Annotated in this window: 55 protein-coding genes, 2 pseudogenes and 1 riboswitch (1 of these 58 cut by a window edge); of the genes and pseudogenes, 40 read left to right on the plus strand and 17 right to left on the minus strand. The window is 61.9% G+C overall.

The genetic code is table 11. From position 1 onward, the window contains the following. Positions 1-609 precede the first annotated feature (609 nt). Positions 610-1,485, plus strand: a complete 876-nt coding sequence (locus NKI25_RS20240) for a MurR/RpiR family transcriptional regulator (RefSeq protein WP_245274693.1) — start codon at positions 610-612, stop codon at positions 1,483-1,485. Positions 1,486-1,546: 61 nt separating this feature from the next. Here the strand turns inward: NKI25_RS20240 and NKI25_RS20245 are convergent, their stop codons facing one another. The 3 genes from NKI25_RS20245 to iolD form a co-directional block, all read right to left on the minus strand. Continuing rightward, complete coding sequence (locus tag NKI25_RS20245) at positions 1,547-2,380, minus strand: SDR family oxidoreductase (RefSeq protein WP_023676598.1); 834 nt, start codon at positions 2,378-2,380, stop codon at positions 1,547-1,549. Between the two features lie 3 nt (positions 2,381-2,383). Then, on the minus strand, positions 2,384-3,283 hold the full coding sequence (gene iolE / locus NKI25_RS20250; protein WP_352587548.1) for a myo-inosose-2 dehydratase: 900 nt from the start codon (positions 3,281-3,283) through the stop codon (positions 2,384-2,386). A gap of 126 nt (positions 3,284-3,409) precedes the next feature. After that, a complete protein-coding gene (gene iolD / locus NKI25_RS20255) occupies positions 3,410-5,257 on the minus strand; it encodes a 3D-(3,5/4)-trihydroxycyclohexane-1,2-dione acylhydrolase (decyclizing) (RefSeq protein ID WP_352999184.1) in 1,848 nt (615 codons plus the stop codon). A gap of 107 nt (positions 5,258-5,364) precedes the next feature. Here iolD and iolG point away from each other — a divergent pair, with 107 nt between their 5' ends. The 11 genes and pseudogenes from iolG (at position 5,365) to NKI25_RS20320 (ending at position 16,804) form a co-directional block, all read left to right on the plus strand. Then, positions 5,365-6,372 carry an inositol 2-dehydrogenase gene (iolG, locus tag NKI25_RS20260; RefSeq protein ID WP_352999186.1) on the plus strand — a complete coding sequence of 336 codons (1,008 nt, stop codon included), beginning with the start codon at positions 5,365-5,367 and terminating at the stop codon, positions 6,370-6,372. 3 nt (positions 6,373-6,375) lie between these two features. Next, positions 6,376-7,812: an NAD-dependent succinate-semialdehyde dehydrogenase gene (locus tag NKI25_RS20265; protein WP_352587557.1), complete on the plus strand. Its 1,437-nt coding sequence runs from the start codon at positions 6,376-6,378 to the stop codon at positions 7,810-7,812. A 10-nt stretch (positions 7,813-7,822) separates the two neighbouring features. After that, positions 7,823-8,638, plus strand: a complete 816-nt coding sequence (locus NKI25_RS20270) for an HpcH/HpaI aldolase family protein (protein WP_023676593.1) — start codon at positions 7,823-7,825, stop codon at positions 8,636-8,638. Then, positions 8,638-9,603, plus strand: coding sequence for a hydroxyacid dehydrogenase (locus tag NKI25_RS20275; RefSeq protein WP_352624799.1), 966 nt, complete (start codon positions 8,638-8,640; stop codon positions 9,601-9,603). The genes NKI25_RS20270 and NKI25_RS20275 overlap by 1 nt, the downstream gene beginning before the upstream one ends. Further along, positions 9,593-10,717, plus strand: coding sequence for a Gfo/Idh/MocA family protein (locus NKI25_RS20280; protein ID WP_352458349.1), 1,125 nt, complete (start codon positions 9,593-9,595; stop codon positions 10,715-10,717). Before NKI25_RS20275 ends, NKI25_RS20280 begins: the two co-directional genes overlap by 11 nt. A gap of 137 nt (positions 10,718-10,854) precedes the next feature. Then, on the plus strand, positions 10,855-11,595 hold the full coding sequence (locus tag NKI25_RS20285) for an ATP-binding cassette domain-containing protein (protein WP_023676590.1): 741 nt from the start codon (positions 10,855-10,857) through the stop codon (positions 11,593-11,595). Then, the gene (locus tag NKI25_RS20290) at positions 11,588-12,688 is read left to right on the plus strand and encodes an ABC transporter permease (protein ID WP_352587994.1); all 1,101 of its coding nucleotides are present in this window, start codon (positions 11,588-11,590) and stop codon (positions 12,686-12,688) included. The genes NKI25_RS20285 and NKI25_RS20290 overlap by 8 nt, the downstream gene beginning before the upstream one ends. A gap of 58 nt (positions 12,689-12,746) precedes the next feature. Beyond that, a complete protein-coding gene (locus NKI25_RS20295) occupies positions 12,747-13,751 on the plus strand; it encodes a substrate-binding domain-containing protein (RefSeq protein ID WP_023676588.1) in 1,005 nt (334 codons plus the stop codon). A gap of 210 nt (positions 13,752-13,961) precedes the next feature. Then, positions 13,962-15,014, plus strand: a complete 1,053-nt coding sequence (locus NKI25_RS20300) for a Gfo/Idh/MocA family protein (RefSeq protein ID WP_352587563.1) — start codon at positions 13,962-13,964, stop codon at positions 15,012-15,014. Positions 15,015-15,320: 306 nt separating this feature from the next. Continuing rightward, positions 15,321-15,813, plus strand: a pseudogene (locus tag NKI25_RS36480) (IS66 family transposase); the annotation flags it as partial. Positions 15,814-16,660: 847 nt separating this feature from the next. Beyond that, positions 16,661-16,804: a transposase domain-containing protein gene (locus NKI25_RS20320; RefSeq protein WP_301942484.1), complete on the plus strand. Its 144-nt coding sequence runs from the start codon at positions 16,661-16,663 to the stop codon at positions 16,802-16,804. Between the two features lie 682 nt (positions 16,805-17,486). Here NKI25_RS20320 and NKI25_RS20325 read toward each other — a convergent pair. The 6 genes from NKI25_RS20325 to NKI25_RS20350 all read right to left on the minus strand — a co-directional run bounded on the left by NKI25_RS20325 (position 17,487) and on the right by NKI25_RS20350 (position 23,866). Next, complete coding sequence (locus NKI25_RS20325; protein WP_352579555.1) at positions 17,487-17,747, minus strand: pyocin activator PrtN family protein; 261 nt, start codon at positions 17,745-17,747, stop codon at positions 17,487-17,489. A 1,027-nt stretch (positions 17,748-18,774) separates the two neighbouring features. Then, on the minus strand, positions 18,775-19,830 hold the full coding sequence (locus NKI25_RS20330; protein WP_352999189.1) for a lipocalin-like domain-containing protein: 1,056 nt from the start codon (positions 19,828-19,830) through the stop codon (positions 18,775-18,777). Beyond that, the gene (locus NKI25_RS20335; protein WP_352999237.1) at positions 19,820-22,228 is read right to left on the minus strand and encodes an ABC transporter permease; all 2,409 of its coding nucleotides are present in this window, start codon (positions 22,226-22,228) and stop codon (positions 19,820-19,822) included. The genes NKI25_RS20330 and NKI25_RS20335 overlap by 11 nt, the downstream gene beginning before the upstream one ends. After that, positions 22,228-22,884, minus strand: coding sequence for an ABC transporter ATP-binding protein (locus NKI25_RS20340; RefSeq protein WP_031211739.1), 657 nt, complete (start codon positions 22,882-22,884; stop codon positions 22,228-22,230). Before NKI25_RS20340 ends, NKI25_RS20335 begins: the two co-directional genes overlap by 1 nt. Positions 22,885-23,255: 371 nt before the next feature. Beyond that, positions 23,256-23,441: a DUF3606 domain-containing protein gene (locus NKI25_RS20345; protein ID WP_023676578.1), complete on the minus strand. Its 186-nt coding sequence runs from the start codon at positions 23,439-23,441 to the stop codon at positions 23,256-23,258. A gap of 50 nt (positions 23,442-23,491) precedes the next feature. Then, a complete protein-coding gene (locus NKI25_RS20350; RefSeq protein WP_023676577.1) occupies positions 23,492-23,866 on the minus strand; it encodes a DUF1488 family protein in 375 nt (124 codons plus the stop codon). 411 nt (positions 23,867-24,277) lie between these two features. Here NKI25_RS20350 and NKI25_RS20355 point away from each other — a divergent pair, with 411 nt between their 5' ends. The 10 genes and pseudogenes from NKI25_RS20355 to NKI25_RS20400 all read left to right on the plus strand — a co-directional run bounded on the left by NKI25_RS20355 (position 24,278) and on the right by NKI25_RS20400 (position 31,672). Continuing rightward, the gene (locus NKI25_RS20355) at positions 24,278-24,715 is read left to right on the plus strand and encodes a hypothetical protein (protein ID WP_352587573.1); all 438 of its coding nucleotides are present in this window, start codon (positions 24,278-24,280) and stop codon (positions 24,713-24,715) included. 640 nt (positions 24,716-25,355) lie between these two features. Beyond that, complete coding sequence (locus NKI25_RS20360) at positions 25,356-25,670, plus strand: co-chaperone GroES (protein WP_023676575.1); 315 nt, start codon at positions 25,356-25,358, stop codon at positions 25,668-25,670. A gap of 50 nt (positions 25,671-25,720) precedes the next feature. Next, positions 25,721-27,364 carry a chaperonin GroEL gene (gene groL / locus NKI25_RS20365; RefSeq protein ID WP_352999190.1) on the plus strand — a complete coding sequence of 548 codons (1,644 nt, stop codon included), beginning with the start codon at positions 25,721-25,723 and terminating at the stop codon, positions 27,362-27,364. A 42-nt stretch (positions 27,365-27,406) separates the two neighbouring features. Further along, positions 27,407-27,481, plus strand: a pseudogene (locus NKI25_RS20370) (NADH-quinone oxidoreductase subunit D-related protein); the annotation flags it as partial. Between the two features lie 49 nt (positions 27,482-27,530). Further along, positions 27,531-27,896, plus strand: a complete 366-nt coding sequence (locus NKI25_RS20375) for a 4a-hydroxytetrahydrobiopterin dehydratase (RefSeq protein WP_023676573.1) — start codon at positions 27,531-27,533, stop codon at positions 27,894-27,896. A gap of 734 nt (positions 27,897-28,630) precedes the next feature. Further along, on the plus strand, positions 28,631-29,044 hold the full coding sequence (locus NKI25_RS20380; RefSeq protein ID WP_352999192.1) for an Imm8 family immunity protein: 414 nt from the start codon (positions 28,631-28,633) through the stop codon (positions 29,042-29,044). 872 nt (positions 29,045-29,916) lie between these two features. Next, entirely contained in the window at positions 29,917-30,048 is a 132-nt protein-coding gene (locus NKI25_RS20385) for a hypothetical protein (protein ID WP_352999194.1), read from the plus strand. 143 nt (positions 30,049-30,191) lie between these two features. Then, a complete protein-coding gene (locus NKI25_RS20390; RefSeq protein ID WP_352999196.1) occupies positions 30,192-30,629 on the plus strand; it encodes a PilN domain-containing protein in 438 nt (145 codons plus the stop codon). 2 nt (positions 30,630-30,631) lie between these two features. After that, entirely contained in the window at positions 30,632-31,042 is a 411-nt protein-coding gene (locus tag NKI25_RS20395; protein ID WP_352999198.1) for a hypothetical protein, read from the plus strand. 21 nt (positions 31,043-31,063) lie between these two features. Next, positions 31,064-31,672 (plus strand): hypothetical protein, encoded by a 609-nt coding sequence (locus NKI25_RS20400; protein ID WP_352999200.1) that lies wholly within the window; start codon positions 31,064-31,066, stop codon positions 31,670-31,672. Here NKI25_RS20400 and NKI25_RS20405 read toward each other — a convergent pair. Next, positions 31,569-32,756, minus strand: a complete 1,188-nt coding sequence (locus tag NKI25_RS20405; protein WP_352999202.1) for a hypothetical protein — start codon at positions 32,754-32,756, stop codon at positions 31,569-31,571. The genes NKI25_RS20400 and NKI25_RS20405 overlap by 104 nt on opposite strands. Before the next feature lie 983 nt (positions 32,757-33,739). Between NKI25_RS20405 and NKI25_RS20415 the strand changes: the two genes are divergently transcribed. Beyond that, entirely contained in the window at positions 33,740-34,807 is a 1,068-nt protein-coding gene (locus tag NKI25_RS20415) for a cyclic nucleotide-gated potassium channel (protein WP_352999203.1), read from the plus strand. Positions 34,808-35,156: 349 nt separating this feature from the next. On the opposite strand, the gene NKI25_RS20420 is transcribed toward NKI25_RS20415, so the two are convergent. Further along, on the minus strand, positions 35,157-36,068 hold the full coding sequence (locus NKI25_RS20420) for a phosphatase PAP2 family protein (protein WP_352999239.1): 912 nt from the start codon (positions 36,066-36,068) through the stop codon (positions 35,157-35,159). A gap of 340 nt (positions 36,069-36,408) precedes the next feature. Here NKI25_RS20420 and NKI25_RS20425 point away from each other — a divergent pair, with 340 nt between their 5' ends. The 4 genes from NKI25_RS20425 to NKI25_RS20440 all read left to right on the plus strand — a co-directional run bounded on the left by NKI25_RS20425 (position 36,409) and on the right by NKI25_RS20440 (position 39,475). Beyond that, positions 36,409-36,726, plus strand: a complete 318-nt coding sequence (locus NKI25_RS20425) for an ArsR/SmtB family transcription factor (RefSeq protein ID WP_352568979.1) — start codon at positions 36,409-36,411, stop codon at positions 36,724-36,726. Beyond that, positions 36,723-37,205, plus strand: coding sequence for an SRPBCC family protein (locus NKI25_RS20430; protein WP_254818127.1), 483 nt, complete (start codon positions 36,723-36,725; stop codon positions 37,203-37,205). Before NKI25_RS20425 ends, NKI25_RS20430 begins: the two co-directional genes overlap by 4 nt. Before the next feature lie 347 nt (positions 37,206-37,552). Next, positions 37,553-38,950: a magnesium transporter gene (gene mgtE, locus NKI25_RS20435; protein ID WP_502894205.1), complete on the plus strand. Its 1,398-nt coding sequence runs from the start codon at positions 37,553-37,555 to the stop codon at positions 38,948-38,950. Between the two features lie 138 nt (positions 38,951-39,088). Beyond that, on the plus strand, positions 39,089-39,475 hold the full coding sequence (locus NKI25_RS20440) for a MerR family transcriptional regulator (RefSeq protein ID WP_023676566.1): 387 nt from the start codon (positions 39,089-39,091) through the stop codon (positions 39,473-39,475). 19 nt (positions 39,476-39,494) lie between these two features. Here the strand turns inward: NKI25_RS20440 and NKI25_RS20445 are convergent, their stop codons facing one another. From NKI25_RS20445 to NKI25_RS20455, 3 genes are all read right to left on the minus strand, one after another. After that, the gene (locus NKI25_RS20445; protein WP_352587579.1) at positions 39,495-40,001 is read right to left on the minus strand and encodes a methyltransferase family protein; all 507 of its coding nucleotides are present in this window, start codon (positions 39,999-40,001) and stop codon (positions 39,495-39,497) included. 16 nt (positions 40,002-40,017) lie between these two features. After that, the gene (locus tag NKI25_RS20450; RefSeq protein WP_352724947.1) at positions 40,018-41,016 is read right to left on the minus strand and encodes a heparan-alpha-glucosaminide N-acetyltransferase; all 999 of its coding nucleotides are present in this window, start codon (positions 41,014-41,016) and stop codon (positions 40,018-40,020) included. 218 nt (positions 41,017-41,234) lie between these two features. Continuing rightward, positions 41,235-42,428, minus strand: coding sequence for an aromatic ring-hydroxylating oxygenase subunit alpha (locus NKI25_RS20455; protein WP_352587584.1), 1,194 nt, complete (start codon positions 42,426-42,428; stop codon positions 41,235-41,237). 141 nt (positions 42,429-42,569) lie between these two features. Beyond that, positions 42,570-42,765: riboswitch (cobalamin riboswitch) on the plus strand. A gap of 36 nt (positions 42,766-42,801) precedes the next feature. Between NKI25_RS20455 and NKI25_RS20460 the strand changes: the two genes are divergently transcribed. Genes NKI25_RS20460 through cobO form a run of 4 tightly spaced genes read left to right on the plus strand, consistent with a single transcriptional unit; the run spans position 42,802 to position 44,912 of the window. Continuing rightward, positions 42,802-42,981, plus strand: coding sequence for a CbtB domain-containing protein (locus tag NKI25_RS20460; protein WP_352999206.1), 180 nt, complete (start codon positions 42,802-42,804; stop codon positions 42,979-42,981). A 15-nt stretch (positions 42,982-42,996) separates the two neighbouring features. Beyond that, positions 42,997-43,779 carry a CbtA family protein gene (locus NKI25_RS20465; protein WP_352999208.1) on the plus strand — a complete coding sequence of 261 codons (783 nt, stop codon included), beginning with the start codon at positions 42,997-42,999 and terminating at the stop codon, positions 43,777-43,779. After that, the gene (cobU, locus tag NKI25_RS20470) at positions 43,772-44,293 is read left to right on the plus strand and encodes a bifunctional adenosylcobinamide kinase/adenosylcobinamide-phosphate guanylyltransferase (RefSeq protein ID WP_352539634.1); all 522 of its coding nucleotides are present in this window, start codon (positions 43,772-43,774) and stop codon (positions 44,291-44,293) included. The genes NKI25_RS20465 and cobU overlap by 8 nt, the downstream gene beginning before the upstream one ends. A 1-nt stretch (position 44,294) precedes the next feature. Further along, positions 44,295-44,912 carry a cob(I)yrinic acid a,c-diamide adenosyltransferase gene (cobO, locus tag NKI25_RS20475; RefSeq protein ID WP_352568974.1) on the plus strand — a complete coding sequence of 206 codons (618 nt, stop codon included), beginning with the start codon at positions 44,295-44,297 and terminating at the stop codon, positions 44,910-44,912. Between the two features lie 441 nt (positions 44,913-45,353). Here cobO and cbiB read toward each other — a convergent pair whose 3' ends face one another. After that, positions 45,354-46,325, minus strand: a complete 972-nt coding sequence (gene cbiB / locus NKI25_RS20480; RefSeq protein ID WP_352999210.1) for an adenosylcobinamide-phosphate synthase CbiB — start codon at positions 46,323-46,325, stop codon at positions 45,354-45,356. Here cbiB and cobD point away from each other — a divergent pair. The 3 genes from cobD to NKI25_RS20495 all read left to right on the plus strand — a co-directional run bounded on the left by cobD (position 46,324) and on the right by NKI25_RS20495 (position 49,156). Continuing rightward, positions 46,324-47,382, plus strand: a complete 1,059-nt coding sequence (gene cobD / locus NKI25_RS20485; RefSeq protein ID WP_352786988.1) for a threonine-phosphate decarboxylase CobD — start codon at positions 46,324-46,326, stop codon at positions 47,380-47,382. The two genes, cbiB and cobD, sit on opposite strands and share 2 nt — an antisense overlap. Beyond that, positions 47,379-47,882: a tyrosine phosphatase family protein gene (locus tag NKI25_RS20490; protein ID WP_352617536.1), complete on the plus strand. Its 504-nt coding sequence runs from the start codon at positions 47,379-47,381 to the stop codon at positions 47,880-47,882. The genes cobD and NKI25_RS20490 overlap by 4 nt, the downstream gene beginning before the upstream one ends. A 131-nt stretch (positions 47,883-48,013) precedes the next feature. Further along, positions 48,014-49,156: a serine hydrolase domain-containing protein gene (locus NKI25_RS20495; protein WP_352999240.1), complete on the plus strand. Its 1,143-nt coding sequence runs from the start codon at positions 48,014-48,016 to the stop codon at positions 49,154-49,156. 64 nt (positions 49,157-49,220) lie between these two features. Here the strand turns inward: NKI25_RS20495 and NKI25_RS20500 are convergent, their stop codons facing one another. Next, positions 49,221-50,024 (minus strand): creatininase family protein, encoded by an 804-nt coding sequence (locus NKI25_RS20500; RefSeq protein WP_352617540.1) that lies wholly within the window; start codon positions 50,022-50,024, stop codon positions 49,221-49,223. 57 nt (positions 50,025-50,081) lie between these two features. After that, positions 50,082-50,465: a RidA family protein gene (locus NKI25_RS20505; RefSeq protein ID WP_352617542.1), complete on the minus strand. Its 384-nt coding sequence runs from the start codon at positions 50,463-50,465 to the stop codon at positions 50,082-50,084. A gap of 276 nt (positions 50,466-50,741) precedes the next feature. Between NKI25_RS20505 and NKI25_RS20510 the strand changes: the two genes are divergently transcribed. From NKI25_RS20510 to NKI25_RS20535, 6 genes are all read left to right on the plus strand, one after another. Beyond that, positions 50,742-51,746 carry an ABC transporter substrate-binding protein gene (locus tag NKI25_RS20510; RefSeq protein ID WP_352617544.1) on the plus strand — a complete coding sequence of 335 codons (1,005 nt, stop codon included), beginning with the start codon at positions 50,742-50,744 and terminating at the stop codon, positions 51,744-51,746. A gap of 3 nt (positions 51,747-51,749) precedes the next feature. After that, complete coding sequence (locus tag NKI25_RS20515) at positions 51,750-52,592, plus strand: ABC transporter ATP-binding protein (RefSeq protein ID WP_352617546.1); 843 nt, start codon at positions 51,750-51,752, stop codon at positions 52,590-52,592. Continuing rightward, positions 52,579-53,430 carry an ABC transporter permease gene (locus NKI25_RS20520; protein WP_352644799.1) on the plus strand — a complete coding sequence of 284 codons (852 nt, stop codon included), beginning with the start codon at positions 52,579-52,581 and terminating at the stop codon, positions 53,428-53,430. The genes NKI25_RS20515 and NKI25_RS20520 overlap by 14 nt, the downstream gene beginning before the upstream one ends. A 17-nt stretch (positions 53,431-53,447) precedes the next feature. Beyond that, positions 53,448-54,746: a cytosine deaminase gene (locus NKI25_RS20525; RefSeq protein WP_023676546.1), complete on the plus strand. Its 1,299-nt coding sequence runs from the start codon at positions 53,448-53,450 to the stop codon at positions 54,744-54,746. After that, positions 54,746-56,143 carry an FAD-binding oxidoreductase gene (locus NKI25_RS20530; RefSeq protein ID WP_352999242.1) on the plus strand — a complete coding sequence of 466 codons (1,398 nt, stop codon included), beginning with the start codon at positions 54,746-54,748 and terminating at the stop codon, positions 56,141-56,143. The genes NKI25_RS20525 and NKI25_RS20530 overlap by 1 nt, the downstream gene beginning before the upstream one ends. 207 nt (positions 56,144-56,350) lie before the next feature. Beyond that, a protein-coding gene (locus tag NKI25_RS20535; RefSeq protein WP_023676544.1) for an NAD(P)H-dependent oxidoreductase crosses the window boundary here: on the plus strand, positions 56,351-56,917 show its 5' portion. 15 nt of this gene lie beyond the right edge of the window; 567 of the gene's 582 nt are visible here — the first part of the coding sequence; its start codon is at positions 56,351-56,353; the stop codon falls past the right edge of the window.

Raw genomic sequence — 56,917 nt, forward strand, 5'->3', positions numbered from 1 at the left:
GTCATCGGATGCTCCTCTCAAGCTGAAGGTTGACACTTCATGCTCGGAGGCCGATGGCCGTCCGTCACCCCTGATCGATTAAAGCCTCACCGACGCTGCCAACAAAGCTCACGCCTCAAACCCCGCGCCCCTCCCGCGAGCGGGTTCGTTCCCTGACCCAAAGTCGAAGTTCCGAAGCCCTCACATTGGGTCCGCATTGCGGGCGAAGCGGACAACATGGCTTGCCGGGCGTCAATGCTTCGATACGTGCCACGGCAGGCAGAGCCTAGCAGGGTCCCAAGAATCGCAGGATTTCGGCCGCGAGCGCATCCGGTGCTTCCTCAGCCATGTGGTGACCACAGTCCAGGCACTTCCCCTGCAGTCTCGCCGCCGTCCACGGTCGCCAAACTTCGAGAACATCGCCGTAAAGCCGCTCAAGGGTCCGAAACCGCTGCTCCTCTGACGCTTCTCCTTCGCACGGAGCTGTCGCAGCCCTCTTGGTGCGCGGACGCGCGGTGCGCACACAACTTGTGGCCCGATAACAGACCCGATAACAGAGTTGACAACTCTCTGCTGGTCAAAAACCTTCAAAGACGCCATCATGCAACAAAAATTGCAAGGATGTGCATCGTGGACGAGAAGGTCGAGGCTCCCAAGGACTATGAGGATCTCATCCGCGTGATACACGACCGGTATGATGGGATGAGCAAGTCGTACCAGAAGATTGCGTTGTACCTCACCCAAAATCCGAATGACGTCGCGGTGCGATCGGTGAACTCGATCGGGGAAGGCAGCGGCGTTCACGCGTCCAGCTTCGTCCGATTTGCCCAAGCATTGGGGTATGAAGGGTTCAAGGACCTGCAGAGCCTCTTCCAGAAACGATTGTCCACCGCGGCTCCCGGCTTCGAAGCCCGCGTCAAGGCGTTGGAGAAGGAACTGGGGGAGCGGACAGATCGCAGCGAGATGGGATTGATGCACGACCTGGTCGTCCGTGACATCGCGTCCCTGAAAGAGATGCTCACCGATCTTCAACCCGAGGATCTGGCAGAAGCCGTTAGCCTGCTCGAGAAGGCCGACGTCATCTATCTGATGGGACAACTTCGCTCGGCACCGGTCGTCGAACTCCTTCGCTATATACTGACCATGCTAGGTAAGCGCTGCGTGCTCCTGGATCCGGGCGGCGGACTGGCCACGCATATGGCCCGCGCGATGCGGAAGACGGACCTGCTGTTTGCGGTGTCGTTCCGCTTCTATGCGAACGAGGTCGTCAATGTTGTGGAAGAAGCCGTGGGGAGAGGTGTACCCATCGTGGCGATCTCGGACAGCACGCTGTCTCCATTGGCCAAGAGCGCGCGCGTTCTGTTCGCCGTACCGGAGCACGAATACACTTTCTCGCGCTCGCTGGCGGCTCCTATGTGTCTTGCGCAGGCTTTGACCGTGGCCTTGGCGGCCAGGCTTCAGAACAACGCAGTCGATCCCCGCATTCCAACGGTTACCGAGCGGTAGGGACTGCGAACCGCGAAACCTGGCCTCATTGCAGCATTTTCGGACCGCCGGCCGTCGATTCTCAATCAGTGTCGGAAGGCGAGAGCGCCATCGCCTTTTCAGGCACGGCCATGGGGCCGGATGCGGCACCGAGGACTGTCTGGTCGTAATCCACCACCGCACCTGTCATGAGCCCGGCATCGTCCGAAACGAGGAAGTTGACGGTGCGGGCGGCCTCGGCCGGATCGACCAGCCGGCCGAAAGGCAGGTTCGCAACGGCTTTCGCTTCCCAATTGGGATCGCCCGTCTCACTCGCCTGCAATTCTCGCTCGTTATCAGACGCCATCCAGCCGACATCCAGCTGGTTGACGCGGATGCGGTTCTTCATGACGGAAAACGCCGTGTTGCGGGTCAGCGTCGCCAGCGCCGCCTTAGTGGCACAGTAAACGTTGATGAAAGGCTGGCCGGCATGTTCCGAGATCGAGCCGATGTTGCAGATGGCGCCTTCAATGCCGTCGCGGATCATGCGGCGGATGGCCTCCTGCATCAGGAAGTAGGGTCCGCGCACGTTGACGGCGAACAGGGCGTCGAAAAGTTCGGGCGAGGTATCGAGGATGGTGCCACGGTCCGTGCGGGCACCGGCGTTCACCAGCACATGTATCTTGCCATAAACGCGCTCGGCCTCCGCCATCACGCTTCGGCAATCCTCGACTTTGCCGAGATCGGCCTTGACAAAGTGGACAGGCACGCCGGTGTCGTGCGTGATCGCCTCGGCCGCGGCACGGCCCTTCGCCTCGTTGCGGCCGAGAGTGACAAGACCGGCAGCGCCGGCTTCCGCCAGCCGGCGCGCAATGGCCGCTCCCAACCCCTGCGTTGAACCCGTGACAACGCAGACCTTTCCATCCATGCGATTCATACTTCAGCTCTCCACAGTGTAGCCAGCCGCGGCCATGACGCGCCGCAATTCCTTATGCCCGATCTTCGCCATTTCGAGTGGCGGACTTTTGACGGGATCCTGCTCGGCTTCAACGACGAACCAGCCTTCGTAACCGTAGGAGGCCAGCCGCTTCACGATCGCCTCGAAGTCGAGCGAGCCGTCACCGGGTACGGTGAAGGCCCCCTTTACCACTGCGTCGAGAAAACTTTCCCGGCTGCGGTCGAGCCCGTCCACGACCGCTTGGCGGATGTCCTTGGTGTGTACATGCGAAATGCGGGCGTGGTGCTTGTCCACCACCCGCAGCACGTCGCCGCCGGCAAAGGCCATATGGCCGGCATCGTAGAGCAGGGGCAGACCCTCGCCGGAATGCTTCATCAGCAGATCGACGTCCTGTTCGATTTCGATCGGCGCGGCCATGTGGTGGTGGTAGCAAATCGGCATGCCCTGACCCGCGCACCATTCGCCGAAAGTGGTGAGCTTACGGCCGTAGGCCTTGATCTGATCGTCGTCGAGACGCGGGCGCATAGCCAGCGGCGTTCCGCGGTCGCCCTGAATGGTGCGACCCGTCTCGCCATAGACGATGCAGGGCGCGTTAGTCGCCTTGAACAACTCCATCTGCGCGGCGATGCGGTCCTTCTCTTCATCGATGTCGCCGACCAGCAAGCGACCGGAGAACCAGCCGCCGCAGACACTCATGCCGTGCTGCCTCAGGGTGGGCTCAAGCACCGTCGCGTCCATCGGGAAGCGGCGGCCAGTCTCCATGCCGGTGAAGCCGGCCTCGCGAGCCTGCCGCAGGCACTCTTCCAGCGAGACGTCGTCGCTCAATTCGGGGAGGTCATCGTTCCACCAGGCGATCGGCGCGATGCCAAGCTTGGCTCTCATTTTCATCTCCGATCATGATTTTCCGGCCGGTGCCGGCTGCTTGCGCCACGAAAAAACTGCCGGAACAATGCTCAGGGAGTGTCGCATCGTTCCGGCAGAGGACGCCCCGAGGGGCGTCCGACAAACTCAGACACCTATGCGCTGGCGTTTACGGCCTTCGGCTTGCACGGAATGGGCCTGGCGAACCTGTTCGCGATCGCTGACTTGCGGTACGCCGACGTCCCACCACGCATCCCCGGGCGTCCAGATGAAGGCGTCGGAGACGATGGTAATGACGGTGGTTCGGTCGGTGGTCTTCGCCCATTCGATCGCCTGGCCGAGATCGGCAAGGCTTTCGACACGCCGCGCCAGCGCGCCCATGGCTTCCGCGTGCTTGGCGAAGTCGACCGAGAACGGCTCCTTGACCCGGCAGTCCTTGATAAGGTTGTTGAAGGAGGCGCCGCCCTTGGCATTCTGCAGCCGGTTGATCACCGCATAGCCGCCATTGTCGCATACCACGAGAATCATCTTATGGCCGGCGAGCACCGACGAATAGATGTCGGAGTTCATCATCATGTAGGTGCCGTCGCCGATCATGACGATCGGCGTGCGGGTAGGGTCGGCCATGGCCGCGCCCCAGCCGGCAGAGATTTCATAACCCATGCAGGAGAAGCCGAACTCGCAGTCGAAAGTGTTGGGCTCCTTCACCCGCCAGTTCTTCATCACCTCGCCGGGCAGTCCACCGGCCGCGGTGATCAGCAGGTCACGCTCGCCCGCCTTGGCGTTCACCACGCCTACGACCTGCGCATAGGTCGGGACCGGCTCGTTGGTCGGCTTCTGGAAGCCGTCAAGCATCGTGTTCCACTTGGCGAACTCGATGCGACCCTTGTCTGTCCAGGCCCTCTCCGCTTTCCAGTCGCCGAGGGCACCTTCGAGTTCGCTCATCGTCTCCAGCGCGTCGCCGACGACGGCGAGCGCCCGGTGCTTGGTGGCATCCCAGCGTGCGGCATTGATCGAGACGAACTTTGCGTCGGCCGAGAAGGCGCTCCAGGATCCGGTGGTGAAGTCCATGAGCCGTGTGCCGACGGCGATGATCACGTCGGCTTCCGCCGCCAGCGCGTTGGCCGAGGTTGAGCCGACGATGCCGATCGGTCCGACATGCGCGGGGTGGTCGTGCGTAACCGTGCCCTTGCCGGCAATCGTCTCCGCGAGCGGGATCCCATGCCTTTCGGCGAAATCGCCAAGAACCTTCTCTGCACCCGAATAACGCACGCCACCACCCGAGATGATCAGCGGCCGCTTTGCGCTTTTGAGGAGGCGCGTCGCTTCGGCGAGCCGGCTGCGATCGGGCCGGGGGCGCGGCACCTCATTCACCGTCTGTTCGAAGAAGGCTTCGGGATAATCCCAGGCGATCTCCTGCACATCCTGCGGCAAAGCGATGAAGGCAGGCCCGCAATCGGCCGGATCAAGCAGCACCGCAACCGCCTGCGGCAACGACGAGATGATCTGCTCGGGATGGACGATGCGGTCCCAGTAGCGCGTGACTGCCTTAAAGGCGTCATTGACGTTGATGGTCGGGTCGCCGAAGTGCTCGACCTGCTGCATGACCGGATCGGGCCGGCGACTGACGAAGGTGTCGCCTGAGAGCATCAGCACCGGCAGCCGGTTCGAATGGGCGACACCCGCCGCCGTCACCATGTTCAGCGCACCCGGACCGATCGAGGTCGCCGCAACCATGATCTGGCGCCGGCGCTTCGCCTTCGAAAAGCCGATCGCTGCAAGCGCCATCGACTGCTCATTCTGGCCGCGCCAGGTCGGCAGCACGTCCTTCACCGCCTCGAGTGCTTCAGAAAGGCACGTCACGTTGCCGTGCCCGAAGATGGCGAAGACTCCCGGAAAAAGCGGAACTTTCTCGCCGTCGACGACCGTGAACTGGTTGCACAGATAGCGCACGAGCGCCTGTGCCATGGTCAGACGGACGGTGGCCCTGGTCATCTTTGTTTCCTCCCTAACGACGGTCTTTCCAAATCTATAGGGAATGCCCATTGACAAATCAATATGTTTGCAACGATCATTGCAAAAATTCAAACCGGGAGGATTTCTTGCTCAGGATTGCTGTGCTCGGCTGCGGTCGGATAGGTAGGATGCATGCGGCAAACATCGCCGCGCATCCCCGTGCAGAACTGGCCACCGTCTATGACATCGACGAATTGTCCGCGGAGGCTGTCGCGGCGCGGCACGGCGTTCGCGCTTCGGGATCCGCCGACGAGGTATTTGCCTCGGCAGATGTAGATGCGGTCCTTGTCGCGACGGTGACTGACACGCATGCCGATTACATCGAAAAGGCGGTGGCCGCTGGCAAACCCGTGCTCTGCGAGAAGCCGATCGATCTCAGCCTGGAAAGGGTGAACCGTTGCGCCGAAGCAATTTTGTCCAAGGGCGTGCCGGTCCAGATCGGCTTCAACCGACGTTTCGACCCCGGTCATCGTGCGGCGTGGAACGCCGTACGATCCGGCGAGATCGGCGACCTGCACCAGGTCATCATCACCTCGCGTGATCCTGGCATGCCGCCCCGTTCCTACTACGAGGTCGCGGGCGGGCTTTTTCGCGACATGACGATCCACGATTTCGACCTCGCCCGCTTCATGCTGGGAGAGGAGCCGGAGGAGGTGTTCGCCATCGGAGGCCGGCTGATCGACCCGGCGATGATGGAGGAACTGAACGACTATGACAGCGTCATGGTCGTGATGTGGACCAAAAGCGGCAAGCAGTGCCACATCAACAATTCCCGCACCTCAACCTATGGGTACGACCAGCGCGTCGAACTGCTGGGCAGCACCGGCATGGTGATCAGCGGCAACCGGAAGCCTCATGAGTTGCTCCGTTACTCGGCCGCGCGGGCCGAAGCCACCACGCCCTACCTCGACTTTTTCATCGAGCGATATCGCGAAGCGTTCGATGCCGAGATCGACGCCTTTGTTACCTGCGTCGAGAAGGCCGAGCGGCCGCTGGTCGGTTTCGAGGACGGGCGCCGCGCTCTGGTCCTGGCCGAAGCGGCGATGAAATCGGCGGTCGAAGGCCGCTTCGTGAAGGTCAGCGAGATCGGATAAGCCATGTACGCGAACTACGGACTGTTCATCGACGGGAAGTGGCGCAAGGCATCCGACGGCGGGACGGCGCCGGTGACGAGCCCGGTGACGGAAAAGCCGCTGGGCGAGGCTCCGGTCGCCACCCGCGCGGACACGGAAGAGGCGCTGGTTAGCGCCGCCCGTGGGTTTTCCGCATGGAAATCCAAGGGTGGTTTTGAGCGCGCGTCCGCCCTGCATGCTATCGCGGACGAGATGATCCGCCGCAAGGACGAAGCCGCGCGGATGATCTCCAGCGAGACCGGCAAACCTATTGCCCAGTCCGAGCGCGAATGGGGGCTGGCGGTCGATCAGTTCCGCTGGTACGCCGAGGAGGCCCGCCGGATCTATGGGCGCGTCATCGAATCGCGCGTGCCCGGCGGTCGTTTCGAAGTTCTGCACGAGCCTGTCGGGATCGCAGCCGCCTTCACCGCCTGGAACTTTCCGGCGGCACTGGTCGCCCGCAAGGTGGCGCCGGCGCTTGGCGCTGGCTGCTCGACCGTCGTCCGGCCGTCAAGTCAGACGCCCGGGACGGCGATGCTGATGGTCGACTGCATCCGCGCCTGCAATCTTCCTGCCGGCACCGTCAGCCTGGTCGTTGGGCCCACGAGCACGACCTATGCGCCGATCATGGCTTCGCCGGCGGTGCGCAAGGTGTCCCTCACCGGCTCGACCCGCGTCGGCCAGCAGATGATCCGCGATGCTGCCGACACGGTGAAGAAGGTGTCTATGGAGCTTGGCGGCAACGCGCCCCTGATCGTCTTCGACGACGCCGATCTGGATGCCGCGCTCAACGTCTCCGTGCCGACCAAATACGCCAATTCCGGCCAGGTCTGCGTCACACCGGATCGTTTCTTCGTCCACGAAAGCCTGCACGACGCCTTCGTCGAGGGCTTTGTGCAACGCGCCAAAGCGTTGAAACTGGGCGACGGGCTCGACCCATCCGTGCAGATGGGCCCGCTCATCAATGCCGGCCGGCTTTCCGAGATCGAAGACATCGTGTCCGACGCTATGAAAGCCGGTGCGAAGCTCGTCGCGGGTGGCCATCGGGTTGCGGCGTTCAATGCCGGCCATTTTCATGAGCCCACGGTCCTGACCGATGTTGCCGACGACATGAGGGTCTTTGCCGAGGAGAATTTCGGGCCGATCGCGGCGATCACCCGGTTTTCCTCGGATGAGGAGGCGCTGGAGCGGGCGAATGCTTCGCCAATGGGATTGTCGGCCTATGCCTTCACGTCGAGCCCGAAGCGTGCGCGCCGCACGGTAGCCGAGCTGAAGGCAGGCATGGTGGGCATCAACAGCTTCGCTCTCGCCGCATCGGAAGCGCCGTTCGGCGGCACGAAATATTCCGGAATGGGTCGCGAAGGCGGCAGCGAAGGTATCGGTGACTACCTCGACACCAAGCTTGCGCAGATTGTGTTCTGAGGAGGCCGCCTTGATCAAGAACGAGCTCAAGCAGATCTGGGCCGAAGGGCGGCCCACGATCAATGGCTGGCTTTCGATCGGCAGTCCATTCACCGCCGAGATCATGGCCGCGCAGGGCTATGACAGCGTGAGCATCGATGTCCAGCACGGCGCGCTCGACTATTCGATGCTGCTTCCGATGTTCCAGGCGATGCGTGCATCCAGGGTGGTGCCCATGGCGCGCGTGCCGTGGCTGGAGCCGGGCATCATCATGAAGGTGCTGGATGCCGGCGCCTATGGCGTGATCTGTCCCATGATCAACACGCCGGAACAGGCGGCTCAGCTCGTCAGCTACCTGCGCTATCCGCCGGCCGGCCAGCGCAGTTTTGGGCCGACGCGTGCCAACTTCTCGGCGGGTGCCAACTACGCGGCCGAAGCCAATGACGAGATCCTGGCTTTCGCCATGGTCGAGACCGCCGAGGCGATGCGCAATCTCGATGCGATCGCCGCAACGCCAGGGCTCGACGGCATCTATGTCGGTCCCGCAGACCTGACCTTCAGCCTGCACCAGGGGCGTCTCGCGCCGTCCTTCGATCGCGAGGAGCCTGACATGATCGCCGCTCTGCGGACGATCGTTGCAGCCTGCAAGAGGAACGGCAAACGCGCCGCGCTCCATTGCGGCACGGCCGACTACGCCGCACGTGCCATCGAATGGGGTTTCGACATGACCACCGTGTCAGGCGACTCCCGCCTGCTCGCAGCAGCGGCCCAGGCGTGTGTTGCCCGCTTTCGCGAATTGACCGGCGCGAAGCCCGCCTCTCTTGAAGCCGGCAAGGGAGGCTATTGATGCCGCACGTTCTGGTCGCCGGAAAACTTCATCCGAGCGGCATCGAACTTCTCGATGCGTCGCCCGGCGTCACCTACGACTATGTCGAAGATGTCTCCGAACCAAGCTACGCACCTCTGATCGGCAAGGCCGATGGCCTCGTCATTCGCACCCAGCCCTTGTCGGCTCCGACCGTAGCACGCGCCGAGAGGTTGAAGATCGTCTCGCGCCATGGCGTCGGCTACGACGCTGTGGATCTATCCTCCCTCAATCGGCGCGGGATCGCTCTCGCGATCGTCGGCGATGTGAACTCGGTGTCGGTGGCCGAGCACGCCATGATGCTGTTGCTGGCGGCAACCAAGCGGCTGATCCGAGCGGATCGTTCGGTGCGCGGTAACGAATGGGGTTGGCGCAACCGGCTGGAGCCAAGCGAACTCTCGGGCAAGCGGCTTCTGATCCTCGGGTTCGGCCGGATCGGCCGCCACCTGGCGCGCATGGCGGCGGCATTCGGCATGGACGTGCGTGCCTATGATCCATTCCTTGAGAGGCAAGGCTGGCCGGAGGGGCCGGTCGCGCCGGTGAGCGATTTGCAAACGGGACTCGCCTGGGCCGATGCGATCTCCGTCAACGTACCCAAGGCCGAGCGCCCGGTGATCGGCCCCGTGGAACTCTCGGCGATGAAACCGACTGCTGTTCTCATCAACACAGCGCGGGGCGGCATCGTCGACGAGGCGGCGCTGATCGCGGCGCTGCGAGCGGGGCGCATCGCAGCGGCCGGTATCGACGTCTTCGACGATGAACCACCCGCCGCGGACCATCCGCTCTTCGGCTTCGACCAGGTGATTCTGACGCCGCACATTGCCGGGCTCACCGCCGAGTGCGGCGAGCTCATGGCAATCTCGTCCGTGCAGAACGTGCTCGATTTTTTCGCCGGGCGGATCGACTCAGCGCTGGTGGTAAACGGAGCCGAGTTGAATGGCCGGTGAAAAACCTCAACTCAGAATCGGCCTGATCGGCACCGGCTTCATGGGCAAGACCCATGTGTTCGGCTTTGCTGCCGCACAACGTGTCTTCGATCTTCCCTACGAACTGGTGCTCCACACGGTTGCGGACAGAACCGAGGACCTCGCCGCGCAGGCGGCGCAGGCCTTGGGGTTCGCGCGGGCGAGCGGGGACTGGAGGCGTCTGGTCGAGGACCCGGAGATCGATATGATCGATATCACGGCGCCGAACGGCTTCCACAAGGAGATGGCGCTCGCCGCCATTGCCGCCGGCAAGCACGTCTATTGCGAGAAGCCGCTGGCGCCCCTTGCGGCGGATGCCCGACGGATGGCCGAGGCGGCGGAAGCGGCCGGCGTCAGGACGCAGGTCGGGTTCAATTATCTCTGCAACCCGCTGCTCGCGCTGGCGCGGCAGATGATCCGCGCGGGCGAGTTGGGCGAGATCCGCAGCTATCGCGGCATTCACGCCGAGGACTACATGGCGGATGCGGAAAGCCCATTTACCTTCCGGCACGATCCTGTCGGCGGTGGCGCATTGGCGGATCTGGGCAGCCATGCTCTGGCCACGGCGGAGTTTCTGCTTGGCTCGGTGGAACGGGTCCTCGGCGATTCCGTCACCGTCATAGCGAGCCGTCCGGATGGCCGAGGCGGGCGCCGGACCATCGAGGTCGACGACATCGGTCGCGCATTTCTGCGTTTTGCCAATGGTGCATCCGGCAGCATCGAAGCGAGCTGGGTCGCCACCGGCCGCAAGATGCAGCACGATTTCGAGGTTTATGGCACCAAGGGGGCGCTCGTCTTCAGCCAGGAGCGCTTCAACGAGCTGCATTTCTACAGCACGGCCGATCCCGGCGGCCGGCGTGGCTTTCGGCGCATCGAGGCCGGTCCGGATCACGATCCCTATGGACTCTTCTGCGTCGCACCAGGCCATCAGCTCGGCTTCAACGATCTGAAGGCTATCGAGATTGCGCGGTTCGTCGATGCGATCGCCGGGAAGCGAGACGAGTCTTTCGGCTTCCGGGCCGGCCAACGCATCCAGGAACTCGTGGAGGCAATTCAGGGCTCGGCCCGGGAGAGCAAGTGGCTGCGAACAGACTGATGCGAGGGAGAGTTGGTCGCCGCCCCGCATGCGTCTGAAATAAACGTTGCATGTTTGTACATTTTGCAATATAGATTGCAGCCGGAGAGAGGTACGTCGGCTGAGTGCTCAAGTCGACGTCGCACAGGGAGGAGAATGTGTCTGTGCTGGACGTACGAAGCGTCTCGAAAAGCTTTGGTGCTATCCGTGCCTTGTCAGATGTTAGCTTCGCGGTTGCTGCCGGCGAGGTGGTTGGCCTGATGGGCGACAACGGTGCCGGGAAATCGACCATGGTGAAGCTGATTGCGGGGAACTTCCCACCCTCCGACGGCGAAATCGCGGTGGACGGCAAGGTCTGCCATTTCCACAAGCCGATCGAGGCACGGGGCGAAGGGATCGAGGTCGTCTATCAAGATCTGGCCTTGGCCGACAATCTGACGGCCGCCCAAAATGTCTTTCTCGGCCGCGAGATGAAGAAGGGGTTTTGGCCGCTCCGAGTGCTCGACAAGCAGGCGATGATCAACCGCTCGGCAAAACTGTTCGCGGAGCTGAAGTCGGAGACGCGGCCGCGCGATCTGGTCAAAAAAATGTCAGGCGGCCAGCGGCAGGCGGTCGCCATTGCCCGCACCCGGCTATCCAACTCCAAGCTCGTGCTGATGGATGAGCCGACCGCGGCGATTTCGGTCCGCCAGGTAGCCGAGGTGCTGGAGCTGATCCGGCGGCTCAAATCGCAAAATGTGTCGGTAATGCTGATCAGCCACCGCATGCCCGATGTGTTCGCGGTCTGCGACCGCATCATCGTGCTGAGACGCGGCTCGAAAGTGGCCGACAAGGCGACGGAGAAGACATCGCCGGAGGAGATCACCGGCCTAATTACGGGAGCGATCCGTGATGCATAGCCAGAGCGACATGCTGAAGGAAGGCCATGCGTCCATCGGTGATGTGGTCGGCATAATAGAGCAGAGCGTTTTCCAGAAGATGATCGCCAGCCAGGCCTTCTGGGTCGCGATCGCGCTTTTCGTGTTGGTGGTCTTCATGACGTGGCTGGAGCCCAGCTTCGGCACGGTCGACAACGTTACCAACACCACCCGCAATTTTGCACCTATCGCCATCATGGGGCTGGGCATGACGGTGGTGCTGATCACCGGCGGCATCGATCTGTCGGTCGGCTCGGTGATGGGGCTGGTCGCGATCGTCGCCGGCCTGCTGCTCACTTGGCACCAGCCTTGGTATGTGGCGTTTGGCGCGGGTCTGCTCGCAGGCATCGCCTGCGGAGCCTTTAACGGTTTCTTCGTGGCCTATATCGGCATGCCGTCCTTCGTGGTGACGCTAGGCATGCTGTCGATCGCGCGCTCGCTGGCGGTCGTGCTGTCCGGCAACCAGATGCTTTACCAGTTCGGACCCGATGCGCCGATCGTCAAGGCCATCGGCCAGGCCAAATGGCCGAGGCACACGCCTGACGGCTGGGTGCCTCATTGGATCCCGGAACTGTCCTCGCAGTTCTGGGTGATGGTGATCCTCGCGCTCATCGTCGGCTCCGTCTTCATTTTCACCGCCTGGGCGCGCCACCTCTTCGCGATCGGCGGCAACGAGAACGCCTCGCGGATGACCGGCGTCCCCGTCGACTGGATCAAATTCCAGGCCTATGTCTTCTGCGCATTTACCGCATCGATCGCGTCCCTGCTGCTGCTCGGCTACAGCGGCTCGGCCATCAACGCGATGGGAACCGGCTACGAGTTGAGGGTGATCGCCGGCACCGTCATCGGGGGGGCCAGCCTGATGGGCGGCTACGGAACCGCGTTTGGCGCTGTGATCGGTTCGGCCTTCCTCGAGGTCATCCGCAACGCGCTGCTGATGGCCGGGATCGATTCGAACTGGCAGGGCGCCTTTGTCGGGGCCTTCATCATTCTTGCCGTGCTTCTCGGCATGCAGACCTCGGGCAAGTCGCTGCGGGCGACGCTGGAGGATATGTTTACCTGGAAGCGCAAATAGAATCCGGCGGCCGCAAGCCGTCGGGGATAGTGGACGTCAAAACAAAGTGGAGGAACAGGTGAAAAAATACATTCTGACGGCGGCCGTGGCGTTTTCCGCGCTGATGGCAGGGCAGGCCTATGCCCAGCAGAAATACGTCTTCGCCCTTGTGCCGAAGAACATGAACAATCCTTTCTTCGACCAGGCTCGTGACGGCTGCAAGAAGGCCGAAGCCGAATCCAGCGGCGCGATCGAATGCATGTATATCGGCCCCGGCGAGCATGGCGGCGGCGAGGAGCAGGTGCAGATCGTGCAGGACCTGGTGGCCAAGAAGGTCGACGGCATCGCCGTCGCCCCGTCGAACGCCGCGGCAATGGCCGTCGCGCTTCAGGCCGCCAAGGAAGCGGGCATTCCCGTGCTTACCTGGGACTCGGATGTGCTACCGGAGAACAAGGACCTGCGTGTCGCCTATATCGGCACGCACAATTACGAAATTGGCGTCAACCTCGCCAAGATCGTGCAGACCATCAAGCCGAAAGGCGGCACCATCTGTATCCAGTCGGGCGGAGCTGCCGCGGCCAACCACAATGAGCGCATGAAGGGTATACGCGATACGCTGGCCGGCAAGGAGTCGGCCGCCTCGCCAGGTGATGCCCTGACCGGCCAGAACGGCTGGACGGAAGCACCGGGCTGCCCTCTCTATACCAACGACGACTTCCCTCTGTCGGTTCAGCAGTTCCAGGACTTCATGGCGAAGACGCCAAACCTCGACGCCTTCGTGCCGACAGGCGGCTTTCCGCAATTCATACCGGATGCGAATCGCGCTGCGGTCGAGCCGTACAAGGATAAGATCGCCAAGAAGGAGCTGGCTCTGGTCGTCGCCGACACGCTGCCGGTGCAGATGGACCAGATGAAGGAAGGCCTGTCGCTCGGCCAGGTCGGACAGCGGCCGTTCGAAATGGGCTACAAGACCATGCTGGCGCTGAAGGACATCAAGGACGGCAAGCCCGCGCCGGCCGACCCGACCTACACCGGTCTCGACGTCTGCACCCCCGAAACCGCCGACACCTGCATCGGAAAGTAGGCGGGGGGCGCAACTCTGCGGCGGGCGAGGGATGACTCTTGCCCGCCTTTGCCCCTGAGAGGCGACAACAGACCCATCGAGCGACTGGCTCAAATCGACCGCTGCCGTCAGGCCTCAGAGACGCTCCGCTGGCCACGGCGTGACCATTTTTAGACGAGTGCCGGGAGTGATCCCATTCGGGAGGAGCAATTGAGAAAGATACGATATGCCGTGGTGGGCGCGGGCTGGATCACACAGGAAGCCTTTATGCCCGGTGTGTCCCAGACCGGAAACTCGACAATCACGGCGATCGTCAGCGGCTCGGCCAAAAAAAACGCCGCCAAGCTCGCCGAATTCTACGGCGTGGAACACGTCTTCAGCTATGAGCAGTACGACCAGATGCTCGCATCGGACGTCGCCGATGCAGTTTACGTGGCATTGCCGAACTCCATGCATGCCGACTATGCGATCCGAGCCCTGAGAGCCGGCAAGCACGCGCTCGTTGAAAAGCCGCTGGCCACGACCGAGGCGGAATGCGAGGCGATGATCGCCGCCGCCAATGAGAGCGGAGCGTACCTGATGACGGCGTATCGGCTGCACAACGAGCCCGGCACTGTCGAGGTGCTGGAGCGCATCCGCAGCGGTGAGATCGGCGATCCCCGCATCTTTGCCGCGGTCTTCTCCTTCGTAGCGTCGTCCGACAATCACCGCCTCAAGGCCGCCTATTGGGGCGGTCCCTTGCAGGACATCGGCGTCTACTGCCTGAATGCCGCGCGCCATATCTTTGCCACTGAGCCGATCGAGGCAGTCGCGGTAAGGAGTTTCGGCAGCGCCTCAGTCGGGGAGGTAGAGGAAAGCATTGCCGTGACGTTGCGCTTCCCCGAGGGCCGGCTTGCACAGTTCATTGCCAGCTTCGGCGCGGACAATTCGGATTTTTACCACGTGGCCGGAACGAAGGGGAGCGTAACGGCCGACCCTGGCTTCCGTTTCGAGACTGCCGTGCAAATGAAGCTTCGGCATGGCGACATCAGAACGGAAAAGACGTTCCCGCAGACAGACCATTTCGCCGGACAGACCGCGTATTTCTCCGACTGCATCCTGAATGCACAACCGCCTGAAGCCGACGGTGGAGAAGGATTTGCCGACGTGCGCGCCCTGCTTGCCATTGAGCGCGCCGCCAGCACCGGTCAGCCTCAGAAGATAGACACGCCGGCACGGCAGGTTCATCCTACTGCGGATATGATCCGCATCTTGCCTACAACGGACCAGCGGCTGCTTCTCTGACGCGCTTTCGCCCGCGGAGCCGGCCAGGATTCATTGCGAGAAGCGTCTCACGAAACGGCATCGCGTACCGCGTTGTACCGTGCAACCGTTCATGCGGAGGCAGTCACGATCTTGTTTCCGAACGTGCTCGACGGGCTGCGCTGGGTGAAATTCATCCAGGCGGCCGCCGACTCGCACGAGGCCGGAAAAGCCCGGACAACCGGCTGGCTTGACTGAACGCATTGGAATAATACGGAGGTCAACTTGAGTATACGCGTTGGAATTATCGGCGTAGGGGTAATGGGTGCGGATCACGCGCGGATGCTCGCATCACCTCAAGCCCGGCTTGCCGCCCGACGGGAGCATTCCGCGCCCTTCATCGCTGCCCTGAAACCATGGTTCGAAAAGCAGCTATCGATGATCTCCTCCGGCTCTGGCCTGGCCGAAGACATCCGGCATGGGCTCGGCCACTGGCAAGGCCTGACCCGCTTCCTGGACGATGGCCGCCTGGAACTCGACACCAACCCGGTTGAAAACGCGATCAGGCCAGTATGCCTGACCAGAAAAAAATGCCCTGTTTGCAGGTCACGAAGTCGGGGCCGAAAATTGGGCGCTGCTCGCCTCCATCGCCACCTGCAGGCTCAACGACGTCAACCCGGTCGCCTACCTCGCCGAAACCCTCGACGCCATCATCAACGGCCATCCGCAGACCCAGATCGAGGAACTCATGCCCTGGCGATTCCGAAAAACGTCAAGCCCAAATCCACAGGCGATCCGCGAGGCGCTCACCCTAAGTTTTATCATTGACGGTCTGACTTGACGTCTGGCCCGAGGGCGGCGTTCGCTACTATTCCGAAACTTAAGGTTTCGCCCTACCGCGTAATTGGGGTCGGCTGTCTTAAGAGGGCCGCTGCCCACGGTGCCTACTTCTTAACGCATTGGCGGACTGGTGCGGCCGAGCAAACTTCGCCCACGCCGCAGTCCAGGTCGCGTGAACAAGGTTTCGGCATTTGCGGTGGCTCCAGCGTGACGAAGGGCGTTCTCGGCTCTTCCCCCGGTCTCGCCGTTCTCGGGAGGAAGGCGCCGGGATCACCGAGCGACTTCACATATCGATAGAATGACCGAATGTCGCTCTCCGGCATGACGCGAACGTTGTACCAAGGCATCGGCGGCAATGTGCGAAGTGTCTTGATGTAGGTTACATACCCGTCTTCGCTAAGGTCTTGCGCGCTCCATCTCAGATTGCTTGCATACGTTGTGCCCCACGGCCCCCGCCAACCTATTACTTTCCCTCTCAATGCCTTGGTGGGGTCGAGTGCGCCTTCGGCTTCCCTGTAGCCGTCAGTATGGCAGTCGTGACAGCTGCCGATGATGGAAACCAGCCGTCCTCTCTCGACAGACACCTCCTCTGCCGCAAACGCTGCCCCCGATGCTGTCAATATTGCTGAGCCAACCAGGAGCTTAATGAAGTGCATGGTAGCCTCCAGCGCCCTCACACCGCTCGCTCAAAGCCAATAACAACGTCGAGACTTTACCACAATTTTGAAAGTTGGGGTGGGGAAAGCAACGGATCGTTGGAGGCAATAGTCCCTAAGAGGCTCCTGGGACACTGTCGACAATCGCAGCACAGCACTACGTTCGACAACTGGGCGCTGCTCGCCTCCATCGTGGCCACCTGCAGGCTCAACGACGTCAACCCGGTCGCCTACCTCGCCGAAACCCTCGACGCCATCATCAACGGCCATCCGCAAACCCAGATCGAGGAACTCATGCCCTGGCGATTCCGGAAAACGTCAAGCCCAAATCCATAGGCGATCCGCGAGGCGCTTACGCTTCCACCGCAACGGTCTCGCTGCTTTCGCCCCTGCGCACCGAGATCAATTCGGGTCTGTCGCGAGGAACGGCCTATCCCGCGGACTGGCGTCCTCGCTTCACCGATGCCTATCGCCTGCAGGCCCAGGCCTGGATCCATTCAATACTCAGCGGAATTCCGGCCGGAGCAAGCTGCTGGACGGATACCGGGCTGCAATCGCTGCCGAGGCGGGTCTGCAATCACTATCAGAAGGGCGAAAGGCAGTTATTGGCGCAATGAGTAAGCCAGAACTGTACAAATAGCTGACGGCATTTGAATTCATAATGACCTCGGCAGCCGACTAATAATCTTCTTTTTCAGGCCCCTCCCGTCAGCGTGTTCCACGCAGCCGGTGCGCTGCTTCGGCTCGTCGCAGGGACACGTGCGTGTTCTGTAGGATCATTTCGAGAAACGCCTCGTTTGATACTGCAAAGTTGTACCATCGTGTCCAACATCAGATGGGACGCAGTCCCAACAAACATGCAGTTCAGACAGTCGATTACGCGTCTTTGTTGAAGTGGTGCTGTACCAAATGCAGTACCGGCCTTGAAACGGTTGATCCAGTTCGTCGCTCATCAGGCCATAAGCCGCGGGCGGCTGTGTACGGCAGGGCTGAACGAAACCTCATTCACGCTCCCTCGCTACTCCGTGAGACCCCTCATTTCCTTTCTCGCAGCCTCAGTCCGGAACTCAAGGTATTTGGCCAAATCGGCGAGATGGACGCCCTTGGCACACTTCTGACTGTCCTCGATCCGCACGAGCGGAAGGGCAATTTCCCCCATGGAAATCTTTCGGACCAACTTCGGCGGCGTCAGGTGGGAGAAATAGTCTCGGCAGACCTCATCGATCGGGATGATGGCCTTGCCACCATACTGAGCCATCAAAAGCAGTGCTGTGTTCATTCCAGGTTGCTATCCCTGTTAGGAGCTTGGCAGACTAGCAAGCCGCCCAACGGGTTCAACGGCCGGGCAGGGGGGCGCGTGCAAAAGGGTGGGCGCGACCTAAGCAACGGCCGGGGCGTTCAAGTCGCTAGAGGGATACCGCCAATACAGTGCTGTGACCGAGTTCGTTTGCTGACGGGCTTCTTAATCGGCGCAAATCGGTCCGACTCCAACCTCCGCAACCAGTTCCAGCATAAATCACTAATAGTCGCGATCTGATCAAAGCCCCGCCGGAAAAAACGGCAAGGCTTTTCCCACGGCAGGTTTGGCGAAGCGCGGAAGGGCACTCTGCCGCCCAGAGTAAGCGGCCTGCACGGTGAAGACGAGAGGGACGCTTTTCCAAGCGCGGAGTTCGAATCCCTCCGAGCCCACCAAGTCGCCTCCCTGCAATGCTGGCCTGGACCTGTCAAATCGTCACGTTAATGATGTCGGTATCGGTGGTTGCGTGTCCCCGCAACCACTTCTGTCATAGTACGATAACCGTCTCGGTCTAACCGAGGCGGTTTTTTCGTGTGGCGAGTTTGAAAATGTCTGGATTGCGTGAGGCCGTGAGGCCGGGCATTAAGGCGCATATTTTGCGGGAAGGCCTTCATGAACCTCAATCATCGGCAGAATGCGCCGTGCAGCGTAACCATCCGGTGTGGACCGCGGCAGACGCCGTTTCGCGTGTTAGACTGCTTGGCATGGAGATCGACACCGACAAGATTGACGCGTGCAGCGGTGGTGCTTCGACGTAGAAATCGGAAAACACGCTCGCGGCAACTCTGCACTACGCAGATGCGCGCCCATCTCCGGCCACGCAACATCGATCCGCAATTCGGAGCCATGTAGTGGTAGGTGGCGGCGCAGGACCGCTACATCGCCAGAGCCATTACCTGAGATAGTGGGTTTGAGGTGGTGGTAGAGGGAAGGGCGCTGGAAACTAACCTTCTCCATTTTCGGCAATTCGCCAACCGTCGCGATCTCGCGATTGAGCAGTGTCCTCCAGTCACTCATAGCCTGTCATCTCGAGATAGCCGCGCCCGGCATGGGTGCCCTCAAATCGGATCGGGCCTTCCCAATAGGGAGAGCGTGTGTCCATCCAGGCTTCTGGGTTTAGCGTCCGGATGGTCACATCCACTCCGTTTTCCGGCAATTGCACCCTCCAGCGGATCGGCACGCTACGTCCCGCGACTGCCGCCGTTTCGAGCGGCGTCACCCTTAGGGCGCCGGGGGCCTGCGGCTGCGGCCTGCCGTCGGCCTTGATCCATGTGGCCGATGTAAAGCCCGCGCCTCCGTCGCGCAGGCGAAAGCCCATCATCTTTTCGCCGCTGTCGAAATGCAAGGAGAACCAGTCCCACCCGGTCTGATCCTCAGCCAGCGGCTGCGAGGACCATTCGTGGTCCAACCACGCCTGACCGGACACCGCGATCACGCCCGCCGGAAGGGTCAGTGTACCGGTCACGTGGTAGAATGGTTGCGAGTAGTAATAGCTCGCCTGCCCCTTCTCGGATTTCACCGAGTAGCCCTGCACTCCCTGCGGCACCAGAGGGCCTTTGGCGTCCAGTGCCAGTTCGTAGGAAAACGCCTGTCCCGCCGCGTGCAGATCGAGCGCCGACAGCGCATCCGCCTCTGGCAGGGCCCGACCTGCCATCTGCCAGTTGTCAATCCAGGCCGCCAAGGGTGCAGCCGAAACCCCCGCCTGGCCGATGCCGCCCCGTGCCAGCCGTTCGGCCACGAATTGGCGCGTTCGCGTCGTCAGCCCGGCGTGGCCCATCCAAAGCTGCGGACTGGACCAGCCGGACCGCTCCACCGGGGCCAGGGCGGATCGGAAAAGAGTCCATTGCACGCCATAGTCCGCTCCATCCGCAGCTTGCAGGTTGGCCGTCAAATACCACCATTCGATCCGGTAACCGGGGTGCGGGCCGTGGTCTGCCGGAAAGTTGAATGCAGTCCCCGGCTGCGGCACTGAAAACCCGTCAGCCTCTGTGCCAAGCCCAGCAAAACCCTGGCCAAAGGCAGGTGCGGCCAAGCTCATGTAGATCAGCAATGCTCTAACGCTCATGTGCAAATACCTTCAGCAAATCCGATGGCGAAAGACGCGCCAGCCGCCAGGCAGGCACGGCGGCTGCAAGTCCGGCCGCCAGCAACGCGAGCGCCGCCAGCCGCGCCCAGTCACCGGGAAAAAGGTGCATCGGCAGACGCCAGCCAAAAGCCTCCACATTCACCACCGCCAGTAGAACAAAGGCGAGCCCGATACCTACAGGCAGAGCGGCCAGCATGGTCAAGGCTGCCAACAACAAGCCGCGCCAAAGCTCCAGCCATACGAGGTGGCGGCGGGGCAGACCCATGGCCCAGACCGGCGCCAGTTGCGGTAGGCGCATCCCCGACACGGTCATGAGGCTCGCAAACATCGCCAGCCCCGCGACTCCCAGCGTCAGCACATTCAGCGCGGCTGTCACTCTGAATGTGCGCTCAAACACTTTGAGCGAAAAGACCTTGATCCCGGCCTGGTCAATCACGTTCTGCGCGGGCAGCCCGAATTCCGCCCGCAAACCCGCAGCCAGTGCTTCGGCCTTGCCAGGGGCAATCCGAATGGCATAGCGCAGGCGGGAGACGTCAGGATAGTGCTGGAGCAGTGTGTCGATCCCGATGATCACTTGGCCGATCGGGTTGCCATAGTCGGCATAGACGCCGACGATGCTGGCCCGCCAGCCACCGGGCAGCGTGATCTGGTCCCCTAAGCCCAACTCCTGGCGCCGCGCCAGTTGTTCGTTGATCAGGGCGCCGTCGCCTGTGGCGATCCGGTCCCACACCCCCGGCACTGCAGAGAGGATCGGCCAGTTCTCGCGATAGGTGCCATGATCGGCCACGCCGTATATTGCCGCGGGCTGGCCTGCGACCCGGCCCTCAATGCTCCAGATCGGCAGGACCGCGTCGCTGCGCTGGGCCAGCCAGTCGCGTATCGCCGTGGCCTCTGCTTCGGTGCGGGCGGTCACGTAAAGCTCTGAGGCGAGACGCTGATCGAGCCAGCCGGTGAAGGTCAGCCGAAAGCTCGACACCATCGTGCTGACGCCCACATTGACGGCCAGCGCAAGCAGCAGTGCCATTAGCGCCAATGACAGGCCGGGAAGCTGTTGACGCGTGTCGGCCCAAAACCATTCAGCCAATGGTCCACGCGCCAAGCGGCCGCCAAGGTGCAATATCCCCGTCAGCACGAGCGGCAGCGCCAGTGCCGCCCCCAACAGCAGTGCCGCCAGAAGCGCAAAGCCCGCCTCGAGGCCGGATCCGAAGTGTGCAATTCCCGCCGCCGTCAACAGGAGCACCATCGCAGCCACGCCTTGCGCGCGCAGGGCCCGCTCCGAAGCCCGCGCCCAGGCCCGAGGCTGGGCCGGCGCAAGCAGCGGCAGGTGCCATAGCCGCCAGAGGCTTTGTGCGGCCGCTACCAGCGTGCCGATTACCGCGATCGCCAGCCCCGCTGCCCACACTGCGGGGCGGATCGACAGCGTTCCCGGCACATCGGCCCCGTAAAGTCCGCGCAGGGTGGCGGCGACGTCGGGCAAAAGGGCCGAGGCGACTACATAGCCAAGTGCCACGCCCACCAATCCCGCGAGGAGGGCGAAGATCAGCAGCTCGGCGATCAGCAAAAGGACCAGCACGCGGGCCGGCAAGCCCAGTGCGCGCAGCGTGCGAAACACCGGGCGGCGCTGTTCAAAAGCCAGACCGATGGCGGAATGCACGATGAAGAGCCCCACCGCAAAGGCAAGAAAACCGAAAGCCGTCAGGTTCAGGTGAAAACTGTCGGTCAGCCTGGCAAGATCCCCCGTTTCACTCGGCTCGCGCAGGGTCAGGCCGGGGGCTGTCACCTCTAGAGGGGCACGGCCAATCGGTTGGTCCGGCCAGAGCAAAAGACGAGAGATCTTGTCCTTTGCCCCAAGCAAGACCTGCGCCTGCCCGATGTCGGTGAGGACTGTGCCAGGCGGCAAACCCTCGGCCACGCGCACGGGAGGTGTTGCTTGCTCGGTTAGTCGTGCCGCGGTTTCCGGAGTTGCATAGAGCACCCCGGGCGCCGTGATGAACGGCAATAGCTCATCACCCACTGCAACATCCACCTGCTGCGCCTGCGGCGGCAAAGTCAGTGGGTCAATGCCGAGGACGCGCAACCGCACATCCCCAAACCGCATTTCACCTTCAATCACCGGCGAAGCCAGCCAGCCTGCTCGCCGCAGTCTCACAAACACCTGTTGATCCATCCGGGTCCCGTCCTCACGCACCAGTTGCGCGAGCCGGTCCTGCCCAAGGATCGCCGCTGCACGGTCATAGCTCGCCCGCGCCTCACCGTTGATCGCCTGAATCGCTGACCACAACGCCGTTGCCAGCGATAGCCCCAAAAGCAGCATCGCCAGTTGGACAGGCCGCCTGCGCCAATGCGACAAGAGCGCTGACAACCCGGTCCACACCATCAAGCCAGCCGTCCCGCGTGCAGGTGAACGTGGGCGTTCAGCCGGTTTGCCAGACGGTTGGAATGGGTAACCATTAACAGGGCGGCACCCGTTTCAGCCACCAGCGACAGCATAAGATCGAGTACAGCGTCCCCTGTTGCCTCATCGAGATTGCCCGTGGGCTCATCGGCCAAAACCAGCCGGGGCCGAACGGCTAGGGTCCGCCCAATCGCCACCCGCTGTTGTTGCCCACTCGACAGCTGTTCAGGGTAGCGCGTTAGGACCTTGGCCAGGCCCAGCCGTTCAGCAAGGACCTTCAGCCACGCCGGATCAGGACGGCCGGCAAGTCGAGCCTGAAAGGCAAGGTTGGCTGCCACATCAAGCGAAGGGATCAGGTTGAACTGCTGGAACACAAGTCCGACTGTTCCCCGCCGCAGGGCGGCAAGGGCCGTATCGTTCAGCCCCACAATATTGGTACCGCCAAGGTGGATTTCTCCCGCATCAGGGCTGTCGAGCCCTGCAACGAGGTGCAAAAGCGTGCTCTTGCCGCTGCCAGACTCGCCGGTCAGCGCAAGGCTCTTGCCCGCCTCCAGCGAAAGATCGATCCCGTGCAGAACATGCAACGGCCCTTCGCCAGTGGGGTAGAATTTGTCGATCTGGTCCAGCCTCAGCAGCATGTTACTCCCCGGAGGCCCGCGTGCTTCTGACACGGCATGCCAGTGAAATAGCGCCAAACAACGACCCCTTTCATACAGCCTCCAAACCCACTGCCTTAATTGGACAATGGTTTTCTTCAGAGGCTCGCGTTTTGCATCTAACGCGACCTCCACTTGGAATTCGATGTACAATTACGATCTAGAGCGGTTCTCAGCTAGGCGGGATAGGCGTTGACCGTGCCGTCGCAACTCACTCTCCAAACGGAACTGGAGCGCTGCCTTCAATTCCTCAGCAGTGCCGATGCCGTTGCTGAAAAGCGCCATGATTATGCCTGCAGCCTGGTCACACTCAGGCGTGCTTGGCTCTATGCCAGCCTCACGGGAATACGCGATCAAACCTTTCGGGCAAAGAGTTCCTCTTCGATCTTTGCGCGGTTGTTTCCATACTTTTTTACCAGCCTGAGGGCATCAGCCCGTTCGAGATGGTGCTTCTTCATGAGGTACCCGACTTCATAGTCTTCGCCACCGTCGACCCGTGCTCTGTCTTGCGGACCACGCTTTGACTTGTCGTCTGCCATGACAACCTCCATGGGCGATCGCCTCGCCCAAACGTGTCAAGGATAATCCTCTAATCGACGGGGACAAGGACGTAGTCGCCAACCATGTCGAAACCGCACAACTCCGCGGTCGCAGGGATAAGCCGATCCCTTACGGGGAACGCTTTGCTCGTCCGCCGTTCGAAGCGTCGAGGTCTTCTGGGCTGGTACACGTTCTTGCGGCCGTGGGAGGAAGCTTTCCGCGCGACATCACGAATGGAGTCCCTTGATGCATCGAAGGTCGCCAAATAACCCGCTTCGGCTGTGGCTGCTTCCGGTTTTGCGTTCGCGAGCGCTTCAATCTCAATCAAGAACGGCATTTCAAACATGCCATCGTAGCCGAGAAAATGGAGGTATTGTCCGGCCTCGTCGTAGCTGCGGCTTCGGTTCGGAAAAGTCAGCGCCAAGGTTGAACATACCTCAAGCCGTCAAGAACCGCGTAGCGAACGTCTGTTGCAGGCTCGCGGCCTTGCGTCTCTTCGCATTGTGCGCGTTCAGAATTACGGCGGTTTCGAAGCTAAACTGCCACTCGCTTGATCCCGCTGCCCGGCCAGCGATGGAGCCGGGCTACTCCAGCACAGACTCTGCCGTCGATCACCTCGATCGGCACGGACTCCAGACCGACATCGTCGAACAGCCGCGCATTTGACCGCGTTCGCCAAATTAATGGCCGGATCTTTGCGAAGCCTCCGCATTTTTGTGGGGGGAAGCCCTCCCAGCATCATCGTGATTGGACTTCACGATCGGTCGGAGTCACGCTGGCCGCAGGTATAAGAAGGATATGGGTGGGCCAACTATCGTCCGAATAGGAGGCTAAAATGAAGCACCAGACGGTTGAGCAACTGCAGATCGTCGCCGAGATCGATCAGGACTACCTGCGCCAGGCCATGTCGCGCAGCGAACGTCTTGAACGCTGGGCGGAGCTCCTTGAACGGAACCCTGACCGGCGACTCTCGACGCTACACCAAACCGAGTATCAGCCGGTTAGATCACGCGGGGCCATGCGCGGCGACGGCTCGCCGATCTCAGTCGCTTTCGAGGATCCTGTCCTCCGCGCCGCCGGGTTGGAAAGCGACAACTACGGCGAAGCGAAGCGGTTCTTCGAACTGACCGACAGGCAATTGCATGAGATCATCTGCTATTGTCATTTCGGCGCGACGGTGAGCGCCGTAACGGCCGCCCGTCACATCCGTGCGGCGATTGCCCGGAGACAGCCCGGCATGTTCGCTCGGATGCGTGAGGCGTTCGTCGGATAAAGCCGGAGCCGTTTCGCAGCATCATTTTTGAAGCGGCTCGCATGGAAAGCCGCCGCCGTAGCGCGGGCAAGCGCTCCCCACGCGGGGAGGCTGCGTTGCATGAGGGGGTGCGGCTTTCCGCAGGAGCACGCCGACGCCCCTCCTGCATCTTTTCCATCCGAACCGGAAAGATCCCAATGCTGCCAGTACATCCGTGGTCAGCGCCGTGGTTCAAAGGCTCGAACAGAGCGACATGCGCGCCGGATAAGCGCTATACATTCGCTGTCGAAAATTCGGTGCTTCATGGTGGGTCGAAGGTCGCGGACCTATGTCGATCGGGACCGGGAAAGCCAAATCGTGCCAAATTTTCGCGAACTGTATATATCTCTCGATGCACATTCAATCAAGGCTCGATAAGTTTGTCTCGTAATTGCGGATTAATATAGTCTGTTGTCGGCAAAATTAAGAGGGATGAATTACAATAAAATTGCTTATGGCTCCGCCTTTCGGACGGCCAAAAGCGCCGGTAAAAACGACTGATTTCATTTCAAATATTTTCGGTTTGAGGAATTAAAAATTTGGCACTCCTATCATTCGAGTGCCAAAGGGGCTATGTTAAGTGTTGCAGTCGCTCTATGTGCGGCGGCAGAAAGAACCCCCAATGAAATTCCGGCCACTCCACGACCGCGTCGTCATTCGGCGCGCGGAAGGCGATACCAAATCCAAGGGCGGGATCATTATTCCCGACACCGCCAAGGAAAAGCCTCAGGAAGGCGAAGTGATCGCCGTGGGCCCGGGCTCGCGTGACGAGAGCGGCAAGCTGATCCCGCTCGACGTCAAGGCCGGCGATCTCATCCTGTTCGGCCAATGGTCCGGCACCGAGGTCAAGATCGACGGCGAGGACCTCCTGATCATGAAGGAGAGCGACATTTTGGGCATCGTCGAGAAGATCAAAGCGGCCAAGAAAGCCGCCTGACCGGGCGATTTCCGATCCCGCAATTTCAAGACTGAACTGGACGTAAAATCATGTCTGCCAAGGAAATCAAATTCTCCACCGACGCGCGTGACCGCATGCTGCGCGGCGTCGAAATCCTCAACAACGCCGTCAAGGTGACGCTCGGCCCCAAGGGCCGCAACGTCATCATCGACAAGGCCTATGGCGCGCCGCGCATCACCAAGGACGGGGTGACGGTGGCCAAGGAAATCGAGCTCACCGACAAGTTCGAAAACATGGGCGCACAGATGGTGCGCGAAGTGGCCTCGAAAACCAACGACCTCGCCGGCGACGGCACCACCACCGCCACGGTGCTGGCCGCTTCCATCCTGCGCGAAGGTGCCAAATTCGTTGCCGCGGGCATGAACCCGATGGATCTCAAGCGCGGCATCGATCTTGCTGTGGCTGCTGTGGTGAAGGACATTCAAGCCAGGGCCAGGAAAGTCAAATCTTCGGACGAGATCGCCCAGGTTGGTACGATCGCCGCCAATGGCGACGCGTCGGTCGGCGCCATGATCGCCAAGGCGATGAACAAGGTCGGCAATGAGGGCGTGATCACCGTCGAAGAAGCCAAGACAGCCGAAACCGAACTCGATGTCGTCGAAGGCATGCAGTTCGACCGTGGCTATCTCTCGCCTTATTTCGTCACCGATGCCGAGAAGATGCGCGCGGAGCTGGAGGACCCTTACGTTCTCATCCATGAGAAGAAGCTCGGCAATTTGCAGGCGTTGCTGCCGATCCTCGAAGCTGTGGTGCAAAGCGGTAAGCCGCTGCTGATCATCTCGGAAGACGTCGAAGGCGAGGCGCTAGCAACGCTGGTCGTCAACAAGCTGCGCGGCGGCCTCAAGGTCGCAGCCGTCAAGGCGCCAGGCTTCGGTGACCGGCGCAAGGCGATGCTGGAAGACATTGCCGTGCTCACCGCCGGCCAGATGATTTCCGAGGATCTCGGCATCAAACTCGAGAACGTCACGATCGACATGCTCGGGCGGGCTAAGCGCGTGCTCATCGAGAAGGATACGACGACGATCATCGACGGCGCCGGCGAGAAAGCCACCATCCAGGCGCGCGTCCAGCAGATCAAGTTGCAGATCGAGGAAACGTCCTCGGATTACGACAAGGAGAAACTCCAGGAACGTCTCGCCAAGCTGGCTGGCGGCGTTGCTGTCATTCGCGTCGGCGGCGCGACCGAGACGGAAGTCAAGGAAAAGAAGGACCGCATCGATGATGCGCTGAACGCCACTCGTGCAGCCGTGGAAGAAGGCATCGTTGCCGGCGGCGGTGTTGCGCTTTTGCGCGCCAAGGCAGCTTTGACTGAGCTTACTGGCGCGAATGCTGACATGACGGCAGGTATTTCGATTGTGCTGAGAGCACTTGAAGCGCCGATCCGCCAGATTGCCGAGAATTCCGGCGTTGAAGGTTCGATCGTCGTCGGCAAGCTCTCCGACAGCAAGGATCACAATCAGGGCTTCGACGCCCAGAACGAAGTCTATGTCGACATGATCAAGGCCGGTATCGTCGACCCCGCCAAGGTCGTTCGGACGGCCCTGCAGGATGCCGGCTCGATTGCCGCGCTCCTGATCACCGCTGAAGCAATGATCGCGGACATTCCGCAGAAGGTTTCGCCCGCTATGGGTGGCGCGGGAGGAATGGGCGGAATGGGCGGAATGGACTACTGAGCGGCGCCTGAAACTATAGCCAGGACGACGGAAGGCCAGCGACGCGGGCACATGCGAGCCGATATCTCGGCGATCATCGGTTCGCTCGACATCGTGTTCGGGGAGATCGATCGATAGGCTCGTCGCTGTCGTATTTGCTGCTAAAAATGGTCTTGGAGACAAGAACATGACCGACACTCTTGCCGAGAAAACATGTACGCCTTGTCGCGGCGGCGTCCCGCCGCTCACGCGTGATGAAGCCCAACGCTTCCAGGCACAGGCTCCTGATTGGGAGCTGGGTGACGATGCCCACCGCATCCAGCGGAGCTTTCGATGCCGCAATTTCCGGGACGCGCTCACCCTTGTTCAGGAGATCGGTGAGCTCGCCGAAACCGAGGGCCATCACCCCGACATCAGCTTCGGCTGGGGTTATGTGACGGTTTCCCTGAGCACCAAGAAGATCAAAGGACTGCACGAGAACGATTTCATCATGGCGAGCAAGATCGATCGGATGCTCGATCGCGCGGGGCGGCCCCTCGACCGCCAACGGTGACACGGCAAATCCATTGCCAATCAAGTGAGGTCGTTTATGCCACACATCCGTACCGACGATCAGCCCGCAACTCAGATCACTGTTATCGAGCCCGAACCGGACAAGCAGGCCGAGGCATGTCCGTCGTGACCGAGCGAGCGCGCTTTATGGCGCGCCAGCCTGGGTTCATCTCAATCAGCCTGCAAACGACGGCACATCCGTGGGCAGAGAGCCGGGAGGTCCCGCCGGCATCACAAACCAGCTACCAAGCTTGGCTACAAAGGACAAAAAGTGCGATTGCACAAAAGTAGCTGGGTGGGACTTTAATAAATACTATGGACCCGCCTCGAAAAGTGAGATGGATGACAACGGGATCAAAACGGGGACTTTGCTAGAAAAACTACGTGCCCTAGAAAACGTTCGTTCTAGAGTAGTAAATTTAAGAAATAAGTTATCTTACAAAATACAAACGCAACTAAGAATGAAAGACGGCCCAAACACTCGAAGCGTAACGGGGGTCTATTCTGAAAGTGATGTTATGGCGGTCGGTGTTGAGTATGTGGGCCCAAATTATACGGTGAGCAGACTCAAAAATGGGGCCATACGCCTAACATCCGCGGACGGACTGCGGCAGTTCAGAGGCCCAACGGCCAAACAAACAACAACGCCAGCTGGCGAATTTCGTGCTAGAACAGGCTATCAGGCGAATTTCGATGCGAGAACGCCCGACAGCAGTACATTCAACAGGAACGTGCATGTCGACGTCGAAGCACCATAAAATTAGGCTACGCGTAGCGTTCGGAACGTCCGTAGACCTGCCCTCCAACTATCAAGTTATAGATCTTGAGGAAGAAGAAGGGTATGAAGCGCCTGACCCAAGCGATGTTGTTTTTCAACTTTCCCTTGATATCGGAATCGAAGGCTCGAATAAGACCGATATTTTTCAATGTGTGATCGCTACGGAGCGAAACAGGCGATTGGTAGAGAAAGAACCTTATGTCATAGTTCTGAAAGAATATAGGTATGATGCTTTTCGGAAAGCTATATTGAATATTATTAAATCATGCGAGGCGGAAACTTGGTATGATTGTCTCTCCTGCCTTAGGCGGCATTTTTTGTGGGAGTACGAGGGCATGTATAGAGAGGAAGACCTAAAGAAGATGAACTAACTGTTTTCCGTTCTGATAAACGAGCCGGACAAATGAATTATCAACGAATCACGTTGACAATTAGAATTAAGGTGACAGTGCACTTCTTGTGTACTTGCTCGGCTGCCGCTGTGTGTTGATTGACCGCATGGCTCGACTTAGTGCCGCGTCGCCGATGTCGGCATTTGGACGTAGTGCCCGATGCCGAAACACGTGCACCTGATCCTGGCACTGGCCGACGTGGATGGCCTGCGGCGCGCGCTTGCCAAAGTGCACCGCGCCTATGCGAGGACAATCCACCTACGGCAAAAAGAGAGCCGGCCCTATCGGGCAAGATCGCTTCGGCGCCGTTGCCCTTGACAAGGGTTAGCTACAGAATCCAGAATGTTCGCTCGTCGTCACAATCAGTCCTCAACCAACGAACGGCGCCTATATCAGCTAACAAACGCTGTGGCCAACCAACGTTGCGCACTCTCGCCGATATCCGCGTCACACCAGCAACTGTAATCTCGGTCTGAAACCTCGGCCGAGAATCAGCTGGGGTGGCGGGCGGCGATCTTGGCAACACTCAACGAGCAATTCCTGGATTTCTTAGACTGGTGGCTCGATGAGCTGCGAGGGATCTGGACCGGGTTAGTCTTAATCAAAAGCGCTCTTGCAGCGGCGACTGGATAATCAACATAGCGGACGACAGTATCCGCGTTCGCGAAGCAGATGCGCTCGAATTTCAATCGATCCCGTTGTCGCTCACGGCCTCATCGGACGAGATTCTTGCACTTCTGCAGACTGGCCCTCGGCGCAAACGTCCGATGTTCGGAATCCAAATTCAACCGGGGCTGTTTCTGACGCGGCAACTGGCGGCGCGACGGCCGCCGCTTCGGCAGGCGAGGAGCATGGCCGAGCTCGACCTGCTGGCGTCAACGCCGATAGACCCGACGCAGGTGCATATTCTTTTTGGCGAGCAAGTAGAGCAGGACTGTTCCTGCTACGTGGTGAAGACCAAGACACTGGCGGCCGTTGTGTAAGCGATTCGTAGAGCCGCTGGAACGGTTGGCAGCCCATCTGTGACGGATGGGAATCGAACCCAACGCGCTGATCGCCTCAGCATGGCTGCCGTCTTGCCACCGACAAAATGCGACCGTCGCGCGAGGATCGCCTGGACAGCGGCGTGTTCAATCTTGCTGGCGCAGCACTTTTCACCTTCGGTCATGCGCAATGGCGTTATTGGCAGGCCGACACGGAACTCGACGCGCAAATCGCCGATGCTCAGGTGCAGGCCAAGGCGGCGCGATCGTCGCTGCAGAAACGCCAGGCAAACATCGAGCAGGTCGAAAGAATCGGCAACGAGAAAAAGACATCCATCTCTCTGGTTCGCGTCTGGGCAGAACTGACGCACCTGCTTCCCGATACGGCCCGGCTGACTGACCTGTCGACCAAAGGCGGCGACCTGACCATCACCGGCTTTTCGACCTCCGCGGCTGAGTTGATCGGGCCGCTGGACGCATCGCCGCTGTTTGCGGCGCCCGAATTCGCAGCGCCAGTGGTCAAGGTTCCGGGCCATGATGGCGAGCGCTTCACCATCACCGCAAAGATCGGAACGCTTTGATCATGCTCTCCACCATCCTCAACGCGCGCCCGATGGTCCGCCGCCTCATCGCTCTGGCCATTGCGGCGGCGGTAACCTGCACCGCCGGCTGGATGGTGTTCATCACATTTGACAGCATCGCCTTGGCAAGGGCTGGGATTGAGGAAAAACGAGAGATTCTCGGCCAGTTGCAGGCTGTGGCAGCGCTGGCGAAACGCGTCAACAACGAGAAATGCGGTGACAATGCACTTTTTGCCATGTTCGCGCGGCTATCGCTTTCAGCACCGCTTCCTCATGGAGCAACGTCCTTTGCTCTCCAAAATCGCACGCGGCTCCGCCTGACGCCAGCTTACTGCCCTCTTCTATCCACCTGTGGACAGACGCGAAATAACGCCACCAATTCCAGCGCCCATCCCCAAGACGCCCTAGACTAAAACCTTAGGGGAATCGGGCGGATGTCGATCAATCTGAGTAATTGCGTCGTGTTGTGCATGCTGCTCGCATGCGTGGGCTGCACGTCTCCGTCGGGCAAGGATTTTTTCACCGAAACCGTTGATAGCCTGCATGCAAAGAACTCGCCGCTGCGGGCGGGATATAACGCTTCCCATCCCCTAACTGCGGCAGGTGAAGCTCAGCGTTTTTCCGGTGCGCAGTATCAGGGCTCCGGCAATTTTGTGTCGTCTGGCGCGCCAATCGCCCAGGTGACGGCCGATGGTTCCGGCCAATTCGAGCTCAATCTGGTCAACGCACCCATCGCACAAGCGGCGAAAGCCGTGCTCGGCGACGCGCTGCATCTCAACTACATCGTCAATCCGCGCGTGCAGGGGACGGTGACGCTGCAGACGTCGCAACCCGTATCGCAGGATGCGCTGGTCGATATCCTGGAATCCGCACTTGCCGTGAACAATGCCGGCATTACCGAGCGCGGCGGCAGCTACCAGATCGTGCCGCTTTCCGACATCATGTCCCGCTGTCTGGCTCATCCGTCAGACGGGAAGCGCTGGAGAACGGCGCCTGGTCGTAGGTCAGCTTGTAGGCGCCGCGCAGCGCGCCAGAGACCGTGACGCCGATGGCCTTGATGCGCTGGCTGGTCTCGGAGATGTCGCGGCCATTGCCCATCAGGATCAGGTCGGGCCGCGTCTCCAGATAGAATTTTACGACAGTGCCGTTGTAGCTGATCGTATCGGGGTAACAGACCGGGCTTGCCGGGCAGGTGTAGGTGTAGGCGACGCTGGTGCCGTTGGTGTCGGCGACCGAGGTCAGCAGCCAGCGATAGTTTTGGGCCAGGTCATAGGCCGGCGTGCCGGCAGGTGGCGTCAGGTTCGCGACGGCAGCGACCGAGCGGAAGGTCGAGACGGTGCCGTCGCGATCCGTCACCTTCCATTCATTGGTGGTGCTGTTCAGCGCAATGCGGCGATAGGATTCATTCTCCGTCGCATGCGTGCCGCCGGTCGAACACGACGGCGACACCATGCCGGCGACACAGGCGACCAGTTGTTGGCCATCGAGCAGATAGATGTCGGTGGCATCGAAGGCCGGCATGCCATAGCCCGGGCTTGCCCGCTCGATGACATCGAAACCGCCGAGACCCCAGGCATAGCCCAGCCAACCCTGGTAGAGGGCACCTAGCTTGGTTCTGCGCGAAGAGTCATAGTTGAGCGCGATCGACGGCTCAATGCCGTGAAAGTCCGGGACGTCGATGCCGATGGCATAGCCCAGATTGCCATTGCCTGAACTCTTCGGCAAATCGACTTTGGGCGTGCCGATCGCCTCGGGATCGCCGCTTGTGGTGGTCGTCTCGGTCGTCGCCGCTGCTGGTTCCTCGGGTGCGGCTTCTGTGTCGGTCGATTGATCGGTCGTTCCTACTTCCGCCGCCGCGTCGGGAGCCTCAGTCGCGGGCGCAGCATCTCCCGTCGCGGTTGCTGGGGGCGTTGCGCCCGCATCATCAGTGCCGGAGCCTGATCCCGAGCCAAGTGCTGCCCCGCCATTGCCAAGGCCCTCACCGGCGCCAGCGTCTGGCGAGGTCCCTTGCGCCTCCTGCGCAAAGGCCACCATCCCTGCGGAGTTACTAATATAAGCAACGAAAGATGTATCTGCGCCGAAAACGCCGGCGGCAAGCAATGCCGCACCAACAAGCAACTTGTTCATGATTCCCCCGAGCCCAAGTTGCTTACCTCTAGTCAGTTGCCGCCAAACGAATACGACACCGCATCGTCATAATGGGAATATCCACAGGGAAATTTTTAAGAGAGGTGAGCGTATGAGAGATTGTCTCTGAACAACCAGGACGCCCTAAGCCGATCTGCGGGGCGCCCATCAGCCGCTGTTTTGATTGATCAACCATAGCAGCGCAGACTATTGCCCTTACGGAGGTCGCTGACGCTCACGCGCTAGTTCCGAAAGAAACTGCGAAGGACCAGGACCACGGGGCTCGTTTCGTCTAGACCGGCGCCCCAGGCATCCTCTCCGTTAGCGCCGGTTAGCGTACGGGCGATGCTCCCAGCTTCGAGATTGAGCCATTACGAGCTTAAATATCGGCTCCGCATTGAGCGATACAGATTGAGATACAAACTGTGATACAATCCGGTACGAAAATGTCAGAAAAGGCCTTTAAATCAACACGAGAACCGGTGCGGCGATGCTTCTCGACCGCACCATCAAATTCGAAAGCGGAATCTCTTACACGTTGAACTTCGAGCACGGCGGGGAGCGTCCTTGTCGGGGCACGTGCCCTTTGCCTGATTACGATCGCGAGTTTTGCCCATGCGAAGAGGCCATCGGCGGGCATGGCCATCTATCGATAGGCGCACATGATTATTCGCGCACCAGGCGTCCGGTCGCCCACCAGATCACCGACACAACAATGATTGATGCGTAGCCGTCCACGGCATAGTGCCAGCCAGTGAACACCGATCCGTACAGGATCAGGGCTGCAAAGGTCCAACCGAGAACGAGCCGGCGCTGGGTGTGGTTCGAGGGGCAGCTCGATCTCGACCCTGATCGGATGGCTCATGGCCTATGGTCCAGCGACGACCAAGGGTGGCCCGGTAATCTCCATATCGAATTAGCACCTTTGCGCTTGCCTTGAAGGCATTCTATCCTGGACGGTAGTATCCGCTCGTGGGCATAGAATGTCGGTACTGCCTTCCTTAAGAATTTACGCGCCGCTCAACGCGGTGCTGGCTGCGACTGGGCTTGTGGCGGTGGCTACGCTCACGACACCGGACCTGTCCGGACGAAGCAGACTGGCTTTGGCTGCCGTGCTCGCAGTCATTTGGGGCGTCTATCTCCTGGAATTGGCCGAGAAACTGCTCAAGCGCCGGGCGGGAGACGTTCGGGACAGGACGCCGGCAATCGCCATTGATGTGCTCGCGGTTTTGGTTCCACTCGCCGCATTTCTGCTCGTCGGCACGCCCGACCGGAGCCTCTACTGTGCTGTCTGGCTGCTGAAACCGCTGCGCGATTCAACTTTCTTCCCGCTGCTGGGCAGAATCCTGACCAACGAAGCGCGCAACCTGATCGGCGTCGCCACGGTCTTCGGCATCGTTCTTTTCGGTTTTGCGCTCGCAGCCTATGTCATCGAGCGCGACGTCCAACCGCAACAGTTCGGCAGCATCCCCCAGGCAATGTGGTGGGCCGTGGTCACGCTGTCCACCACCGGCTATGGCGACGCTATTCCGGAAAGCTTCGCCGGCCGCGTCCTTGCCGGGGCGGTCATGATGAGTGGCATCGGCATCTTCGCGCTCTGGGCTGGCATTCTTGCCACCGGCTTTTATCAAGAAGTCCGTCGCGAGGATTTCGTCCGCAATTGGCAATTGGTCGCCGCCGTGCCGTTGTTTCAGAAGCTCGGCCCGGCCACACTAGTCGAGATCGTGCGCGCATTACGACCTCGCATCGTGCCGGCGGGCGCTGTGATCTGCCGCAATGGCGAGGCCGGTGATCAGATGTTCTTCGTCGTGGAGGGGCGCGTCAGCGTCGCGACGCCGAACCCGGTGGATCTGGGCCCTGGCGCCTTCTTCGGCGAGATGGCGCTGATCACCGGCGAACCGCGCTCGGCGACCGTCAGCGCCACAACGGTGGTCTCACTCCTGTCGCTACACTCGGCGGATTTCCAGATGCTGTGCAGCAGCAGCCCGGAGATCGCGGAAATCATCCGCAAGACCGCGCTCGAGCGGCGCGGCGCGGCGCCTAACGGTTGACCGTATTAGACTAGGTGTTCGTCAGGAGGAGGATGTGATGGCAAGGCTGCCAGCTGCCTGCCGATGGTGGCTGGCTGGAACTACATGCTTTGCCGCTGCCGAACCACCCTCAATACAAATCGCCACGGAATCGTGGAAAAATGCTTTAAAATCAACGCGGGAGGCGTTGCGGCGCTGCATCTCGACCGCACCATTAAATTCGAAAGCGGAATCTCTTGCCCGTTGAATTCGAGCACGGCAGGGAGCGTCCTTGTCGGGGCACGTGCTGTTTGCCTGATTGCGGTCGCGAGTTTGGCTTATGCGAAGTGGGCATCGGCGGGCATGGCCATCTATCGAAAAGCGCACATAACTATTCGCGCACCAGGCGTCCGGTCGCCCACCAGATCACCGATACAACAACGATCGATGCGTAGCCGTCCACGGCATAGTGCCAGCCAGTGAACACCGATCCGTACAGGATCAGGGCTGCAAAGGTCCAACCCAGAACGCCAAGCCAGCGATTGATCGATGACAGCAAATAGGCGTTCAATGCGGCAAAGGCGACATGCATGCTTGGCATGGCCGAGATGCCGCCGCCAAGACTTGCCCGGCCGCTTTGGTAAGCCATCAGGAGATATGCCGCGGGTTCCCGCACCATGTAACTATGGTCCAGCCTGTCCAGGGCCGCATTCAATCCGTGGAAGCGATCCACGCCGACAAAGTGGTGGTAGTAAACCGGTCCGACCGATGCCAGCGCCACGGCCAAGACCGTTCCGAGGACGGACAACGTCAGCGCTGCTGCGCAGAGATAGCGGATGCGGGCAATCTCGTCCGACCAGAGCGACACGAAAAGGATGGTGCCGAACCACTGGTAAAACCAAATGACTTCATAGCTGTTGAAGACGACGAACGACCAATTGTTGCTGTCGAGCTTATGGACGATCTCCCATGGCGGCATCCCGTGCAGCCATTCATCAGCATCGGCCAACCAGTTGTCGGCATAGTATGGGACGACGGACGGGATGGCGATCTTGTAGGTAGAGAACGCGGTCAAGCTGGCAAAGAAGAACAACAGCACCAGCAGACAACCGCGCCAGCGCCCTTGAACCAAATCCAGTGCGTAGCGAACCGGTTGCCGCCGGCCATGGATTAGCGCGGTACAGCAGACGCCCCCGATAAACAACACCGGAATGCCAACAAGAAACTTGTGAGAATAGATTAAAGCTGACGTATAGAATACTTCTGGATATAGTGCAGATGCGCCTAAAACGTATGTCGCCATGAACAAGGAGAGGCGCAATTGCCATATGGCGGAGGGCCTGTAGCGAGAGGCTTCCGTGGTTAGGGCCAAACCAATTTACCCGTTCTTAACGTTTCGCCGGAGAGACACATACACCGATAAGGTAAAAACCTTGCCGCCAGGTTTACTTTTCCCCGGTGGTCGACATTTGCCGGCTGGCCCGCATGCGGTGGATCGATTCCCTGAGCAGTCTTGCATCCGCATCGCTGTCCATGCCCCCGCGTCAAGGAATTGCCCCAGAGCCTCGAGCCGACCGGTTGCTTAAACACGGGCCCGCCACGCCCTCGGTTGATATATCATAAGTTTTAGCTTATCATAAGTCATGATTTATGATTATGCAGGAATGGTGGCCTTGGCCGATCCGACGCGCCGCAAGGTGTTCGAGCTCATCGCCGATCGGCCACGCTCGGTCATCGATCTGACGCGAGTGCTTCCGGTCTCGCAGCCGGCGGTATCGCAGCACCTCAAGGTTTTGAAGGAAGCCCGGCTGGTCCGCGCAGAGCCGAAAGGTGCCAGCAACATCTATCATCTCGACCCGCATGGGCTCGGCGAGATGCGCGCCTGGCTCGACCGCATGTGGGGCGATGCGCTCGGCGCCTTCAAACGGGAAGTCGACAACAGCAAGGAGAAGAGGAAATGACGACCATGATCAAGCCCGCGCCGGTCAGGAAGTCGGTGACGGTGGAGGTGCCGCTCGACAAGGCATTCGATGTGTTCACCACAGGATTCGGGCGCTGGTGGCCGGCTTCGCACTCGATCGGCAAATCCGCCCTGACGACCGCGGTGATCGAACCGAAAGCCGGCGGCCGCTGGTACGAGATTGGCGAGGATGGGTCACAATGCGATTGGGGCGAGGTTCTCGCCTGGGATCCGCCGTCAAGGCTGACGCTCGCCTGGCGCATTGGAGCCGGCTGGCGCTACGATCCGGCATTGCTGACCGAAGTCGAGATCCGCTTTGTCGCGCTCGGCGAGAACGCGACGCGTGTGGAACTCGAGCACAGGCTTCTGGAGAACATGGGCGAAACCGCAGAGGCGATGCGCGAGGCCTTCGAATCCGAGGGTGGCTGGAGCGGTCTCCTGGACCGCTATGCGGCTGAGGCCAAGCGCCACGCCGCCTGATCGGGAAGCCTTCCAGTCCAATACCAGCGAGGCCCTCGCACTGTCGGCCTCGCCGTTTTGAATCAGTGTCGATCTGCCCATCTGGTTGACCGGGGGGGAGATACGCTGCCCTTTACCTGCCGCCGCGAAGGTTTGCAGCGCCGCAGGTTTGTAGAACGTCCTCTCCTCCTACCATCCGGTATGCGCCGCGTCGTTTGGACGCGCGAACGGCGCTGTAGCAATTTGTCGTTGTGCATGGTCCTTTCGCAAAATCGATTCCGATTGTCAGGGTCATGCGTTAGACCTGACAGGCACCTTATCCGGAAATCCGATGGCGGGAGGCGCTGGTGGAAGGCCAGGACGAACAGATGACCGGCGCCAGGGCAGCCGAGGAGCGCCGCGCCGACATCTATGACGAGGACGGCGTCATCCTGTCGTCGTTCCTCGCCCAGATCGGTGCCGCGATCGCCGATCGCGATACGCTGACGCTGAAGCGTGAAGTCGACGATCTGCACCAGTCGGAACTCGGCCACCTGCTCGAGGCCCTGCACCCGGAACAGCGACGCGCGCTGGTCGAATTGCTGGGCAAGGATTTCGATTTTTCCGCGCTGACCGAGGTTGACGAGGCGATCCGCCGCGACATCGTCGACAGTCTGCCCAATGCGCAGATCGCCCAGGCGGTGCAGGATCTCGATTCCGACGACGCGGTCTACATTCTCGAAGACCTCGACCAGGAGGACCAGGACGAGATCCTGTCGCAGCTGCCGTTCACCGAGCGGATCAGGCTGCGGCGTTCGCTTGACTATCCCGAAGAGACCGCCGGCCGCCGCATGCAGACGGAGTTCGTCGCGGTGCCGCCCTTCTGGACGATCGGCCAGACCATCGACTACATGCGCGAGGACAACAATCTTCCCGACCGTTTCAGCCAGATCTTCGTCATCGATCCGAGCTTCAAGCTGCTCGGCGCCATCGACCTCGACCAGATCCTGCGTACCAAGCGCTCGGTCAAGGTCGAAGAGGTCATGCATGAGACCAGGCATGCCATCCCGGCCACCATGGACCAGGAGGAGGCGGCACGCGAATTCGAACAATACGATCTTCTGTCTGCCGCCGTCGTCGACGAGAACGAGCGGCTGGTCGGCGTGCTGACCATCGACGACGTCGTCGACGTCATCCAGCAGGAGGCTGAGGAAGATCTGCTGCGCATGGGCGGCGTCGGCGACGAAGAACTCTCGGACAGCATCTTTTCGACCTCGCGCTCGCGCGTGCCCTGGCTGCTGGTCAATCTTTTGACGGCTTTCCTGGCGGCCTCGGTGATCGGCCTGTTCGACCGCACCATCGAGCATATCGTGGCGCTGGCGGTGCTGATGCCGATCGTCGCCGGCATGGGCGGCAATGCCGGCTCGCAGACCATGACGGTCACGGTGCGGGCGCTGGCGACCAGGGACCTCGACATCTACAATGCCGGCCGCATCATCCGCCGCGAAATCGGGGTGGGCTTCATCAACGGCATCATTTTTGCCATCCTGATCGGCCTCGTCGCTGCTGCCTGGTTCCACGATCGCAATCTCGGCGGCATCATTGCGGCTGCGATGATCATCAATATGTTCGTGGCGGCTCTGGCGGGCATCCTTATCCCGCTGCTGCTCGACCGCTTCAAGATCGATCCGGCTGTGGCTTCGGCGGTTTTCGTCACCACGGTCACCGATGTCGTCGGTTTCTTTGCCTTTCTCGGGCTCGCCACATGGTGGTTCGGCGTGCGCTGAACGTCACCTCAATTGACTTTTACGTAAATGCCATGCGAGGCTTTGAAGGTGCCTTGTCCGCCGATTCTGGTACGCGCCTGGGCGCCGGCGGCGCCGGCCAGTTGGAACTCGCGGCGTGGCCGGGGCATTGGAGTGACGATGCGGGAATATTATTCAATCACGGAGCTGACCCGCGAATTCGACGTGTCGACGCGGACGTTGCGCTTCTATGAGGACGAAGGGCTGGTGCAGCCAGTAAGACGCGGCCGCACTCGGCTGTTTCGTCCGTCGGACCGGCATCTCATCCGCCAGATCATGCGCGGCAAGAGGCTCGGCTTCTCGATCAACGAGATCCGCGAAATCATCCAGATGTACAGGGAGCCGCCCGGCGAGGTCGGCCAACTCAAATTGATGATCAAGCGCATCGAGGAAAAGCGCGAGGATTTGCGCCAGAAACGCCGCGACCTCGAAGAGACGCTGGCCGAGCTCGATCAGGCAGAGGAATCCTGCGTCGAGCGGCTGGTGGAACTCGGCGTCACCACATGAGCGTGGCGTCAGCGCCGGCTCAAATCCAGCGCCGCACCCTTTTGGCGTAGTCCCGGTATTTCTTGCCGAATTTGGCCGTCAGCACCTTCTCCTCGCTCTCGATCGTCAGCTTCTGCGTCAGGAACGCCGCGATGACCGCCAGCGGCAGGAACCAGGCGATCCCAGTGACAAAGGCGAGGCTGACCAGCAGCAGCGTGTTGGCGAGGTAGATCGGGTTGCGGCTGACGGCGAAGGGTCCGGTAGTCACCAGATGGTCAGGCACGCCGTTCGGGTTGAGCGTCGTCTTGGCGCGGATCATGGTGCGGATTGCCGTGAACCAGAGCGCGGCAACCGCCACCAACCCCACAAGGCCGGCGGCGAACAGGATGTCGCCGAGAAGATCGCCGATCCACGGTAGCGGATAGAACAGCCCTAGCGCGACGCTGACGATGATGGCGGCGATATAGATCAGCGGCGGCCATGGGATGTGCCCCAGCCTCGGCTGCCCAGGATTTTGCTGCACGGGTTTCGGGTGACTGTCGCTCATTATTGTCCTCCCTCGATTAGCGCGTTCCCGGTTCCGCCGCCTCGGTTTGGGCGGTGCAGGTGCCGGCGAGCTCGCCAATATGCGCCTTCCACTCCGGGGACTGGTCGTTGCTGTAGAGCCGGTCAAGCGAGGCTTCGCCCTGGAGAGTGTCCAGCATGCAGGCACAATAGCTGGAGCAGAACTCGGTGTCGCGTGCCTGCTCGCAGGATATCTGGCAGGATTTCAGAAAACTCACCTCCCTGGTTTCGGCCTGCGCCGGCATGAATTGCGAAAACAGCCAGACCGAGCCGATCAGCACCGGCTGATGGATCAGATAGAAGGCAAGGCTGTGCCGGCCGATGAAGACCAGCGGATTTGCCCAGCGGCCGGGCGCCAAGGCCGACAGCCGCGTCAGCGCGCCGGAGGTGGCGGCGAGCTTGGTAACCGCGATGCCGGCAAGTACGGCGCCGAACCAGGGCAGCAGCGGAACGTAGTCGTTGGAGCGCGGGTTGGTCGCCGACAGGCCGACCCACCACAAAGCCGGATGATCGAAAAGCTCGGATCGCAGGTAGAAAGGCGCAGCGATAACGAGGGCCGCCACGGCAAGCGTCAGCAGCGCCGGGAGGCGCAGGAACGCCAGGCCGAGCAGGCTGGCGAGCGCGATCTCGTGCAATATGCCGAAGAAGATGAAGCCGTCGGGCGTGGCGATGCGGGTGACCAGCGATATTGCGAGCGCTGCCCCGGCAACCATGGCGAAGCGCTTCCAGAAGCCGGTCCAGCGGATTTTCTTGCCATGGGCGAGACAGAGGCTGATGCCGACCAGGAACAGGAAGCTCGAGGCGATGCAGCGCGCGTAGATTTTCCACCAGCCGAAGGCGGTGAGGCCGGGATCGGTGTAGCCGAAGAATTCGAGGTCCCAGGTGAAATGATAGCTCGCCATGGCAAGCAAAGCGATGCCGCGTGCAATGTCGATAGCGGCGATGCGCTTCGACTTCGGTTGATCCTGAACGGCTGCGGTCGGCGTGTCGATGCTCATGGTCTCGCTGTCTTGGTTCAGCCCCGGCAAGACGACTATCACGGTTGCCACCGTCAAAAGAAGCAGGGCCTTGCGTCGCGTTGGTACCGGTCGGCATCAGAGCTGCTTTAGGCCAAAGCCGGAAAGCCTTTGGCCGGCGTGCGGGCGTTTTTCGGACTGGGCGCGGTTTTCGCGACACTCGGCCTGCTGGCGGCGGCCTGAGGCTTCGTCACCTGGCGCTATCTGCCCAAATCGCTTTGATGTTCGAGCGCCGCATGGCGCTCGCGCACCCAGTTGTGGAAGCGGTGCAAGTCGTATTCCTCGGGCATCAGTACGCCGGCCTTGTGGCGCATCGAGCGCAGGCCCATCTGGTTGACCTCGCAGATATCAGCATCCTCCTCCAGCACCTGGGTACCGAAGGCGACGATGTTGTCGATATCCGCGGCCGGATCGGCGAGCGCTTCGGGCGAAAAAAGCCATTCGGCGGTAAGTTCGGTCTGCTCCGGCCCAAGCGGCACCAGCCGCACGGTCCTGACATAGTCGACATGGCCGACGACGAACATCGACGGCATGCTGGTGGCATAGGTCTGCCCGGCGGCACGCTCGCCCGGCGTCAGGCCGGAAAAGACCGAGCCGTGGACGCGCCCGTCGCGCGACCAAGTTTCGGCCCCGGCCCGCAAGCCGCCGGCAAATTCCGGCGCGTCATTGTCGGCGTGGCGCGCCCATTCGGGGTCGTCGTGCCGACCCATCAGGCCGCGGCCATAGATCGGCACCAGCCGCGACAGGTCCTTGTGGACGCCGGGGCAGTGCAGGCACTCGTTGAAATTTTCCCAAAATACCTTCCAGTTGCAGTTTATCACCTTGCGCAGCACATGGCCGCTCAGCAGCGTTTCCAACGGCCAGTTGGCGAGGCTGCCGGATGCCGGATCGAAGGATGTTTCAGCCGAGCCGGCAGCGTCTTCCGCCAGATTGACGAAGACAAAACCGCGCCACACCGAAAGCGCGACCCGGTAGAGCGGATGATCGGCCTTGTCGAAGCCGTCCGGCAGCGATTTCGACGGCACGCGCACCAGATCGCCGTGCAGCGAATAGGACCAGGCATGGTATGGGCAGGTGATGAGCCGCGCCTTCAGCCGTCCTTCGCTCTGCTGGCAAAGCTGCGAGCCGCGATGCCGGCAGGTGTTGTGGAAGGCGCGCAACTCGCCGGTCTCGTCGCGCAGCACGACGACCTCCTGCGTGCCTATGCGGAACGTCCTGAAAGCCAGCGGCTGGGCAAGGTCGGCCTCGCGGCAGACGAGCAGCCAGTTGCGATACCAGATGGCCTCGAGATCGCGCTGATAGGCCGCGATGTCCCAATAGGCTGATGACGGCAGCGTCGGCTCGGCCCGCGTCAGGCCGTTGTAGGGACCGCGCTCATTCGGGCTGGGTTGCATGCCGGCTTCCTCCCCATCCGCCAGCCGACACCCGGCTGCGAAAATTGTCAATCGCGGCGCCGGCCGACCGGGCTTGGCGAGGCGGCGCATTCGCCACACGATCCGGCGGAATTTGGTTTGCCGGGCGCGGCGATTCTGCCTATAGTCACTGATGTCGTCGGTTCCGTTTGGAACCAAGAGGGAATGCGGTGAGGGCAGTTGTTTGCCCAATGCCGTGGCTGCCCCCGCAACTGTGTGCGGTAGTCCTCTCCATATGCCACTGAAGGTTCGCCTTCGGGAAGGTGGGGAAGGGCGCTGATCCGCGAGCCAGGAGACCTGCCGGCGACAGGAAACTGACTTCTATGCCCTCGGGTGGAGGGCGAAAGGACAAGACATGAATACCGCTTCCGTCTCGCTCGGCGCTTCCGCCTCCTCGCAGTCGCGTCTCACGCAGCTGGCGCTTGCTGCATTCCTCGGCATTTTCGTCATGGGGTTTGTCGGCTTCTCGCATATCGATGCGGTCCACAATGCCGCGCACGACTATCGCCACTCGATGGGCTTTCCCTGCCACTGACAAGGGGCTGACATCATGACACTGTTTCGCAACGTCGTGTTCATCGCGGCGATCGCAGGGCTTGTGGCCGGCGTGGCTCTCGCCTGCATGCAAGCCTATGCCACGGTGCCGCTCATCCTGAAGGCGGAAGTCTACGAACAGGCCGGCGGCGGCCATGACCATGCCGCGGCACCTGCGGCACCGGCCGAAAACGCCGCGGGCACGACGGCTATGAGCAGCGCCGCGCCGGCACCGGCTGAAGCAATGGCTCCGGCGGAAGACGAAGGCTGGGCGCCGGCCGACGGTTTCGAACGCTTTGGCTTCAGCGTCGTTGCCAATATCGTCACCGGTATCGGCTTTGCGCTGGTCCTGGTTGCGGTTTCGGAGTTCGCCGGCGGCATCGGCAATTGGCGCCAGGGCCTGTTCTGGGGGCTGGCCGGCTTTGCCGTGTTCACGCTGGCGCCGGGCCTCGGCCTGCCGCCGGAACTGCCGGCGATGCCGGCGGCCGACCTTGTCCAACGCCAGATATGGTGGTGGGCAACAGTGGTGGCGACAGCGGCCGGTCTCGGCCTTATCGTCTTCCGCAGATCGCTGCCGCTGGTGGCTCTTGCCGTGGCGTCGATCGTTGCGCCGCATATCGTCGGCGCGCCGCAGCCCGATAGCTTCGAGACGGCGATCCCGGAAGGCCTGCACCACCAGTTCGTGGTGGCGGTGACGCTGACCAATCTGGTGTTCTGGCTGGTGCTCGGCGCGGTCGTCGGCGTGGTGCGCGGACGCTTCACGGGCACGGCGACCAGCCTGCGCGACAGCTTTGCCTGACCGCGCTGCCGGGGCACTGACCCTGGTCATCGGCGGCGCGCGCTCCGGCAAGAGCGCGCATGCCGAGAGCCTGGTGACGGTCGGCCCGCCGCCTTGGAGCTATATCGCCACGGCGCAAGCCTATGACGACGAGATGCGCCAGCGCATCGCGCTGCACCGCTCGCGCCGCGGCGCCGGCTGGACGACCATCGATGCGCCGCTCGACCTTGCCGGCGCGATCGGAGCGCTGCCTGACGGCCAGCCGGTGCTGATCGACTGCCTGACGCTGTGGCTGACCAACCATATGCTGGCCGACCATGATGTCGAGGCGGAATGCCGGAGGCTGGCCGATGTGCTGTCGCGGCCGCGTGGGCCGTGGTTCGTGGTGTCCAACGAGGTCGGCCAGGGCATCGTGCCGGACAATGCGCTGGCAAGACGGTTTCGCGACGCCGCCGGCCGGCTGAACCAGGACGTCGCGGCTGTTGCCGGCACCGTGCTTTTGATGGTGGCGGGGCTGCCGCTCAAGGTGAAATGACATGGCTGATACTATCGATCCCAAGGACGAGGAACGCCACCGCGCCAAGATGGCCAAGCGCAAGGCGGTGCAGGACGCCGAGGTCGCGGCCAAGACGGTCGAGAAGGGGCTGCTGATCGTCAACACCGGACCGGGCAAGGGCAAGACCACGGCCGCCTTTGGGCTGGCGCTCAGGATGCTCGGCTATGGCAAGCGCGTCGGCGTCGTTCAGTTCATCAAGGGCAAATGGCACACCGGCGAGAAAGACGCCTTTGCCGCCTTCGGCGACCGTGTCGTCTGGCACGCCATGGGCGAGGGCTTTACCTGGGAGACACAGGACCTGAAGCGCGACATCGCGGCGGCCGAGGCTGCCTGGGCGAAAGCGCTGGAGCTGATGGCCGAGCCGTCGATCAGCCTCGTGGTGCTCGACGAGCTGAACATCGCGCTGCGCTACGACTACCTCGATCTCGAAAAGGTGGTCGCGGCGCTGAAGGCGCGTCGCGAAGGCCTGCATGTCGTCGTCACCGGCCGCAACGCCAAACCGGTATTGGTCGAGGCGGCCGATCTGGTCACCGAGATGGGCGTGACCAAGCACCACTTCTCCGCCGGCGTGAAGGCGCAGCAGGGGATCGAGTTCTGAGGGGGTTGGCGATCGGGGAAGGGCGTTTCGGAGCAGGCGGCGACGGCGAAGCTGCCGATCTCCCCCCTTGTGGGGGAGATGCCCAGCAGGGCAGAGGGGGGCACTGTCCCTCGGCCTGTCAGTCGGAGACAACTACGTCGTCAGACCGTCATTAGCAGGTGAACGGTCAAGAGGCTGGCGATCCTTCGCGCCCCCCTCTGTCCTGCCGGACATCTCCCCCACGAGGGGGGAGATCGGATGTCACTTCGGCTTTCGCCAACCTCGAACGTTAAGGGCCTGCAATGGGGCGGCGCCGACCTGACGCGATTATTTGAGGCGTAGCCTTATTTTGTTCTTGCTTTGTGCCGGCAGCTATGCTACTAATTTGGCTATGGTGCTAATTGGGCTCCAACGACCCGTCGCTTGGCGGGTTTTTTGTTTCCGCTCGATCTCGAGCGCAGATCACGCCAAGATAACAACCACCGCGACCACGCCGAACAGCGCGATCAGCAGAAAATCGGCAGTCCGGTAGAGTTTCAGCGCCCGTCGGATGTCGGTGCTCTCGATATCATCGCGCCGGCCGCCTTCGCCCATCAACGCGTCTTCGACCATGACGCCGTCATAGGAGCGGGGGCCGGCGAGCGCCAGGCCGAGCGCGCCGGCCATCGCTGCTTCCGGCCAGCCGGCATTGGGCGAGCGGTGTTTTTTCGCATCGCGCCGCACGGCGTGCCAGGCGCCCTTGGCGTCGGCGCCCTTGACCAGAAAAGCGGCGAGTACGATCAGCAGCGCCGTCAGCCGCGACGCCGGCAGATTGATCCAATCGTCGAAGCGCGCAGCCGCCCAGCCGAAGGCTTCGTGGCGCGGGGTGCGATGGCCGATCATCGAATCGGCGGTGTTGGCGGCCTTGTAGGCGACGCCGCCGGCGAGCCCGCCGATACCGAGCCAGAAGGCCGGAGCGACGACGCCGTCGGAGAAATTCTCGGCCAGGCTTTCGATCGCGGCGCGGCAGACAGCGGCCCTGTCGAGCTGTTCCGGGTCGCGACCGACGATCCGCGAGACGGCAATGCGGCCCATATCCAGTCCGCCGCTGTCGAGTGCGTCGGCGACCGCTTCGACATGCTCGGCCAGGCTCTTCTGCGACAGCAGCGACGTCGCCAGAATTGCGGTGACCAACAAGCCGAGGGGAATGCTCGAAAGCAAGGTTTCGAGCCAGAGGGCGAGGGCGGCCGGCACCAGCACGATCACCAGCAGCGCGAAGACGCCCCAGCGGCGACGGTGGGCGTCGGAATCAGTGGCGCGGTTGAGCCTGCGGTCGAGAAAGGATATCAGCCTGCCGAACCAGGTGACGGGATGGCCAATGGCATCGAAGAGCCGGGCCGGGTAGCCGAGTACAAGTTCGATGGCCAGCGACAGGAAAGTGATCAGGATCGGCATGAAGTCTCTTGATGGAGTGACGGCGGCAGTGGACCACGGCGGAAGCCTTGGCCGGGCGAGGGCGCTTTTCCCTCACGCGCCGCTGCCTTTCGTCGACCTCTCGACCGGGATCAATCCGCACTCCTACCCGCTTTTCGATTTGCCCGCCACCGCCCTGTCGCGATTGCCGGAAACAGCGCGCAGCCGCGACTTGGCTGAACGCGCGGCAAGCGCCTATGGCGCCCCGTCGGCGGCGAATGTCGCAGCGGCGCCCGGCACGCAGATCCTGTTGCCGCGCGTCGCTTCGCTGGTCAGCCCGGGCACGGCGCTGGTGCTCGGGCCGACTTATGCCGAGCATCGGCGGGCAGCGGCGATCGCCGGCCATGCGGCGGCTGAAGTCGATGATTTCGAAGCCCTGGCGGCGGCCGACCTTGCCGTCGTCGTCAATCCCAACAACCCGGACGGGCGCGTCGTCGAGCGCGAAAGATTGCTTCGACTTGCCGGGACATTACGCGCCAGAGGTGGGCTGCTGGTGGTCGACGAGGCCTTCATGGATGTCGGCCCGCGCAGCGAAAGCCTGGCCGGCGACGTCGACCAGGGCGGCATCGTCGTGCTGCGTTCGTTCGGTAAGTTCTTCGGCCTGGCCGGCCTGCGGCTTGGCTTTGCACTGGCCGATGCGCTGACGGTCGAGCGGCTGGAGGCGCAATTCGGGCCATGGGCGGTTGCCGGGCCGGCGCTCGAATATGGCATAAGGGCGCTTGCCGATACCGGCTGGCAGGCCGGGATGCGGCGCCGTCTGGCCGAGGATGCCGCACGGCTCGATACGCTGTTCGGCCGCTTCGGCGTGCCTGTCGCCGGTGGCACCGCGTTGTTCCGCTATATCAGGCTGGCGGGCGCCGCCGGCCTGTTTTCGGTGCTCGGCCAGCGCGGCATCCTGCTTCGGCATTTCGCCGATCGTCCGGATGTGCTGCGCGCCGGCCTGCCGGGAGCCGACGAAGAATGGCGGCGGCTCGAATCGGCGCTTGCCGGCTGGGCCTCGCGGCGCGACGATGATGCCAAGGGAGAAACTACCCAATGATCCACGTCTGTTCGCTGTCCAAAGTCGAGGAAACGGTAACGAAGACCGGGGCCGGCCGGCTGCTTTCGCTGCTTGCCGCCGGAACGGAGGTGATGCGACCGGCCTCGATCACCAGGGAAAACCATCTGCATCTGGTCATGCATGACATTGCGGTGGCGCAGGAGGGCATGACCATGCCGGGCGAGGAGCATGTCCTGAACCTGCTCGATTTCGCCCGCCACTGGGATCGCTCGCGGCCGCTGGTGGTGCATTGCTATGCCGGCATCAGCCGCTCGACCGCCTCGGCCTACATCATCGCGGCAGCCTTGGCGCCGAAGCGCGACGAGGCCGAACTGGCCGAGACGCTGCGCAGGCTGTCGCCCACGGCGACACCCAATCCGCGGCTGATCGCGATCGCCGACACGCTGCTCGATCGCAGGGGCAGGATGATCGAAGCGATCCAGGCGATCGGGCGCGGCGCGGATGCTTTCGAAGGCACGCCGTTCGAATTGAAAATCTGAGCCTAAAAACAAATTCCAGGAAAAGTGCGCAGGAGTTCTAGGACACGGCCAAGGGGCGAATGATGATCGGGAGAATTTTGGCCATCGTTGTTGGCGTGGTCTGCGCGACAGGCAGCGCCATGGCCGCGTCCATGCCGGCTCTCAAGTCGATCGACCTGGCAGCGCTCCAAGCCACTGTCGAGGGTTTGGCCAAGGAACTTATGCTGCCCGGTGCCATGGTTTTGCTCAAGACTCCGCGGGGCAACCTCGTCTTCGGCTACGGTACGACTGAACTGGGTGCCACGAACCCGCCGCGCGCCGATACCCACTTCCGTGCGGCCTCGAACACCAAGACGATGACCGCCGCTGTCATCGTGCAACTGGTGCAGGAAGGGAAACTGAGCTTCGCCGATCTGATCTCGAAATACGTCCAGCGCGTTCCCAACGGCGACGAGATAACCATTCGGCAGCTCATAACAATGCGGAGCGGCCTCCCTAACTTCACCAATGCGCCGGAACTTGCCGAAAGCCTGGACAAGTATCCTTACAGGGTATGGACCGCTGATGAAGTACTCGGCATGGCGTTCAAACGGCCGCCGGACTTCGCGCCGGGTGCCGAATTCGAGTACAACAACACCAACTACTATCTGCTCGGCCTTGTTGCCGAGAAGATCGACGGCAAGCCGCTCTCGACCATCTTCCGGGACCGCCTGTTCGGGCCGCTCGGCATGAAGAACACGGCGTTGCCGCCGAGCACGTCGAACGCCATCCCCGAGCCATACTCAAACGGCTATCTCTACGGCAGTACTTCGTACGCCCTGGCTGATGCGCCCTATCCGGACGACCTCCAGGCTGCGGCCAGGGCGGGAACGCTCAAGCCCAACGACGACACATGGCAGAACCCGTCCGCCTACTTTGCGGCTGGCGGAGTCATCTCCACCGCGGATGACCTCGCTACCTGGATGCGCGCGCTGGTCGGGGGCAAGCTCTTCAATGCCGACTTCCAGCGCCAGTGGCTTGCAAGCCCTGAGGCGCCGGCGCCGGGCGAACCCGCCATGCAAAAATACGGCTATGGCATCCTAACGCTGACCTTCGGGCCTAACGAAATCTACTATCACGAAGGCGAGATGCCCGGTTACCAGTCCTTCATGGGCTACGATCCGGCCAATGACGTCACCCTGGTCATATGGACCAACCTGACTCTCGCGCTCCACGGCCAGGCGACCGCCAACACCTTGATGGTGAAGATACTGGACGAAATCTACACGGTGTCGCCGCTTCAAGAGGTGAAGTGAGGATCCTCGCGCGCGAATGGAATCGCCCCTCGTGAGCGAGGCCTGAGTTGGTGGGATCAAACACCTACGCCAGCCAATCCGCCAGCTTTGCCTTGCCCACGTCCCTCAGCAGGCCGATGAAGCCGTCGGCCTGATGCTCGGCGGTGAGCCGGCCTTTTTCAGCGGTGGCAATGCTGGCGTCGCCGACGACGCCATTCGGGTTGAGATCGCTGGCGATCCAGGCGAAGGCGTGCGTTCCGGTGTGGCGCAGCAGCGCAAATTCCTTTTCGGCGCGGGCGACCTTGGACACGAAATTGTCGGCCTTCCCCATATCGACGAGGTCGGGCCGGAAGTGCAGCATCAGCGAGGTCTCGACGTCGCCGCCATGGATGCCGTGGCGGTCCTCGAGCTCGGTGTACATGCCGGCCGGCCGGCCAAAGCGCTGCCAGCTGGTCTTTACCGCCAGCATCTTTGCCCGCACACGCAATTCGCGGGTGACGATGCCCATGATCTCCTCATTGCCGCCATGCGAGTTGACGACAATCAGTTTTCGGACGCCGGCGCGCGCGACCGACAGGCCAAGTTCGGTCCACGCCTCGACCAAGGTCGTCGCCGGCAAAGTGAGGGTGCCCGGTGCGTGCAAATGCTCGTTCGACTTGCCCACCGCCTGGACCGGCAGGATGCGGATGTCGAGATCGCCGGGCAGGCGCGCGATCACCGTTTCCAGCATGCCGTTCATGATCGAGGTGTCGGTCGAGACCGGCAGATGCGGGCCGTGCTGCTCAATCGCCGCCAGCGGCAGAACGGCAATGGTCGCTTCAGGATCGACGGTCGCGTATTCGGTGGTCCGGTAGTCACCCCACCATACGCGTTTTTTTGCAGCGGTCATGTCATGCCCTCTTGAACCGACAAGCCCAGACCTAACGCGGGAACGATCGGCTGTCGATCATCCCGCCGCAATGACCTCGATCTCGACCTTGAATTCCGGCCGGGCAAAACCGGACACGATCATCAGCGTCGAGGCCGGCGCCGGGCTGGCGAACAGCCGGTCGCGAACCTCCATATAGGGCCGCAGGAAGGCGCGGTCGGTGACGTAGGTGTTGATGCGGACGATGTCGGACAGGCCGAGCCCGGCCTCGCCGAGAATCGCCGATATGTTCCGGAAACAAAGCTCGGCCTGTGCGCCGGCCTCCTCGGGGATCTGGTCGTCCGGGGTGATTGCGACCTGGCCCGAACACAGCACCAGCCGCTTGCCGGGCGGCAGTTCGACGCCATGGCTGTAGCGGGCGAAGGGCGGCTTGATCGACTTCGGCGTGAGAAATTTGAACATGGCAATCTCCGTTCACGGCAGCCTAAAGCGGGATCGATGCGGGCATCAAGATGGCGGTGCATGTCACGAGGGCGATTGTGGACAGGCGATCAAAAAATAGGCACGATGCCTTTCGTACAGCATGACCCGTCCGGCCTTCGCGCCGCCATTGCTCAGGCGGGCATTGCACAAGCGGGCGGTCCCGGCGCAACGCGCCGGTGGCATGTGTCTTGCTTCTTGAAACAATGGTGTCGAGCCCGGCGCGTGACGCGCCGGAGCGAACAAAGGGTGGTGTGGATGTACGGAAAACTCAAGATTTCGGCGGGCGTGATCGTGCTGCTTGGCGCAGGCACGCTTGCCGCGGCAGCGAACGAAAAAGTCACCTTCGGCACCAACTGGCTGGCTGAGCCGGAGCATGGCGGTTACTACCAGGCCGTGGCGGACGGCACCTATGCGGCCTGCGGCATCGACGTGACGATCATGCAGGGCGGCCCACAGGTCAGCGGCCGGCCGCTGCTGCTGGCCGGCAAGATCGATTTTTACATGGGCGGCAATCTGCTGTCGGCCTTCGATGCCGTGCAGCAAGGCATACCGATGCGCGTCGTGGCGGCCGACTTCCAGAAGGACCCGCAGGTCATCATGTCCCATCCCGGGCAGGGGCTGGACAAATGGGAAGACCTGAAGAACGCCGACCAGTACATCCTCGGCGACGAAGGTGCGCAGACCTTCTTCCAGTGGATGGTCACCGACCTCGGCTTCGACGCCGCCAAGCGCGCGCCCTACACCTTCAACCCGGCGCCGTTCATCGCCAACAAGAAGTCGATCCAGCAGGGTTACGTCACCTCGGAGCCATTCGCCGTCCAGAAGCAGGGCGGTTTCACGCCGAACCAGTTCCTGCTGGCCGACTATGGCTGGGACACATATGCAACGACGGTCGAGACCATGCAGGAGACGGTCGACAAGCGGCCCGAGGTGGTCCAGTGCTTCGTCGATGGCTCGGCCAAGGGCTGGTACAATTATCTCTACGGCGACAACAAGGCCGCCAACGAGATGATCAAGAAGGAAAATCCGGACATGACGGATGAGCAGATCGCCTTCTCGATCGAGCAGCTGAAGAAGTTCGGCGTGGTCGATTCCGGCGACAGCGAAAAGCTCGGCATCGGCGCCATGACCGATGCGCGCATCCAGAGTTTTTACGACAAGATGGTCAAGGCCAAGGTCACACCGGCGGGCATCGACATCAAGAAGGCCTACACGCTGGCCTTCGTCAACAAGAGCGTCGGGCTCGACCTGAAGAAGTAGGCCGTGAAGCTGGAGAAAGTGGCGCAACAGCCAGGAAGCGTATCGGGGCCGACGCTGTTGGCGCTGCGTGGCGTCGGCAAGGTTTTTTCCAACGGCGTCACCGCGCTCAGCAATGTCGAGCTGACGATCCGGGAGGGCGATTTCCTCAGCCTGCTCGGGCCGTCGGGCTGCGGCAAATCGACGGCGCTGCGGCTGATTGCGGGCCTGTCGACGCCGACCTCGGGCGTGCTCGACTGGCGCGGCAGCGGCGCCCTCGAGCGTTCGACTATCGGCGACCGTTCAAATATCGGCTTCGTCTTCCAGGAGCCGACGCTGCTGCCCTGGGCCGACGTCTTCGACAATGTCTGGCTGCCGCTGCGGCTGAAGGGCGTGTCGCGTGCCAAGGCGGCGCCGGCGGTGATGGAGATGCTGGCGCGGGTTCACCTGACCGGCTTCGAGAATGCCGTGCCGCGCGAACTGTCCGGCGGCATGAAGATGCGCGTCTCTATCGCCCGCGCCATGGTAACCAAGCCGCGCATTCTGTTGATGGACGAGCCGTTCGCCGCACTCGACGAGATCACCCGCTTCAAGCTCAACAACGACCTTCTCGAGCTATGGCAGGATGAGCGTTTTACCGTCGTTTTCGTCACCCACAGCGTCTTCGAAAGCGTATTCCTCTCCAACCGCATCGTCGTCATGGCGGCGCGGCCGGGCCGGGTGTTTGCCGAGCTTGCCGTCGATGCATCCTATCCGCGCGACGAGGCGTTTCGCACCTCGCCCGACTATGCCGCGCTCTGCCGCCAGGCATCCGACGTGCTGATCGGCGCCATCAACTCAACTGCCGGACCGCATCATGACGGCCATTGAAGAACCAGTCCTGGCGCTCGACCCGGAGGAGGCGCGCCGCGTCCGCCAGGAGCGCTTCGAGCGCATCGGCAGATGGCTGCTGCCGCTGGCGATCATGATCCTGGCCATCTGGCTGTGGGACCGCGTCTGTGTCTGGAACGACATTCCGAAATACATCCTGCCGCGCCCCGGCGTGGTGTTGCAGACGCTGCACGACGATGCCGGGCTGCTGTTCTCCTCGCTGCTGGTGACACTCAGGATCACCTTCTTGAGCCTGCTTCTCGCCGTGGTCGGCGGTGTCGGGCTGGCAGTGCTGTTCGCTCAGTCGAAATGGGTGGAGATGTCGTTCTTTCCGTTCGCCATCGTGCTGCAGGTGACGCCGATCGTCGCGATCTTTCCGCTGATCAATATCTATGTCGACAACCAGACGACGAAGCTTTTGCTTTGCGCCTGGATCGTCGCCTTCTTTCCGATCCTCTCCAACACCACGCTCGGCCTCAATTCCGTCGATCGCAATTTGCGCGACATGTTCAAGCTCAACGGCGCGACCCGCTGGCAGCAATTGCGCTATCTGCGGCTGCCGGCGGCGATGCCTTATTTCCTCGGCGGGCTGAAGATCGCCGGCGGCCTGTCGCTGATCGGCTCGGTGGTGGCCGAGTTCGTCGCCGGCGCCACCGGCCAGTCGTCCGGCCTCGCCTCGCGCATCATCGAGGCCGGCTACCGGCTCAACGCACCAAGACTGTTCGCGGCGCTGATCCTGATCTCGCTCACCGGCATCCTGATCTTCCTGGTGCTGTCGCTGATTTCGCATCTCATTTTGCGGCGCTGGCACGAGAGCGCGCTGAGGCAGGAGCGGTGATGGTGAGCAGCGCCGCCTTGATACCAGCTTCTGGTTCCTACCATCTTTCCAACGTCCGGCTTCACGCGTCGCTGACGCCGGGGCTTGCGGCTGCCTTTGGCGCCGACGGATTTGCGCTCGCGGACGTTGCCGTCGCCGATGGCAAGATCTCCGGGATTACGGCGCATCGATCCAACGCACCGGCGGACGCCACCGATCTCGGCGGCCGCATCGTGCTGCCGTGCTTTGTCGACTGCCACACCCATATCGACAAGGGCCATATCTGGCCCCGAAAGCCCAACCCGGACGGCACCTTCATGGCCGCTTTGAACGCCACCGGCGCCGACCGCGCGGCGCGCTGGAGCGCCGACGACGTTGCCCGCCGCATGGATTTTTCGCTGCGCTGCGCCTACGCGCACGGCACCAGGGCGCTGCGCACGCATCTCGACAGCGTCGCGCCGCAGGAAGAGATCTCCTGGCCGGTGTTCGAGACGATGCGGGAGAAATGGCGCGGCCGCATCGAGCTGCAGGCGGCCTGCCTGCTCGGCATCGAGGGCGTGCGCGACAGGAAATGGTTCGAGAGGCTGGCCAAACGGGTGGCTGCCGCCAAGGGTGTCCTCGGCGTCGTCACCTATATGGTGCCGGATCTCGAAGAACTGCTCGACCAGGTGTTTGCGCAGGCGATCAAGCATGGCCTCGACCTCGATTTCCACGCCGACGAGACCGACGATGTCTCGGCGATCTCGCTGAAGAAAATCGCCGAAGCAGCCCTTTGGAACGGTTTTGACGGGAACATCCTGGTCGGCCATTGCTGCTCGCTGGCACGCCAGCCCGACCTCGACGTGCTCGACACGCTGGATAAGGTCGCCAAGGCCGGCTTGGCGGTGGTGTCGCTGCCGATGTGCAATCTCTATCTGCAGGACCGGCGAGGCGACAGGACAACGCCGCGCTGGCGCGGGGTGACGCTGCTGCACGAGATGAAGGCGCGCGGCATTGCCGTCGCCGTCGCCTCCGACAATACGCGCGACCCGTTCTACGCCTATGGCGATCTCGACATGCTGGAGGTCTATCGCATGGCGACGCGCGTCCTGCATCTCGACCATCCCGTCGCGGACTGGCCGCAAGCTGTCACCGCAACGCCGGCCAAGGTGATGCGGCTCGATAATTTCGGCACGCTTGCCGCCGGAGCGCCGGCCGATTTCGTCGTCTTCAGGGGGCGAAGCTGGACGGAATTGCTGTCGCGGCCCGAATCGGATCGCATCGTCGTGCGCGACGGGCATGCGATCGAGCGCCAGCTGCCCGATTATGCCGAACTCGATGATCTGATGGTGGAATGATGGATATTGCGGCGCTCAAGCGCGACCTGGACGGCCTCAAGGTCGATGACCATCCGGCCATCGTCCAGCAGAAGAGCCGCGACTTCTACTGGTACAGCCCGGTGCTGAAGCAGCAGCTCGAGCACGTCACCGGTGACCTGATCGTGACGCCGAAAACCGAAGACGAGGTCGTCCGCATTCTCGCCGCCTGCCACCGGCACGGCGTCCCGGTGACGCCGCGCGGCAGTGGCACCGGCAATTACGGGCAGGCGATGCCACTGTCCGGCGGCGTGGTGCTCAATCTCGCCGAGATGAACGCGGTCAAGATGATCGCGCCGGGCCGTGTCGTCACCGGCCCCGGCGCCGTGCTCGCCGACATCGACAGAGCGACGCGGGCGCATTCCGGCCAGGAGCTCCGCATGTCGCCGTCGACCTACAACACCGCATCGATCGGCGGCTTCGTCGCCGGCGGCTCCGGCGGCATCGGTTCGATCCGCTGGGGCGGACTGCGCGACCTCGGCAACGTCATCCGGCTGAGGACCGTGACGATGGAGGCTGAGCCGCGGGTCATGGAGCTCACCGGCGAGGACGTGCTGAAGGTGATGCACGCCTACGGCACCAACGGCATCATCACCGAAGTCGAGATGCCTCTGACCGCCAGCTATGACTGGATCGACGTCATCGTCGGCTTCGACGATTTCATGGATGCGGCTGGCTTCGGCAACGATCTCGCCATCCAGGACGGCATATTGGCGAAACTGATCACGCCGATCGCAGCACCCATCCCCTACGATTACTTCAAGCGCCACCAGCGGTTTTTCCGGCGCGGCCAAAGCATCGTCGTCTTGATGATCGCGCCGCATGCGATGGATGCCTTCCTCGCCTTCACGGCGCGCAGCAAGGGCGAGATCGTCTTTCGCGCCGACAAGGAGGCCGATCTCAAAGGGCTGCCGCCGGCCTATGAGCTGACCTGGAACCACACGACGCTGCGTGCCATCCGGGTCGATCCGACGATCACCTATCTGCAGACCCGCTATCCGTCGCCGGACCACCTCGGCCACGTCAAGGCGATGGTCGACCGCTTCGGCGACGAGGTGCCGGCGCATCTCGAGTTCATCCGCTTCGACGGCGCCATCGGCATCGCCGGGCTGCCGCTGGTCCGCTTCACCACGGCGGAGCGGCTCGACGAGATCATCCGCATCCACGAGGACAATGGCTGCTGGATCTTCAACCCGCACCGCTACACGCTGGAAGAAGGCGGCATGAAGCGCACCGACGAGGTGCAGCTCGCCTTCAAGCGCGAAACCGACCCGCAAGGGCTGCTCAATCCAGGCAAGATGATCGCCTGGGAAAACCGGGACTATGATTATCGCTCCGGCAAGTCGTTCCTGTTCAAGGGGCTGGAGAAGGCGGGTTGAGACGATGACGGGCGAGTGGCGCTGTACCCCCCTCTGGCCTGCCGGCCATCTCCTCAAGGGGGGAGATTGGCAGTTCCATCGTCTCGACCATCTTCCAACGTCGTCAACTGGCGAAAGCGATACTGACAGCCGATCTCCCCACTTGGGGGGGAGATGCCCGGCAGGGCAGAGGGGGGTGCTTGGTGCCGACTTGCGAGATGTTCTCCTGTGAACGTCTTCGTCCTCTACGCTCATCCTGTGGAGACCAGCTTCAACGCCGATCTGCACCGGACGATCATCGAGCGGCTGAAGGCCGCCGGCCATGTCGTCGACGACTGCGATCTCTATGCGGAGGGTTTCGATCCCAGGCTGACGCGGGCCGAACGGCTGTCCTATCACGACGAACGCAGCGACGGCGATCCGGCGTCAGCCTATGTCGAGCGCTTACTGCGGGCCGAGGCGCTGGTGCTGTCGTTTCCGGTGTGGAACTTCGGCTATCCGGCCATTTTGAAAGGCTTTTTCGATCGCGTCTTCCTGCCCGGCGTGTCGTTCAAGCTGGTCAACGGCAAGGTGCAGCCGTCGCTGCACAACATTCACAAGGTCGCGGCGGTCACCACCTATGGCGGCAGCCGGTTCCGCGCCATGCTGATGGGCGACCCGCCGCGCAAGCTGGTCAATCGGGTGCTGCGCGCCACCATCAAGCCTGGCGGGTCGGTCTCCTATCTCGCGCATTACTCGATGAACCTGTCGACGAACGAGACGCGGACGAAATTCATCGCGAAGGTCGCTGCCAAG

The sequence above is a fragment of the Mesorhizobium sp. M0808 genome (assembly GCF_040320025.1).
GTDB lineage: Bacteria > Pseudomonadota > Alphaproteobacteria > Rhizobiales > Rhizobiaceae > Mesorhizobium.

Bases quoted from the DNA above. Each gene is read 5' to 3' on its own strand.
- NKI25_RS20265 (WP_352587557.1), top strand. From the start codon at position 6,376: ATGTACGCGAACTACGGACTGTTCATCGACGGGAAGTGGCGCAAGGCA.
- NKI25_RS20520 (WP_352644799.1), top strand. From the start codon at position 52,579: ATGACGGCCATTGAAGAACCAGTCCTGGCGCTCGACCCGGAGGAGGCG.
- cbiB (WP_352999210.1), bottom strand. From the start codon at position 46,325: ATGCCGATCCTGATCACTTTCCTGTCGCTGGCCATCGAACTTGTACTC.
- NKI25_RS20425 (WP_352568979.1), top strand. From the start codon at position 36,409: ATGATTTATGATTATGCAGGAATGGTGGCCTTGGCCGATCCGACGCGC.
- NKI25_RS20360 (WP_023676575.1), top strand. From the start codon at position 25,356: ATGAAATTCCGGCCACTCCACGACCGCGTCGTCATTCGGCGCGCGGAA.
- NKI25_RS20355 (WP_352587573.1), top strand. From the start codon at position 24,278: ATGAAGCACCAGACGGTTGAGCAACTGCAGATCGTCGCCGAGATCGAT.
- NKI25_RS20245 (WP_023676598.1), bottom strand. From the start codon at position 2,380: ATGAATCGCATGGATGGAAAGGTCTGCGTTGTCACGGGTTCAACGCAG.
- cobO (WP_352568974.1), top strand. From the start codon at position 44,295: ATGGCTGATACTATCGATCCCAAGGACGAGGAACGCCACCGCGCCAAG.
- NKI25_RS20450 (WP_352724947.1), bottom strand. From the start codon at position 41,016: ATGAGCATCGACACGCCGACCGCAGCCGTTCAGGATCAACCGAAGTCG.
- NKI25_RS20495 (WP_352999240.1), top strand. From the start codon at position 48,014: ATGCCGGCTCTCAAGTCGATCGACCTGGCAGCGCTCCAAGCCACTGTC.
- NKI25_RS20415 (WP_352999203.1), top strand. From the start codon at position 33,740: ATGTCGGTACTGCCTTCCTTAAGAATTTACGCGCCGCTCAACGCGGTG.
- NKI25_RS20345 (WP_023676578.1), bottom strand. From the start codon at position 23,441: ATGGCAGACGACAAGTCAAAGCGTGGTCCGCAAGACAGAGCACGGGTC.
- groL (WP_352999190.1), top strand. From the start codon at position 25,721: ATGTCTGCCAAGGAAATCAAATTCTCCACCGACGCGCGTGACCGCATG.
- iolD (WP_352999184.1), bottom strand. From the start codon at position 5,257: ATGACCAGGGCCACCGTCCGTCTGACCATGGCACAGGCGCTCGTGCGC.
- NKI25_RS20500 (WP_352617540.1), bottom strand. From the start codon at position 50,024: ATGACCGCTGCAAAAAAACGCGTATGGTGGGGTGACTACCGGACCACC.
- mgtE (WP_502894205.1), top strand. From the start codon at position 37,553: ATGACCGGCGCCAGGGCAGCCGAGGAGCGCCGCGCCGACATCTATGAC.
- NKI25_RS20330 (WP_352999189.1), bottom strand. From the start codon at position 19,830: ATGAGCGTTAGAGCATTGCTGATCTACATGAGCTTGGCCGCACCTGCC.
- iolE (WP_352587548.1), bottom strand. From the start codon at position 3,283: ATGAGAGCCAAGCTTGGCATCGCGCCGATCGCCTGGTGGAACGATGAC.
- NKI25_RS20290 (WP_352587994.1), top strand. From the start codon at position 11,588: ATGCATAGCCAGAGCGACATGCTGAAGGAAGGCCATGCGTCCATCGGT.
- NKI25_RS20460 (WP_352999206.1), top strand. From the start codon at position 42,802: ATGAATACCGCTTCCGTCTCGCTCGGCGCTTCCGCCTCCTCGCAGTCG.
- NKI25_RS20530 (WP_352999242.1), top strand. From the start codon at position 54,746: ATGGATATTGCGGCGCTCAAGCGCGACCTGGACGGCCTCAAGGTCGAT.
- NKI25_RS20400 (WP_352999200.1), top strand. From the start codon at position 31,064: ATGTCGATCAATCTGAGTAATTGCGTCGTGTTGTGCATGCTGCTCGCA.
- NKI25_RS20440 (WP_023676566.1), top strand. From the start codon at position 39,089: ATGCGGGAATATTATTCAATCACGGAGCTGACCCGCGAATTCGACGTG.
- NKI25_RS20280 (WP_352458349.1), top strand. From the start codon at position 9,593: ATGGCCGGTGAAAAACCTCAACTCAGAATCGGCCTGATCGGCACCGGC.
- cobD (WP_352786988.1), top strand. From the start codon at position 46,324: ATGAAGTCTCTTGATGGAGTGACGGCGGCAGTGGACCACGGCGGAAGC.
- NKI25_RS20395 (WP_352999198.1), top strand. From the start codon at position 30,632: ATGCTCTCCACCATCCTCAACGCGCGCCCGATGGTCCGCCGCCTCATC.
- NKI25_RS20375 (WP_023676573.1), top strand. From the start codon at position 27,531: ATGACCGACACTCTTGCCGAGAAAACATGTACGCCTTGTCGCGGCGGC.
- NKI25_RS20430 (WP_254818127.1), top strand. From the start codon at position 36,723: ATGACGACCATGATCAAGCCCGCGCCGGTCAGGAAGTCGGTGACGGTG.
- NKI25_RS20510 (WP_352617544.1), top strand. From the start codon at position 50,742: ATGTACGGAAAACTCAAGATTTCGGCGGGCGTGATCGTGCTGCTTGGC.
- NKI25_RS20405 (WP_352999202.1), bottom strand. From the start codon at position 32,756: ATGAACAAGTTGCTTGTTGGTGCGGCATTGCTTGCCGCCGGCGTTTTC.
- NKI25_RS20340 (WP_031211739.1), bottom strand. From the start codon at position 22,884: ATGCTGCTGAGGCTGGACCAGATCGACAAATTCTACCCCACTGGCGAA.
- NKI25_RS20455 (WP_352587584.1), bottom strand. From the start codon at position 42,428: ATGCAACCCAGCCCGAATGAGCGCGGTCCCTACAACGGCCTGACGCGG.
- NKI25_RS20385 (WP_352999194.1), top strand. From the start codon at position 29,917: ATGGCCGAGCTCGACCTGCTGGCGTCAACGCCGATAGACCCGACGCAG.
- NKI25_RS20445 (WP_352587579.1), bottom strand. From the start codon at position 40,001: ATGAGCGACAGTCACCCGAAACCCGTGCAGCAAAATCCTGGGCAGCCG.
- NKI25_RS20380 (WP_352999192.1), top strand. From the start codon at position 28,631: ATGTCGACGTCGAAGCACCATAAAATTAGGCTACGCGTAGCGTTCGGA.
- NKI25_RS20325 (WP_352579555.1), bottom strand. From the start codon at position 17,747: ATGAACACAGCACTGCTTTTGATGGCTCAGTATGGTGGCAAGGCCATC.
- NKI25_RS20420 (WP_352999239.1), bottom strand. From the start codon at position 36,068: ATGGCGACATACGTTTTAGGCGCATCTGCACTATATCCAGAAGTATTC.
- NKI25_RS20505 (WP_352617542.1), bottom strand. From the start codon at position 50,465: ATGTTCAAATTTCTCACGCCGAAGTCGATCAAGCCGCCCTTCGCCCGC.
- NKI25_RS20335 (WP_352999237.1), bottom strand. From the start codon at position 22,228: ATGGTGTGGACCGGGTTGTCAGCGCTCTTGTCGCATTGGCGCAGGCGG.
- NKI25_RS20465 (WP_352999208.1), top strand. From the start codon at position 42,997: ATGACACTGTTTCGCAACGTCGTGTTCATCGCGGCGATCGCAGGGCTT.
- NKI25_RS20275 (WP_352624799.1), top strand. From the start codon at position 8,638: ATGCCGCACGTTCTGGTCGCCGGAAAACTTCATCCGAGCGGCATCGAA.
- NKI25_RS20490 (WP_352617536.1), top strand. From the start codon at position 47,379: ATGATCCACGTCTGTTCGCTGTCCAAAGTCGAGGAAACGGTAACGAAG.